Here is a 43521-nt window from a genome sequence, read left to right as displayed (position 1 = left end):
CATTTCCTCGACACCATTAAAATCATCGCTTACCGCGCCGAGTCGGCAATGGTTAACATCGTCCGTGAATTCCTACCCAAACCCGATCAGGCTCGGGCAATATTGCGTGCCTTATACGCCACAGAAGCCGACCTCTTGCCCAACTACCTCAACAAAACCTTGACCGTCCGGTTGCACCACAGCGCACGCGTACATACTGATGAGGTCATCGCTAAGCTCTGCGAGGAGCTCAATGCTACTGAAACCTTCTTTCCTCGATCAGAATTTCGTCTGATCTTTAAATTGGGGTCATCTTAAAATCGCTGGGATCAGGTGGTCTGTGGTTTAATTATCTGCTGCGTTTATGAGATACTCTCTCAATTTTTAAACGAGTCACTTTGCCCAATGTAGTTGAAGTGGGCGACGAATCTGCTGCAACCAATATTCCAGATGATGTCAAACCAACCGACACTTTCTTGCTGTAAATCATGATCGAATTCATTGCTGCTTTTTCCCGGTGGTCGCAATTGACTGCCAACTTAATTCTATTTGGAAGTTGCGTTTTCCTTGCCCTTGTTGCACGCCCCCAGGTTAGATCGGGGGGAGCGTGGGCGATACGGTTGGAAAAAGTATTTCCATGGCTTGCGGGTTTGATATTGTTGGGATTGGTCGGTATTCTGGCTACCACAACCGGAGACGCAACAGGCGTGATAGCGAATACATGGCGTCCGGCGGCCTGGTCCGAACTCGTGCAGCAGACACGGGTAGGGTTGATGTGGACGGCGTGGGCGTCACTGGCTTTTATGCTCTTTTGCGTCATGTTGTATCTTCGGCGCATCGATCGTAGGCGATGGCATTTTGTTTTGGGTGCGGTTGCCGCCTCGCTTCCCTTGATAGCGGGCTCGCTGTTGAGTCATTCTGGCGCTGAGGAAATATCATTTGAATCGATTGCACCTTATGCGTTGCATATCCTCATGGCAGGTCTTTGGTTTGGTGCATTGCCCGCGTTTCTGCTGATAGTGCATGATTTGCGCAGGGAATCCGATAAAGCATTACTGCAGTTCAATGCGTATGCCCTGAAAAAATTTTCGGTGATGGCGCTGCCGGCAATGGTGTTGCTGATAGTGACCGGTGTGATGGTCGCAGACCGTATGGTGGATAATTTGTACCATACATTGGTGTCCAGCTTATATGGCTGGCTATTGAATTTCAAGCTTGCGGTATTGGCCATCATTCTGTTGATTGCTTATCGCGTGCGCTACCATGGGTTACCTTCACTCTCCCAAATCGAGGAACCCCTACAAGTCGCAAAAGGGACTAGCTATCTGAGAAAGTGGGTGGGTATCGAATTTGTGCTTGCAATGCTTTTGGTGTTGCTCGCTACTTTGTTGGCCAATACCTTGCCTGCCAAGCACGCCATCGTTGAGAACTGGCCTTATCCGTTCCGCTTCGTGATCGACGCGATGTGGGATGAGCCCAATGTGCAGGATAGATTCTGGTCTGGATTGACACTTTTCCTGTTTGCGCCCGTTCTGATCTGGTTGGGGTTAAAGGTGCAGTGGCGTCGGCTGAAAACGCTGCTGTTGTCGGGCACACTTGCGGCCATCGCAGTGGCTATTGCGTTACCGCCGCTGACGATCGAGGCTTTTCCTGAGACATTCCGAAAAACGCCGGTGCCGTTCGATGCCATTTCGATTTCGAATGGTTCATCGTTGTTTGCCGAACATTGTGCAAGCTGCCATGGCGCGCAAGGCAAGGGCAATGGCATACTCGCCGAGAAATTAACCACGGATCCGACTGATCTGCTGACTGAGCCGCACACGGTACGGCATACGGTGGGAAATTTCTTTCATTGGATCTCCGAGGGGGTGCCTGAAACCGATATGCCAGGTTTTGCGGCGGTGTTAACTGAGGAAAGCCGCTGGGATATCGTCAATTATATGCACGCCCTGTCACGCGGGTTTGACGCTCGCTTATTGGGTACCATGATCATGCCGGAAATGCCGGCTGTCGGTGCGCCCGTCTTTTCATATTTTGCACACGATGGCTCCAGCGGGAGCTTGAAGGATTTCCGCCAGAAAAAAAATATCGTAGTGATTCTGTTTTCCTGGCCGCAGTCTCAGCAACGCTTAAATCAATTGAAAGAAAGCTATGAAGATTTAGCGCTTAACTACAATACCGAAATTCTGGCTGTCCCCATACGGGCGCTCGATACGCAAGAATTAGCGGAGATTACCCAGAACGTCCCTTTTCCGGTGGTAACGGAAGGCTGGCAGGAAATTAGAAACAGCTACCTCTTGTACCGCAGGAACAGGACAGTGCCTGATTTACTGGGAAAGGGGATGACGCCCGGGCATATTGAGTATTTAATCGATCGATTTGGCTATTTGCGTGCGCGTTGGGTCGCCCAATTTGACGGTTTTGGTTGGCTAAACGTGGCGATGCTGACCCAGCAGATCACCCAGCTCAATCAAGAAGGCGAGATTATGCCGCCGCCGGGGGATCATGTGCATTGATGCCAAAATGTGCTGGCAGCGTCTTTAGGTTCATGGTTGATGAGTGGGATTGAACGAATAACTGAAATCAGAAAAAGTGGAGAAGATCGATGATATCGATGCGCTATCGTATCCAAATCATGTGGCTATCGACGCATGGCTAAGATAATACAAACACTAGGTATAGCTTCTTGTCTGGGTGGACCGATGCGAACGTGTGGTTATGCAGCAGAAATGCTGCGCGAGGCGTATAACCTGAAGCCAGTGCTGCAAAATGGCTTGCAATTGCAGTGGCATATCCTCTATCCGAAAAAAGAAGGAAGCAAAGAGGCTAGATTAGCCCATTTATATCAGAGGGCGAGCGAATTCACACGTTTCTGGGTTGAAAACGGCCGCACTTTTTTGGTGATTGGCGGTGATCATTCCTGCGCAATGGGCACATGGGCGGGTGTAATGCAGGGATTACCGGCCAGCAGCGAGCTGGGTTTGATCTGGCTGGATGCCCATATGGATGCGCATACCTTTGCGACGACCCCTTCAGGCAATATACACGGTATGCCGGTTGCTGCGCTGCTAGGCAAAGGGGATGAACGATTGAACGCCGTGTATCCGGCTGATTGCTTCATTCATCCTGAAAAATTTCTGTTGGCTGGCGTCCGCAGCTACGAACCTGCGGAAAACGCTTTGTTAAAGACAGCCAACGTCAAGGTCATTTTTGCCGAGCAAGTGACTGATTTTGCCAAGACGTTGCAAGCTGCCGTGATGCAATTGAGTGAAACGTGCAGCGTGATTGGCATAAGCCTTGATCTCGATTTTATCGATCCTGAAGATGCGCCTGGGGTGGAAACGCCGGTAGTGGGGGGCATAAGAGCAGACGCGTTGCTGGCTGCATTGGCTGCGGTCAAGCATCATCCCAAACTCTGTGGTCTGGAAATCAGTGAGTTCAATCCCGAAAGTGATCAGCAGGGCAAAACGTTGCGGCTGATGAGAACGATAGTCGAGACATTTTATGCAGACACGTAACGCTTCTTGGTATCAATTGCTTGACAGCCTATTAGCCTGAAGAGGATAAAACACCAAATAAATCCTTGGGATCGTGCACTTCGGGTAACATGGGCACTTCGCTGCCGATACAATGTTCCAAAGCCAACTCATGGATAAGCCGTAACGTTGAATAATCTTCTAGCGCAAAACCGACTGAATCGAACACAGTCATTTCTGCGTCATTTTCTCTACCGGGTTTGCTTTGAGTGATGAGTTCCCATAATTCGGCGTAAATACCGCTTTCGCCACATTGTTGCACTTCGCCTTCTATCAGTGCTTGCGGCGTGAATTCTACTACGACTTTTGCCGCATCCAGCAACATGAGGTCCAATTCGGTTTTACCCGGACAATCGCCTCCCATGGCGTGAATATGCGTGCCGGGCGCAATAGCCTGCAGGTCGAATAAAACCTGCTGTTTTTTCGCTGCGGTGGCTGTAATGATGATGCCGGCGTTACCAATAGTATCTTGGATGCTTTGGCACGGGATCAGCTCAAACCCGTAGGGCGTCATGTTGCGTGAGAATTTGGCCATCGCTGCCGCATCAATATCGAAGTAGCGGATGGTACTTAACGGGAAAATCGTCCTAAAACCGAGCACCTGAAATTCTGCCTGGGCGCCCGTGCCGATGATTGCCAAGGTCTGGGTATTTCCCTTGGCCAAATACTTGGCGGCCAAGGCACCGGTTGCTGCCGTGCGAAAGGCAGTCAGTAGCGTCATTTCGCTGAGTAGCAATGGATAGCCAGTCACTGCATCGCTCAACTGACCAATGCCGACGATGCTTAATTTGCCCTGTGCGGTGTTTCCAGGGTGGCCGCTAACATATTTAAAGGCATGGTAACGGTCGTCGGCACAAGGCATTAATTCAATCACACCATGCGGATAATAGGTGGCATGGCGCGGAGATTTTTGGAAAGCGTCCCAGCGGGAAAAATCGGTTTCCAGTGTGGCGATCAGCTTCTTGAAAAAGGCTTCTAGGCCTACAATTTTTATCAGCTTTCGAATGTCATTGATGTCGATGATTTTCATCTTGTCGCGTTCTCTAAAATCCTTCAATTATTCTCCAATGGCGTAATTGACAATCTATTAGGCCTTCAGTAGATTGGATCTACGTGAAAAAGATCTCTTTTTCTTACACATTACACGAATTTCCCGAGAGGCAGTTAGCTGGATGAGTTTTCAGTGCATGCGCATGTTATTTTTGATGATCGGGTTGCTGATTACGACAGGTTTGAGCGCAAGTGTCGTTAGTGTACCGATGAAGCTGGATTACTCGTTCCTGCATCGTATGCTGCTGGCGCAAATTTATACCGATACGGGGGGTACGGCACGCGTATTCGATGATCAGTCTGATTGCAGCACACTCGTGCTTTCGAATCCACAAATTGGCTCGGACGGGGAGCGTATCCGCATCGTGACCGCGGTAAAAGCGAAGGTTGGGCATGGAATAGCAGGTCAATGCTGGCGCATTTCGAAGTGGCGGGGCCTTGTCGAAGTTTTCCTAGTCCCCACCATCAAACCGGAGCAGCCTGTCATCGAGTTTAGGGTGACCGATTCGAATTTGCTTGATCGTGAAGGAGCGAAACCTCTGGTGACGGGAACGCTGTGGGATTGGGTCAAGCAGCATGTCCATTCCAGGTTGGGCGCGTTAAAGATAGATCTCGCGATACCACTGCAAGAGATTCAAGCATTGATTCCGTTGATGCTGACGCCTTCTGAAGGTACCGCAACGCACCGCGTCTTATCATCGGCTATGTTCACTGGTTTTGAAATTGTGGATACGGGTATCGATTTAGCTTTACAACTCGATATTCCCGATCAAGCTACGCCAGCAGCGGCTGTCTCTCCTGTGTCTCCTCCTGAGCCAGCGCTGACTTCGGAGGAGGCGTTGCGCTGGGAGGTGGCTTGGCAAAACTGGGACGCGTTCCTGACTTTCATCATCAAGCAGGCGGCGGAAGATGCCGAGCAAGCAGAGCTACGGCAGGCATTGTTTGAAGTGTTGCTTGACGGCCGCTACGATCTAACCGATGCGTTGATCAATTGGCAGGGAGGCACAGCGGATCCGGTGCGCGAATTATTCCTGAAAAGCTGGGAAAGACTTTCGCCCATTCTGCAACGTTTGGAAATTACTTTGCCGGGTGCCATAGCGATCCGCTACTTAAGCTTTGTGGCGGCAGCAGATGCCCTGAAGGCAATGGATCAGGTAAGCGAAAAAGTAGGTTATGAAATATCGGCTGACGGTTTACGGCGGATGGCCCGCATGCTGGCACCCGAGTTAGAGAAGGATCCGCTTATTTACAGCTTGGATGTCGACCTGGAGTTGCGTCTGTTGTTTGGCTTTGGGACGCCGCTTCCCTTACCGGAGCCCCTACCTGACCCCGATACGGACAGTGGCACATGGTTCTTTTTCAGGCCCGCATGGGCAGCGGATGCGCCGAAGCGTTCTTTGGTCAAAAAACTCAACAGATGGGTGCCCCACACTAGTGAAATCGATACCTACTTGCCTCTCGTGGAGGATCTGCTCAGTCATGTGGTACGCACAACGCTCCGCACTAAGCGATTATCACATGAATATCATGATTTTTTTCGCTACTTGTCTCTCACCACTGCTTGGCAGGAGAGTTGCTGGCGGCAGTTCATCAAAAAAGGCGATCAGATTCAGCCCATCGTGTCACGTGCGGGTGCCATTGGTATCATGCAGATCAATCCCAACGTGTGGCGTGGCTTCTACGAGGTTTCGGCATTGCGCAACGATATCCGTTATAACGCATTGGCCGGCAATGAAATCCTCCATCACTACCTAATCGACTATGTGCTTGCCAAAACTCAGCACAACGATGAGAACGGCTTCGATCAGTTGGCGCGTCTGACCTATGTGACTTATAACGGTGGGCCGGGTTATTTCCAACGATACCGAAAGCAAACTGCGTCGCAGGCAATTCATCGGGTAGCGGTAACCTTCGGTAAAAAATACCAAGAGATGAAAGCCAATGGCTCTGCTGCGGTGGCCAGTTGTTACGGATAGTGATGACACGAATTTATCTAAGGGGCCACTAAAAATCTCTATTTCGTCACAATACCTCGATGATCACAAAAAATGTTTCGTTACATATCCATCATATGCTGCGCACAATATTTTTTGTGCTTGCCTCGTTTTGTTTAAAACACTCAATTTGTAGAGACCCCCTAAAGCTATGACCGTTTTCCTCTGCTCCGATCGACTTCTGCCGGGTTGACCCGGCTCGCCTTATTGCCCCATGCATTCCTGATAAAGGACACGATGAGTGCAATTTCTTCATTGCGAAGGATTTGTTGAAACGGCGGCATCCCATAGGGGCGAGGATTTTCAACTGTGGTGGCCGGATAACCGCCGTTTAGCACAATGTGTATTGCATTCAAAGGAGAAGCCATCAATACACTTCGATTATTGGCTAGCGGCGGATAGATACCGGGTACACCTTGACCGGAGGCACCATGACAATCCTGGCAGTGTTTTTCATATAGTTGCCTCCCTTGGGCTAGATCATCATCACGATTTTCTGATTTGACCGAGGGCATGCGGGTTGTGCTATCTTCTGCTATAGATTTGAGATACACGGCCATAGCGCGAATATCTTCTGTTGACAGATGCTGCAAGCTTTGCCGAATGATCGTCGCCATTGGGCCAGAAGCGGTTGCGCGTGCCGATACGCCGGTTGCGAGTAATTCGATAATTTCCTCGACGGACCAATTACCGCTACCGGCTTCTTGCGGCAAGATCAAAGAAGGGGCATACCAATTTGCACTCATCATTTGCCCTCCGGTTAGTCCGCTATCTTCGCTCGCTCCGAACGCGTTGCGATTTGTATGGCAGGCATTGCAATGACCCAATCCCTGTACCAGATAGGCGCCTCGGTTCCATTCATCATTTTGGGTGGGGTCAGGCGTGTAGACCCCTTCCTTGAAATACAATGCGCGCCAGATAGCCAGCAGTGGCCTGAAATTGAAGGGAAATCGAATTTGATTCGGTGGATTGGTTTGAGAGATGGCGGGTAAGGCTTGCAGATAGGCGAAGATTGCATTGGCATCCTGCCGGGTTACTTTGGTGTATTCCGTATAAGGAAAAGCAGGGTAGAGCAGTCGACCGTCGCGGGATTTACCTTGGTGCAGTGCGCCCCAAAAATCTTCCTCAGACCACCCGCCTATTCCAGTTTCTTTATCAGGCGTGATGTTTGGCGTAACGAAAATACCGAATGAAGTCGATAATTGCCGCCCGCCCGCAAATGGTAACCCACCTGGTGCGGTATGGCAGCCCATACAATTTCCTGCACGGGTTAAATAGGCACCCAGTAAATGTTGCTCCGAATCCAATGGAGTGGGCAGCTTTTGGGACATGCCGTCCTCGCGAGGGACATGGTTGCACCGATGTGCCAGTTCGCTTGAACGTATATCGATTGGATTCGTTTTTCCCGATACGGGCTGGGTCGCCAGCCATTTTGCGATGGCGTTCACTTCATTATCAGTCAACTTTTGAGCAATTTCTGGCATGCAATCAGAGGATTGGCCGCGCATCCACCCTCCATTTCGCCAGCTGCCAAATTGTGCGGCGATATAGGCGCGTGGCAAGCCGAGCAATCCGGGAATGGCGGGTTCGGTACCCATCAAATTTTTACCATGGCAGTCACTGCAGGCTGGGATAGCTTTTGCTGGATTGCCAGCCTGAATAAGCTGCTCCGCAGTTTTGATTTCATCGGGGGACATATCGATCGATTCAGGCGCTGGGAATGGTCTGCTAAGCGTGGCGAAATAATGTGCGATTTCTGACAGATAATCATCCGACATATTTTCCAGCAAATGAGCCATCGGTTGATAGTGGCGCCGACCATCCCTGAAATTACGTAATTGATTGAGAAGATAGCCCGAGGGTTTTCCATCTATACGCGGATAATAATCATGCTGTTCAATTCGACCTGCGTCACCATGGCAGATCGTGCAGGCCTTGACACGTTCTGCCATGGTGTCCGGAACGCTTGAGGAAGCCTTTGCTGCGGATATCATCAAAAGGAGGCTGATTAGAATTATCTGTTTCATACGCGATCTTTCCTTGCTGTTGAGGCAATACGTCATTATTTGCTGCTATAGGATATAGAATGATTACTTGAATAGATACAATAATCATGCCAAAGATTAACTGTTTGATTATTAAATTAATATTATTTAATAAGACTATTGGGAATTTAAGATTCACAAATTTTTGTGACATAATTCATAAAAATTTGTGAATTGCTGAAAGAAATGGATACCTTTAGTGCGCTGTTTTGTGGCTCGCCACTATTTGCTGGGGTGATCGACGATACATTCATTTGCAGAGAACTCAATGACGTATGGCGTGTATACCTTGGCTTAACCGCAGTCGAAGCAATCGCTGTGCCGGTGGAAGAATTATTCAATTTGGCAGGCGAGCCCTCTCTTATGGATCAGATCAGGCAGGTGATGCGGCAGGAGGGTGTGATCAATCGGAAGCCGGTTTCCTTGGCAGAAACAAAAGCGGCACCGGAGCGCCTCAGGGGGTTGTTGTCGGCCTGGCGCATTCAGTCAATCTCGAACGAAAGGCCGCATACACTACTGCTATTCACTGAAACGACCGAATATTGTCAAGCAATAGACAAGCTCAACCAACTCCAAACAACGCACGAATTGATTCTGAATTCAGTAGGGGAAGGAATCTATGGCGTAGATTGTCAAGGCAATACAACGTTTGTCAATGAAGCGGCCACGCAGATACTCGGCTGGCGTGCTGAAGATGTGATTGGTAAATCATTGCATGCGATTCACCATCACTCCTATCCAGATGGCAGACCCTATCCTAGCAGCGAATGTCCAATTTACGCCGCTTTCACCGATGGTAAAGTGCACAGAGGAGATGACGAGTTTTTTTGGCATACGGATGGGACGTCTGTTCCTGTCGAGTATACCAGCACGCCGATTCGAGAAGAGGGGGTGCTCAAAGGGGCGGTGGTTGTCTTCCGTGACATTTCGGAGCGCCGGAAGAACGAGCAGCAACGTGAAGCTGCCTTCGCTCAAATAAAAATCCTGAAAGATTTGCTCGAGCGAGAACGGGATTATCTGCGAGACGAGATCAATGTCACGCTTAACTTTGGTGAAATTATTGGCGAAAGCCAGGCCTTGAAACGTACCTTGGCGCAGATCGAAGCTGTTGCTAAGACATCCACGAGTGTTCTCATTCTAGGGGAATCCGGTGTGGGTAAGGAAATGGTGGCACGTGCGATTCATGCCAACAGTGCGCGAGCTGACATGCCGTTGGTGAAAGTCAACTGTGCTTCTATTCCTAAGGATCTTTTTGAGAGTGAATTTTTTGGGCATGTTCGTGGATCGTTCACGGGTGCCCATCGCGACCGGGTGGGGCGCTTGCATCTAGCGGCGGGCGGGACGCTTTTCCTTGATGAAGTGGGTGAAATTCCTCTGGATTTGCAAGGCAAGCTGTTGCGCGCATTGCAAGAACATGAATTTGAGCGTGTGGGTGATGATAAGACGATTAAAGTGGATGTGCGTATCATTGCCGCTACGAATCGTGATTTGAAAGCAGAAGTCGAGGCGGGGCGGTTTCGTAAAGATTTGTATTATCGCCTAAGCATTTTCCCTATCGAAGTGCCGCCGTTGCGGGAGCGTGTTCAAGATATCGGACCACTCGCCATTCAGTTTTTAAACAACATTTGTTTAGAATTGGGGCGAGAGCCCATGCAGTTGACCCGGCAGCAGCTAGACAACCTAACAAACTATGACTGGCCTGGTAATATCAGGGAGCTGAAAAATATCATTGAGCGCGCGGTCATTTTGTCAAAAGATCACCGCCTCAGATTGGATCTTGCTATGTCCAGCGATAATCAAGTCGAGAAACCCTCCCTATCGACGCCCTTGGAAACAGAGGCATTCGTGACCGATGCAATTTTCCGCGAAAAAGAAAGGATGAATATGATAGCTGTTTTGCGGCATACGAACTGGCGTATATCAGGCCGAGAGGGTGCGGCTGAGTTGCTTGGGATCAAGCCTTCAACGCTTGCCTATCGGATGAAAGTATATGGCATCACGAAATCTGGTCAGTAGCATTGAAGAGATTTTTAACCGATACTTGGCTATTTTTTTCAATCATGGATAATCATGTATGAACAAATAGCTTCATGTGTCACCGGCAATGTTAGTCATGTTAGCTGTAAAAGCAGAATTAAATCTTATACAACCTTCACAGATAAAGCGTTCATCATCTCATGCCTGAATTAAAACAAGAATACCTCGATTCATCTATACAAAATACACACAGAGTTGAGACAGGCCTGCTCAAAACGATTGAGGTGGGGAGTCACAAAATTACCCTCCTTGGGACTGCACATGTTTCCCAAGCGAGTGCAGATAAAGTAAAAGAGCTCATTGCTACGGGTGAATTTGATGCTGTTGCTATTGAATTATGCCCGAGCCGTCACAATGCTATCGTCAATCCGGATTTATTAAGTCAAATGGATCTTTTTCAGATTATTCGGAAAGGCCAAGTGAGCATGGTGGCAGCAAGTCTCGCGTTAGGCGCATTTCAGCAACGCACTGCTGAAAAGCTAGGAATCGAACCGGGCGCAGAAATGAAAACGGCTATTAAAGATGCCGCAGCTGCAAAACTTCCTGTATTGCTGATTGATCGGGAGATTGGTATTACTCTGAAACGTATCTACCACCAAATGCCCTGGTGGAGAAGGGTAGAGTTATATGGCGGTCTGCTGACTAGTATCATGTCTAGAGAAACGGTGAGCGCGGAAGAAATAGAACGATTGAAAGAAGGTGATGTTCTAGAGAGCGCTTTCTCACAGTTTGCAGAAAATCAAAAGCATTTATTTAAACCTTTGATCAACGAGCGCGATGAGTACATGTCGGCGCGGCTGCTGAAGGAGAATGCTGAAAATCACTATAAACATACCCTTGCTGTAGTGGGCGCTGGACATATGAAGGGAATTGAACGGATATTGAAGAGTGCGAGTATCCCTGATCCTGATAAGACAATTCAACAACTTGATGTTATTCCAAAGTCTATAAGCTGGTTTAAATTTTTCCCTTGGGTCATCGTGGTATTGGTGCTGACCGGCTTTACAATAGGATTTATGCGTAGTCCCGATATAGGCATGGCTATGCTGACGGACTGGATCCTGATACATGGTGGCTTATCTGCACTAGGTGCTGCCGTAGTGCTTGCCCATCCACTTACCATCTTGACCGCTTTTTTAGCGTCACCAATTACTTCACTGGATCCTATGACAGGGGTTGGAATGTTCGCAGCCTTTGTTGAGACTTACCTGAGAAAACCTAAGGTAATTGATTTTAGTCGTCTCAGAAGTGATGCGACCAGTCTGAAGGGATGGTGGCAAAATCGAGTAACGCGAATTTTGCTCATATTCATACTTACGTCGATAGGCTCAGCACTGGGTACCTATATAGCAGGTTATAAAATATTCGAGCGAATTGTTGACAGCTAATTTTTGCTGGTAGCGCGCGAAGGCAACGTAATGTCGCGACATACGCTATAAACGCCAATCAGATGATCTCATTCGATAATACTGAGTTTATTTTGGTAAGCTCTTATTGAGTTCTACTGTGCGGCGATTTGCGCGCATCCGCAAATTTAGAATTTCCACCGCTACGGAGAATGCCATAGCAAAATAGATGTAACCTTTCGGGATATGCAGATCCCAGCCTTCTCCTATTAGTGCAAAGCCAACCAGAATCAGGAATGCCAGCGCTAACATTTTGATAGTTGGATGACGGTCAACGAAATTGCCAATTGGTCCGGCTGCAAACAGCATGACACTCACAGCAATTACGATAGCAATAACCATGATCGATAATTCGTTGACCATACCGACTGCGGTAATGACCGAGTCGAGAGAGAACACGATATCGATGACAGCAATTTGCGCAATGATTGCGCCAAATGATGCGGTTGTCACGATCGCGGTATCGGTATCCCGAGCATCGTTATATTCCAAGGAGTTATGGATCTCATGCACACTTTTCCATAGCAAAAACAAACCGCCTCCGATCAGGATTAAATCGCGCCAAGAAATTGCTTTGCTAAAAATGGTAAGCAGCGGTTCGGTCAAGGTCATGAACCAAGATAAGGTGAACAGGAGTGCTATGCGTGTGAGCATCGCGAGCATGAGCCCAATGGTGCGTGCTTTTGCACGTTGGTGCTCAGGTAAGCGACCGCATAATATTGAGATAAAAATAATATTATCAACGCCCAGAACGATTTCTAATGCTGTCAGCGTCGCTAGAGCCACCCATAATTGTGGATCAGTAATCCATTCCATAAATTCTAATAAAACAACAATAAATAGACCGAGACGAACGAGCTACTGCCGCTCAAGTTGTGATTTACACTACATATATAATTTTGCACAACGACTAGCTTAGGCGCTTAACTACTGAAAAGCCTCGGGTTAAGCGGCAATTTGATAGCCTTATAGCGATCACTACTCATGCTTACTTGAGCATTGTTCAACAGATTCGAGTTTGTCTCCCATTTTTGGCTGATCAAGTATACCCTCGGGAGGATCTACAGCGGGCACATTCGGATTGTTTTCTGAACGATCGCGGTAAAGTGCTGCACGGCCAAGCAACATCAGGGTAACAGGTGTTGTAATTGTGACGAAAATCCCGACTAGAATTTCTTGAAAGACCGGTCTGGATTGTAAAACGCTAAAGCAGATAATCGACGCCAATACGACAGCCGCTGTTCCCCAGCTTGTGCCCAGTGTCGGTGCGTGGATACGATCATAGAAGCTACGCAGGCGGTATAATCCGAATGAACCGATGAGCGTCAGGCTTCCCCCGATAAAGAGGAAAGCGGCAACAAGCCATGCTGCCCAAAAAGGAAGGTCTGCAAGGTGATTCATTCGATGACCTCGCCGCGCATCAGGAATTTGGCCAGCGCCACGGTTGCTACAAAACCTAGTATAGCGATAATCAGTGATGCTTCGAAATAGAGCGTATTGCCAGTGCGTATACCGAAAACGAGTAGCAGTAACATAGAATTAACGTAGAGTGTGTCGAGTCCGAGTACACGATCTTGCGCACGCGGTCCCTTGATCATTCGCGTCAAAGCAAGCAGCATGGCGGCTACTAGCGCAGTTTGAGCAAACATGATCGCCCAATAAAGGATAGCAGTACTCATTCAAATATCTCCAGTAAAAGACGTTCGTAGCGATTCTTGATGAGATCAAGCCAGACGGTCTCGTCTACAAGATCAAAAATATGAAGTAATAATATTCCACGTGCAGAATTATAGTCTAGCCAGGCTGTGCCGGGCGTGCTCGTTATGATAATCGCAAGTGCGGTGAGGCCTGTCGGATCGCGCAAATCGAGCGGAATGGTCATGAACCCAGATTTTCTTGCCCGCTTGTTCCCTTGTAGGATGATCTTTGTTACAGCGATGTTAGAGCGCACGATATCGTGGAGGACGATACCAGTGAGTTTGAGTAATGATTTCCAGCGTTTGAGTCGCGCTTTTGCAGGTTGAAGAGCGGCCATAGCTTGTGCAGCTATTAATGCGACGATCGTTGCGATGAGTAGTTGGCCTAATGTGAAACTGGTCAGTGACAACCACATTATGATTAGAAAGATGATCAGTAGTGGATAAGGAAGTATTTTGTTCATTTATCTTGTTCTGCTTGCCATGATGTCGCTTGCGGCGCTTCTAACACCCCTTCGATATAAGCGCTTGGGTTATGCAGACTAACCGCGGTTGCTTCCATGAAGCCCATGATTGGCCCCGCCTGGATAGTAAGCACCAGCGCCATGAGCAGCAATAGGATGACTGGAACAATCTCGGTGAGAAGCACCCGCGGGACGAGAGCGGTTATTGGCGCCCAAAATGTGCGTATTCCGGCGCGAACCAAGGCAATCAGAGCAGATAGACCTGAAAGAATGAGCAATGCAATAAACCACCATGAGGTTGATGAGATCGTACCACCTTGACCCAATCCTTCGGGGTTAATAATGGCTGTGAGAATAGCGAATTTTGCTATAAAACCAGATAGCGGTGGTAAACCTGCTAGCAAGATACTGCAGGCAGCAAAGCTGATGCCGAGTATCGCAATCGCTCCTGGAATTGCAACGCCGACTATTTCCTCATCCTCTTCCTCTTCTTCGCTTTCTCCGAAGGCCTCCATAGTAACGGCCAAAACGCTCGTAAACGCGTTTTGCCCCTTCTCTACGAGTTCGATCAGCATGAAAAACGCACTGATCGTGAGCGTGGAGCTGACTAAATAAAATAGCGCGCTAGCCGTGATATCGATTTGCGTGAGGCCGGTGGCTGCCAGCAAGGTACCAGATGAAACCAACACTGAGTAACCGGCCAGCCGGCCAAGCGATTGGGAGGCCAGTACACCGATGCTGCCAAAAATGATGGTTATCAGCCCGCCGTAGAGGAGTAGCTGTGATCCGAAACCATCGAGACCATCCTGCTCTTCTCCGTAAAAAAGGAGTGACAAGCGTAATAGTATATAAATGCCAACCTTGCTCATGATGGCAAATATAGCCGCGACGGGTGCCGATGCAGAGGTATAGGTTGTAGGTAACCAGAAACCTAATGGCCACATGCCAGCCTTGATGAGGAATGCTACCCCGAGAATGGCAATACCCGTTTCCAATAGTATGCGGTTATCTTCGATAATTTGCGGGATGCGTATAGCTAGGTCAGCCATATTGAGCGTGCCTGTTACGCCATAAATCAAGGAAACACCGATTAGGAATAGTAGCGAAGCCGTGAGATTGATGGCGATATAGTGCAGACCGGCTTTCACCCGCAGCATGCCAGAGCCGTGCAGCGCTAAGCCATAGGATGCGGCAAGCATTACTTCGAAAAATACAAAGAGATTGAATAGATCTCCGGTAAGGAATGCGCCATTCAAGCCCATGAGAAGAAACATAAATAAGGCGTTGAAATGTAGACCCGCTTTTTGCCAGCGCCCGAGTGAAAAGATCAGTGAGGGAATTGCAAGTACTGATGTGAGTACGAGCATCATTGCCGACAAGCGATCGAGTACTAAATTGATGGCAAAAGGAGAAGGCCAGTCGCCAAGCAGATAAACGATGACTCGTCCCCCATCAGCGTGTGAAATTTTCAGGAGTTCAATTGATACAAAAAGCAATGTGGCTGCCGTAAAAATCGATACACCCGCCTTGAAGCGCCGCCTACTGTCTTCAACGAATAGGAGGAGTACGCCAACTATAAATGGGGCGAGAATCGGAACGATAATGAGATGTTCAGAAGTCAAGATCATCTGTCATCTTCCTTTCCATCGACGTGATCGGTCCCTGTCAGACCGCGAGTGGCCAGTAGAACGACAAGAAAGAGTGCTGTCGTGGCAAAACCGATCACTATTGCTGTGAGCACGAGAGCTTGCGGGATGGGATCTGCAAAAGCGGCAGGGTCGATTTCGGTGCCCGGTTGGATGACGGGGGGAGCATTTACCGTAAGCCGCCCCATGCTGAAGATGAACAGGTTAATCGCGTAGGAAAGCAGCGCTAAGCCTATGATGACTTGATAGGTACGCGGGCGGAAAAGTAGCCATGTTCCCGATCCAACTAATACACCAATGCCTAGAGATAGGATTAGCTCCATCAGGTGTTCTCCTCCCGTTTTGTGGTCTCGGTTGTTCGTGAGCGGTGACTGCGGATCGACTGATGAGCCAGTGCAATAAGAATTAGGGCGGTTGCGCCAACCACCAGTGCAAATACGCCAAGATCGAAGAGCAGTGCGGTAGCAATGGGAATTTTTCCAATGAATGGCACTTCCATATATTGAAAATAGGAGGTAAGAAAGGGAAATCCAATCAGCCAGGATCCCATTCCGGTCAAAACTGCGAGTAGCAGTCCAAAAGCAATCCAGCGCATAGGAAGCATATGCAAACGGTCTTCCATCCAGCGCGTACCGCCAGCGATATAGAGGAGCAGGAAACCGGTTGCCATCGTGATTCCGGCAGCGAATCCCCCGCCTGGTAAATCGTGGCCACGCAGGAAGAGATAGGCCGCTAACAGGATGATACATGGAAACATCCACTGCATGATAACGGACGCTACTTTCAAATAGTCACGCACCGTCTCGCCATCTTCGCGGTCAGCATGTGCTTTATCATAAGCATTCTGTATACGTTGTTGCTCGGGTATCTCTATACTGTCGGGTGCAGGACGGAATCGTCGCAGCAATGCGAAAATCGAAAGCGCCACGATACCTAACACCGTAATCTCACCGAATGTATCGAATCCGCGGAAATCGACCAAGATGACGTTGACGACGTTGGTTCCGCCACCTTTCGGGTAGGCGTGCTCCAGGAAGTAGCTGGAGATCGAGCTGGGCAAAGGACTTGTCATCGTGATATAGGCAATCATCGCCATGCCTCCCCCACAAGCAGCTGCAAGGAAGAAATCGCGATATCTGCGGATATGGTCTGTCAACGTGTCTTTAAAGACTATTTCACGCCGCTTCGGTAACCAACGGAGGCCGAGCAAGATAAGGATGGTCGTTACAATCTCAACCAGAAGCTGCGTGAGAGCGAGATCGGGAGCTGAAAACCAGATAAAGGTAATACAAGTGACCAGGCCCGCACCACTCATCAAGATCAGCGCAGCTAGCCGGTGGTATTTTGCTTGATAGGCAGCCCCAAGTGCGCAGGCAATACCGATGCACCAAACGAGCGCAAAGATGGGATCGATGTCAGCAAATACAGGTAGATTAAAATGATAATTTGCAGTATAAAATGGCCAGAACCCGGCAGCGAAGGCAATGAAAACTACCAGCCGAAGCTGCGGCTGTAAGCGTTGCGTACCAAAATGTGTTTCAATCCAACGCGCCCAACGCCAGGAGATCGTCACAAGAATCTGCTCGAAGATGCGCTTTCCCTTGAAGCTGCGAATGACTGGAGGGCCATCTAGTCCTTGTGCCAAATATTTCCGAAGTGCTAGATAGAAAAGTATACCGGAAGTAAGCGCAACCACGCTCATGATCAGGGGCGTATTGATGCCATGCCAGACAGCAAGACTATATTCAGGTGTGCGTTCACCCAACACGGATACTACGGCAGTATGTAAGTAGGGGCCGATAGTGAGGCCAGGGATGATGCCTACAATAAGACAAACGAGCACGAGAAACTCTATCGGTAACCGCATCCACCGTGGTGGCTCGTGTGGCTTGCGCGGTAAATTAGCTGGTTTAGCTCCAAAGAAAACCGTATGGATAAAGCGTATAGAATAAGTAACCGCAAACGCGCTTGCAATCGTAGCGGCGTAAGGTGCAACGCCGTCCAATAACGAGGCTCTATGTTGTTCTAGAGTTTCAGAAAAAAACATTTCTTTTGACAGAAAGCCATTGAGTAGGGGTACGCCAGCCATGGCCGCGCTTGCTACCATCGCCAATGTTGCGGTAATCGGTAAGAAGCTAAAAAGACCGCTGAGCTTGCGCATGTCGCGCGTGCCGGCCTCATGATCGATGATGCCGGCCGCCATAAATAGGGAAGCCTTGAACGTCGCATGATTAATCATGTGAAAAATAGCCGCTACGGCTGCGAGCGGGCTACCAAGGCTGAGTAGGGTGGTGATCAACCCTAAGTGGCTAATGGTCGAATAGGCGAGCAAGCCTTTCAAGTCTTGTTGAAAAATTGCAAAAAATGCACCAAGTAACAGCGTACTCATGCCTGCAAGACCGACGATAAAGAACCACTCGTCAGTACCAGACATGACTGGCCAAAACCGTGCTAGAAGAAACACCCCCGCTTTGACCATAGTTGCTGAATGCAGATAAGCCGATACAGGGGTTGGCGCAGACATGGCATTAGGTAGCCAAAAATGAAATGGAAATTGTGCGCTCTTGGTCAGCGCTCCCATTAGGATGAGTAGGAGAGCGAGGGTATAGAGATCGTGCTGGCGTATCTTGTCACCCGCAACCAGCACATCGTCCAGTTCGTAGCTGCCAACAATATGTCCGATGATGATCAGGCCAGCAAACAAACACAGTCCACCCGTACCGGTAATGATCAAAGCCATGCGCGCACTATCACGTGCAGTTGCATTGTGGTGCCAATAGCCGATTAGAAGGAATGAGAAAATGCTGGTGAGCTCCCAGAAGATCGCTAGGCAAATGAGGTTTCCTGAAATTACCATTCCCTGCATAGCGCCCATGAATGCGAGCAAGAAAGAAAAAAAACGTGGTACCGGATCCTTTGGCGACATGTAATAGCGCGCATACAGCACCACAAGGAAACCAATGCCAGTGATCAGTATGGAAAACATCCATGCAAAACCATCGAGCCTGAGCGTAAAGTTTAGACCGAGCTCAGGCAACCATTCGATCGCGTAGCGTGCAACACCCCCATCTGCGACCCATGGGTGAAGGTAGGCGACAATAAACAATGTAGTTATGGTCACGAACCCCGCTAGCCATGCTTCCGCATTGCGTGCATTTGTCGGCAGCAACGCAGCAAAAATACTTCCCATGAATGGAAGGAGTATTAAGTACAGAAGAAGAGGTTCGCTATGCATAAATCAGAGTGTTGGTTTGATTTTGAGTGAAACAAATAGGCCGTATTATATCCAACTACGCTAGTAGTTTTTTTAGCTCTTCTGAATAAAAAACAGTTTCTGGGTAATTTATTAAGCGCTCAGCATGGCCAGAGGCAGGGCATTGATCATGGAAAAGTTGCAGATAAGGATCCACAACTAAAGTTGCGTCAAAACCAGTATACTTTTGTCAGTAGGCAAGGTTTGCTGAAGTCAAGATTCCGCCTGATAGTCAATGTTACCAAAAAGATAAATAACTTGAAATTGGCGGTGGCTCAGGTGTGTAATCCTTTAATAATTATTTACTGACCTGTGGTCATAACTTGCCCTTTTAATTTTGTGCAACACTCATTACTTAAAGAATCTTTAATATTTATGTCATTCAGTTTAAATAGTTTTTACGAAAACAACCGACGGATTATCATTTGGCTGATTTTGATCGGTCTGCTGTGGATACTGAATGACTTTTTCGGGTTGATTTTAATTACGTTTGTACTTGCTTTCATTGCCACACCGCTGGTTCGTATCGGCCAAAATAGATTGAAGTTGCCCTACCGCTTGTCGTTGACGCTAGTTTATATTTTTTTTCTGATTGTCCTGGGAAGTTTTGTCCGCTACGTTACCCCTAGCGTGATTGGTGAAGCTAACCGATTTTTGGATAACTTCAGCGAGGTGCAGTTGAAATTGATAGAACTGGAGCGCGATATCGGTAGCAAATATCCTGGTATAGAGCGCTCTTTGCATGGCTATATGCGGAGTGTACTGGATGAAAATACCCTACGAATTATCGATGCCGATCTCAGTGTGTATAAACAGTCTATCCAACTTGCCAGCGACGTTGATCCAGAACATGCCATCGATGATGATATTTCCGAGGCAACACGTGAGAAACTAAAAAAATATTACGACAGGGAAGCAGAATTGCTGATGAATTCACTTGTAACCAAGCAAGTGGGGAAGGTCAGCGAACATTTGCCTAAACTGATCAACCATCTTTATCAGGGGACTGGGACGATCTTGTTGGCCTTATTATTCAGCTTTCTGATTCTCTTCGATAGTATCCGCTTGGGTAGTTTAATGAAAAGTCTGCACGATTCACGTTTGCGGGATTTTTATCAAGAGACAGCGCAGCCCGTAATTCGTTTTGCTTACGTGGTTGGACGCGCGATTCAAGCACAAGCTATGATCGCTTGCGTCAATACTTTTCTGACGTTGATCGGATTAATGGTACTGGGCATCCCGTCAGTTGCGCTTTTATCTCTGATCGTTTTCGTTTGTAGCTTTATTCCTGTACTGGGCGTGTTCATATCTACTACGCCTATGGTGCTGGTTGCATTGAATACGGGAGGGCTGACTTTAGCCATCGCAGTCGTAGTGATGATTACTGTTATTCATATTATTGAAGCTTACGGTCTGAATCCTTTGATTTACGGTAAACATCTCAAGCTCAATCCAGTGCTGGTCTTAATAATTTTGTTGGTGGCTTACCATACCTTTGGTTTGTGGGGAATGGTGTTGGGTGTTCCGGTAGCCTATTATTTTATTCATGATGTATTTGGCGTTCCTTTGTGGGATGAACGTCGTTTAGAGTCAGTGGAACCATTAGAACTGAACGCCAAAGCAAATAACGATTTAGGGTCAGATAATGGGTAGGCGCTGCTTTGAGATTGTGTATTATCGAAGTTGCACCTAATTAATTTGGACTGGATAAAGTTTTTATCAGAACCAGTTGCCGGTATAGGCAATCAACCAGTAATACAGGAAAAAACGTGGAATCCGGAATGTCAGGGCGGCCAAAAAGACCGTAATCCCGCGTAACCCCATTACACCAGCAGCCCAACAGGTGAGGGAGAAGGGAAACGGCGTAATCGAACCGATGGCGACTGCCCAGTATCCATAGCGACGTATAAATTCACGGTGATCCTCTTTGAATTCACCGAGATTGCGTTTCACAAATTCAAGATGGCCTAGCCGGCGACCAATACCCCAACCCAGCATGCCAGCAATACTAGAAACTATGCCGAGTACCAAGACATACGTTGACCAATACTGTGCAAGCGGGCTCTTTGCAATGACCAACAACAGGATATCGGGGGGGAATGGGGTGACCAGGGTATCCGTTACCAATAAAATCAGGCAGAGACCTAGAAAACCAATTCGACTAACCAACCAGTCAGTGGCTACGGTCAGTTCTGCTTCGAATAGATAGCCAAGTACCGACATGACAAGAACGAAAACGACAAGCGCTATCATGGCCTTGATCAAATTTTCACGAATCATTAAAGACCTCTATGAGTTATTGATGAATTATCCATGCGAGGGAAAAATTCACAGTGTGTGAAATGTGAAAATGGAATAATGCCGATTTTTGGCCATAATAAGTCGACGCTGGCTGCATGAGTCGATTGATTGTTTTTTGTGAATAGTTAATTGGCATCTTACCAAAGATCTAAGATTGGAAAGTTAATGCTAGAAAATAAGTATGAGCGATAGTTTTTTGTTTGTCTGAAATTTCAACCAATCGAATTCATATTTTTTGCACATTCGCGCAAGACAATAACATTGCTATATTTTCGTTATTTTATTGTGTCCTTAGATTTAACCCATGATTATTTATTTTGGGGTAAACCAGGCAATCCTATTTCAATCTTACAGAATATTTTTTGCAGTAAAACCGTAATTAGTGAACCATGTCTATCCGGGTCAAACTATTTTTGACTTTTTTATTGACGACTTTATTGGTCGTCATGGGTATGCATTTTTTTTCACGGTGGTCATTGGAAAAGGGGTTTGCGGAGTTTGTCGAAAAAAGACAGCAGGAACGAGTAGATAAAATTATCGATGTATTAGAAGAGTATTATGCCGATCATCTTGGCTGGGAAAACCTGGTAGAAAATAAACTTCGTTGGATTTCGCTGTTGTGGCGTGCAGATCCGCATCGGCATCACCCGCCTAAATGGATCATTAAGCAAGCGCAGCGTGAGCCCGATCACCATTGGCCACCCGCAACATTACCTGAAAAAGCAAACCAGAGGTGGCCACCTTTTGGATTGCGTGTAATGTTGTTGGATAGGGACAAAACCATATTGTTTGGACGAGAAGAGCTGATTCCTCAGTTACGTTTGTATGCCATTCAGCATGACTTTGAAACGGTAGGCTATCTCGGGCTTTTGCCGGGGAAGCCGGTCAGTCAAGCCAGTGATATTTATTTTATGGAACGACAAGCCAAACTATTCTTCTGGGTTGCCTTGTTCATGGTGGTGTTGTCCGCATTGATCGCCTGGTTTTTGGCCTACCATCTGGGGCGGCCATTGAAGCGTATTACAGCAGCAGCTCAAAGACTCGCGGTGGGGGATTACAAAGCCAGGCTGCCGGTAGAATCCAACGACGAAATGGGAAAATTGGCTCGCAATTTCAATGATATGGCTGCAGCGCTGGAGCAGGCTGAACAGAGTCGCAGACGGTGGGTGGCGGATATTTCTCATGAGCTGCGCACACCGCTTTCTGTATTGCGAGGTGAGCTTGAAGCAATCATGGATGGGATACGACCACTTACGCAAGAAGCGATCAAATCACTGTCAAGTGACGTCATGCGGCTCAACCGTTTAACAGAGGATCTTTATCAGTTGGCTTTATCTGATCAGGGCGCTTTGCGCTATCGTAAGGTACTGCTTGATCCTGTGATCATTCTGCAGGAAGATCTTGCGGCCTTTATGCCAGAATTTAATAATAAGACGATTCGTGTTAAATGGCTTAACCGAGTATCCAAAACCCTACTTATTAACGCAGACCCGGACCGAATGTCGCAATTATTCCGTAACTTACTCACAAATAGCCTGAACCATACGGATCAGGACGGTCAATTGGAGATCACTACCCATCATGCCGAAGGTGGATTGGTGATAGAGTTTGCTGATAGCAGCCCGGGTGTATCTGAGCAGGATATCGATCATCTGTTTGAGCGTTTCTATCGTGTCGATAATTCACGTAATCGGTATTTGGGCGGAGCCGGATTGGGGTTGGCTATCTGCAACAACATCGTCAAAGCACATGGAGGAGCGCTTGTGGCCTTACATTCTCCGCTCGGCGGGCTTGCCGTTCGAATTACGCTACCTATTGCGCCATGAACCGTATTCTAATCGTCGAGGACGAGCCCAAATTGGCACGCCTGGAAGCCGACTATTTGCAGCATGCTGGTTTTCAAACCAGTTGCTTGGACAAGGGGCTCGAGGTTGTGCCCTGGCTAAAAGACAATGCTGTCGATCTGATATTGCTTGATTTGATGGTGCCGGGGAGGGACGGTTTGGATATATGCAGGGATATTCGTAGTTTTAGTCAAATACCGATCATTATCGTGACTGCCCGGATTGAAGAAGTGGATCGTTTGCTGGGTTTGGAAATAGGGGCGGATGATTATATTTGCAAGCCTTTCAGTCCAAGAGAAATGGTCGCACGTGTGAAAGCGGTATTGCGTCGGTTGCAACCACCAGCGACGCAACCTGTAGCACAAACTCTCAAGCTGGATCCACAAAGTTTCAAGGTACAGTACGATGATGTGGAAGTCGAATTGACCGCGGTAGAGTTTCAATTATTCAATGCTTTGTATCAACAGCCTGGACGGATTTTTTCGCGTTCGAAACTGATGGATTTGATTTATCAGGATCAGAGAGTCGTTTCGGATAGAACGATAGATAGTCATATCGGCTCTGTTGCAAAAAATGAATGTGTTTATAGTTACATCTTTGATACTATTGACTATGTATTGTAAATACCGAATTGTCTTTCAATAAGACGGATTTCTCCTGTGAGACCTTGCCCAGATTTCCAGATTTCCATCTGTCCTTTTTTGAACATGCGCATGAGTTCGAAGCCTTTGATCGTTGCATAGGCCGTTTTCATGGACTTGAAACCAAGCGTTGGTTTTATGAGTCGTTTGAGCTTGCCGTGATCAGCTTCAATAATATTGTTCAAATATTTAACCTGTCGGTGTGCCATATCCTTTGAGCATTTTCCCTCTTCCTTTAATTCATTAATGGCGGGGCTGAAAGTCGGTGCCTTGTCTGTATTGATTGTCTGCGGATGCGCCCATGGTTTTATAGATTTGAGGGCTTTGCCTAGAAACCGTTTGGCCGCTTTCTTATTGCGGGTAGGCGAAAGATAGAAATCAATCGTATCACCGTGCTTATCAATAACCCGGTACAAATACGCCCATTTCCCTTTGACCTTCACATAGGTCTCATCCACTCGCCAACTGAATCCCATGGTCGGCTTGTAGTACCACCGCAAACGCTTCTCCATCTCCGGCGCAAAGTGCTGAACCCAACGATATAGCGTTGTATGGTCTACTTCAAATCCACGTTCCAGCATCATTTCTTCCAGTTCACGATAGCTAATCCCGTATTTGCAGTACCATCTAACACAACCCAGAATCACATCCCCTTGGTAATGACGCCATTTGAAGTCGGTCATTGCTTTTCTCCACACCCCAAAAACCCATACTAAGCTGAAATACGGATTTTTTGCAACAGAACCATAATATCTGTCATGTTATGTATCTAATTCATCATCTTTCCGTGGCGTTTCACTACCCATAATCGTTTCATAATCTCTGCCGCCATAAAAGATATTAAGGATCGTTACAATTTGTTTATCTTCGTTAATCTCGAAAGCCACAACAGCATTTTTATCAATGGCAATAATTCTGAGATTCTTGCGCAAATCATTACGCTGTTGCCCTATTAAAGGTGTTGTTCTAAGGCCATGACACTTTTGGCGTAATTTTTCTAGGTATGCCCACGCGACTTCAGGAAGTTCACTCTTCTCAGTTATATATTCATAAATATCAGTCAGGTCTTTAATAGCATCAGGCGTCAGATACACTTCATAGTTTTTCATCGCTTGTCGCACTTATGCGTTGCTGATGAAGTTGCTCAAGCTTTTCAAATACCCTATCCAGTGAAACAGGTTCACCACTATGCGCAGATTGTTCCAGACGCGCTTTAATAGAAGCAAGTATTGCACTATGTTCTTCTTCTTGCCTTTGCCATAAACGCATGGCTTCACGAATAACCTCACTCGTGGAAGCATAAGCGCCGTCTTTCACTTTTTCTCTAATAATATTTAACATATCAGGTGGAAGTGTAATACTGATTTTTTCTGCTTTATCGGTGTGCTTCATTTTTTATTTCCTCCAATATTTCAATCAGTAGGATAATATCCTACTTAATGGAATTTGATAAAGCAACCTGAAATTCTTTTGCGGTAAGCGCGCGATTGCTGGTAGTAATGAGATTTATCATATTACAATTCCTCTTTAATCCACGGATTAACCAGCATGACATGAGTCGGCTCAAAATCCTTCACATTCCGAGTCATAAGATGCAAGCCATGCTGCAAGGCGGTTGCCGCAATGAGGCCATCACTGGCAGAAATAATAAAACCATCTTGTTGCGCTTTCGCGGTTATTTTTCCCCATATCGCAGCTGTTTCTGCAGTGATCGGTAATAGGCGCTCAGCATATTCGTGCTCAATTGTTGTGAACCATTGTAATAATGACTGTTTGCGCTGATTATCTGGCAAAAGCGCAATACCTTTGCCGATTTCTCCTATTGTAATAACGCTTAGGTACAGATGTTCATCTGGAACATTATTAACAGCTTCATAAACTGTAATCAATGGTTCTGGCTTATAGAGTTCGGATAACACGCATGCATCCAATAACACCCTCATAGATCAACTGACCGCATTGGACTTTTATCACGCATATCATCTAATGGGTCGATTTCATAGGGTGGAGATAGAATATATTGCTTAAAACTTTTCTTCTGCCCAACCAACCGCTCATATTCATTGCGGGAAAGAATAACCACATCACCGTCCCGGCGATGCACAATTTGAATTTTTCCAGTTAGTGCATTATTGAACAATTCACTAAATTTATTTTTTGCATCTGCAATACGCCACTCATCCATAATATTTCCTACCTAAGCCAGATTAGCTAGATTAATTATAGCTTGAATTGAGAAAAATGAAAAACAAAATTTAATCCTACTTTACTATTGATAATGTATTTATCAATAGTAAAAACACATTCTTAATCTCATTTGATTAGAGCATAAATATCCTAATTGATAAAAGTATATAAATGTACTATTATATGAATATAGTCTACATATAAACTTAAATATTGGAGACAGATTATGTTATCAGTTACACAAGATCAAGTTCAGGCTGAGAATGCCAAAGTTTCAAAAAGTGCCTTACGGGCTTTTTTTAATATAATGGACACATGGAATCTTAATGCTAATGAATCCATGACCTTATTAGGACTAGATTCGCGGAGCACGTATTTTAAATGGAAGAAGCATCCTGAAGCGGCCAATCTTAATAGGGACAAATTAGAAAGACTCTCCTATATTTTTGGTATCTATAAGGCGCTACAGGTTTTGTTACCAAAACCAGAATCTGCCGACCAATGGATAAAGCGCCCTAACTCAGCATTACCTTTTCAAGGTAAATCTGCGCTTGAGCGCATGCTCACAGGCAAAGTTGCTGATTTGTATATTGTTCGCCAATATCTTGATGGACAGCGCGGTTGGTCATGAGCTATCTTCCGCCAATAAGTCACATAAACTGGATGCCTTGCTGGAGACTGGTTTCTAGCAGGTTTCCTCCGGTTGGCTTGTTTGATCGTGTAGCAGAGCCGGAAGATCTTGATGTTGTTGTTGAGATCGAGGCTCTTACAAATAATCGTGTGCGGGATGAAGCAGGTGAGATTTCTCTTGTGCCTCCTAATGAACGTGTTACAGGCCCTGGAACTACTCCGATTATGGCGGCTTTTACGCATCTTAATCCTGTGGGAAGCCGTTTTACTGATGGAAGCTATGGTGTTTACTATGCTGCTCAGAATACTGATACGGCTATAGCAGAGACTCGATTTCACCGAACTTTGTTTCTATCGGCGACGAAAGAACCCCCAATTGAAATTGATATGCGAAGTTACGCTTCTGATCTGGATACAAGTTTGCATGATATTCGGAAACTACAATCCGAAATACCAGAAATTTATGTCCTTGATCCGGGTTGTTATACGAATGCTCAAACTATGGCAAAGAAATTACGCAATACCGGATCGAATGGCATTGTATATGATAGCGTACGATTTCCTGGAGGAGAATGTGTTGCTATTTTCCGACCTCGTATATTGTCTCCTGTGCGGCAAGGATCACACTATTGTTACGTGTGGAATGGGCAAGAAATTACTCATGTTTATAAAAAATTATCTGTGTAGGAGAGCATAAAAAGTGGTTCTGTTGCATTGAAAAATCGTTCATAGTCCTTTATGGACAATAGGTTAGCCATAATCCCGTGAAACGTTTAGAGCCTTTTGTTTATTGGCACCCAAATTTGATCCGTCATGCTGGAGCAAGGCGTTACGAGAAGAAGGCGAGCCCCCTTAAGCTAATTTTACATTTTTGGCGGGATGGGCAATATTAGCCAACTTGGTATCTAAAGGTCTTTAAGCAGATTCTTTTTTTACAAGACTTGCGAAACGGTTTGCCTGATTCCCGACAACTTTCAATAAACGGCTTGGTGAATCTTTACCAAAGCGTTCAATATTTTTCATGCCATCTGCAATACTGTAAGCACCAGAAGGAATAAAACCGAGGCTCAAGTAATTTGTAAGCACAAATCTGGTTCTATCTTTGAATTCTGCCAAGACTGTTTCTCGGCCATACATTTTGCCCTCTTCCATGAGCTTGAAGCTATCGATGACAAAGTCCTTATAAGGCCCAAAGATGTGAGAAAGGTCAGCTGTGCGCACAGCTTTAGCTGTGTTACCAAGCTCTTCATCTATATCTTCTGGCAACTGTTCACCCATCTTTGTAAACATTATGCATGTTTGAACACCTCGGATACACGATTCTTCAAGCCCGTAATTTTGCAAGAGAACATCCATTATATGGGTTGAATACCCCTCTTTACTACCATGCTTTTTCCAGATATCTGGCGTTATGAGGTCATGTGGGAAACCGGCGTCATGGCCCATGTAAGCAACCTTGGCGATGAAGGAGTTAATTGGGTTGCCTTTTGCCTTTTCTTGCTCACAAAGATTGTCGATGATGCCAAGACCATGCTCAATATGTTCATCCCAATTGTGATAGGGTAAACGCGGTTCATAAAAGGGCTTTAAATCACTCGAGAGTCGCTCCAGAAACCCAGCTTCATCTTGAACTTCTTCGTTTGACATGACAAATTCCATAGGATTTGATTATATTCTCGCGTAGTCTCATAATAAAAAGTAATACCGAAGGTTAAAAACGTGCCATTTGCCTCATTACCGAGATAATCCTGAAAATAAAAAAGATGTTACGTTAATTTAGCATCATCTGCGGTTTCAGATTAAATGAATTAACATTTCGTAGAGAGTTCGCAGTTTTGACTTGGTATCATCCGTCACATTCTCGCAGTCAATGACTCGCTTATAAGGCGTTTAGCGTGGTACAGCTTGTGATAGCGAGTCCCCATGCACTCCTATAATGTATCGAGCAGAAATGATTTGAGTCCGAGTATCCTTGGCCTGGTAATCAATATCGGCGCGGTGATTGCGCAGCTATAGCAGGAGGGCTACCGGTACGAGGTGAAGATGTCGCGCGGTTTCCACCCTTCGTTCATGCGCGGCACATGAATTAGTTAGGACGCTACGCTTTCGCAGTTCCTGAAGCAGTTACTCGAGACGAGCTACAGGCATTGCGCAATCTCAACGATGCAGATTAACCGGGTTTTGCATTCCATTGCGCCCTAAATCCCATGAACAAGATAGGCTGGCAGAATGTTTCAACATCCGTTACAGTAACAAATCCTGTAATATCTATCCTGTTCTTACTAAAGGATTTGCTGCACGTATGCAAAATCATCTGGAGAGTAATGTCATACGGCGCGTGATGGTAGGCACCGACCGCTCCGAAACCGCCGACCAGGCCGTCCACTGGGCCGCCGGGTTCGCCGACCGCTACGATGCAGAGCTGTTCGTGGTACAGGTGGTGGTGCCGCAGTATCCGTCCGCCACAGAATTCGGCGAAGCCGAACAAACGCGCGCTGCGGCTGACAACAATGAACTGGCGCACTTCGCGCGGCAGGTCGCCGGGGACCGCGGTCATGCCCGGGTCGTCATTGATGCTGATCCGGCATTGGCGATCGTCCGCGCCGCTGAGCAGGAGGCAGTCGATGTACTGGTGGTCGGCAATTTTGGCATGGCGGGTCGAAAAGAGTTTTTGCTCGGTAACATACCGAATCGCATCAGTCACAGTGCCCACTGCACCGTGATTATTGTAAACACCGCGCACTCTACCGGTGAGCATGCATCGGACTCGGTGCGAGCTCATCTATCTAATGACACCTCTCCTTTTGAGCCTCCACTGGTAGCGCGTGCTACGCATATCGCAGCCGTGATGGCGAAACATGGCCTCACAGAGCTGTTCGGCCAATCCAACGAACCGGATATGTCCATCCGCCGTCAGCGGGCCAAAGGCTTGCGTGCCGCCTTGGAAGAGCTGGGCCCGATATTCTCGAAACTCGGGCAAATGTTGTCAACCCGCCCCGATCTCCTTCCAGTCGAATACATTGAGGAGCTTGCCCTGTTGCAGTCCCGCGTGCCGCCAATGACTGAGAGCGAGGTCGTTCGGGTTTCTGAACAGGAATTGGGAGTCCCGTGGGAGGATGTATTCAAGTCGATCGACCCGAAGCCCCTCGCCGCCGGCACAATCGCTCAGGTCCATCGTGCGACACTCGAAAGTGGTGATCTGGTCGTAGTCAAGGTCCAGCGACCCACCGCTCGTGCTGATATCGAACAGGATCTCGCCCTGCTCGAGGTGTTTGCGGAGAAAGTCGGAAAACGTCCTGCGCTCAATCAGGTGATCGATATGGAGGCCGTGTTCAAACACCTCTCCACCTCGCTCTATCGTGAACTCGACTTCCGTCAGGAGGCCGACAACATCGGGCGGATGCAGGCGGTGCTCGCAGACTATGATCGCCTTGCCGTACCCAGAGTACATCGGGATCTGTCCACGTCCCGATTATTGGTGATGGAAGAGATCCAGGGCATACCGATCAAGCAGGCGCCGGCTGGTCCAGAGCGTATCCAGGCCGCTCGCCAACTGTTGGAGAGCTACTACAAACAGATCATCGTCGATGGCTTCTTCCATGCCGATCCCCACCCAGGCAATCTGATGTGGTGGAAGGACTGCATCTATTTTCTCGATTTCGGAATGGTCGGCGAGGTAGGGGCCGATCTTCGTGAGCATCTCTTGTTAATGTTGATGGCTCTTTGGCAGGAAGATGCCGGGTTTCTCACCGATGTCACTTTGATGATGACGAGCGCCGTCAATACCAGCGATCTCGATGTGGCCAGTTTCCAGAGAGAGATTGGGGAGGTGATGGCAAAATATCGCACAGCCTCGCTTGCCGAGATGCAGATCGGGCCGCTTCTGCAAGAAATGAGCGCGGTCTCATTACGGCACGGAGTGCCGCTACCGGCTTCACTTACGCTCGCCACAAAAGCACTTGCTCAGGTACAGCTGGCGACTGCCGAGCTTGATCCAGCACTTGATCCTTACGATGTAGCAGGCAAGTACTTGATGCGCTTGATGGTCAAACGCATGGGTACCGCGCTCAATCCAAAGACATTTGTGTATCAATCGCAGAAGTTGAAAGTACGGGTCCTGCGCGTGGTCGAGGCGGTCGAAAACCTCGTCGGTGTCCGCCCTGGCGGTCCAAAGCTTGTGGTGAACTTCCGGGCCAATTCGCTGGAGGATATAGTGCGTCACACGGGACGACGGCTGACGCTCGGTCTGATCGCTGCGGCAAGTGTCCTGACCAGCGGACTCACGGCCACGTCGACGGTTGTTGCCGAGTGGGTACCGATAACATTCGGGGTCGTCGCAGGTCTGCTGACCCTTGGTTTGGTTATCGATCTGCTGCGAGGGCGTTGAAGATAAAAATGGTTTACGATGCAGGGTTGTTCGGCGCCGAAGATTTCGTGCCACTGCGCTTGATCGAACGCAACACAGCTTTCTCGATCAGGTAGGCAATGACCATCATTGCCATACCTACCAGTCGGCGTTCCATTTTTCGAGTGAAAGACCTTTTAGAGATCGTATTCGTGGAAGCGTTGTTCATCATAGGTCTATTATCGATTAAAGGATTACGATCCGCAACGAGTAAATTCTTACGCTCAACGCAGTTAATCCTACCCTTGCCGGGTCGGAATATCCACCATCGACGTTGTCTATGATGAATGATCGTATATCAGCATGGCTGGATAACCTTGGTCTCAGTATATATCGCGAGTCGTTTCAGCACAATGCGATCACCTGGGATGTCCTACCCGAGCTGAATGAGGGCGATCTGGAGGCGATGGGTGTCTTACTGGGACATCGGAAAAAGCTCTTGCGCGCGATCGCTCAATTGCCACAGAGCGCTGAAGTTATGGGCCCGGGGTCTATACCCGTTGGCGTCATTCCGGAAGAGCAGCCATTCCCTCCCGAACGAGATCAAGCAGAACGTCGCCAGTTGACGGTGATGTTTTGTGATCTTGTGGATTCGACAGCACTGTCTAGCCGGTTGGACCCTGAAGACCTCCAGGATGTGGTCCGGCGGTTTTTAGACGCCTGTAGCCAAGCAATTGGTCGGCTCAATGGCTATATCGCAAAATACATGGGGGATGGGATGTTGGTCTATTTTGGATACCCCCAGGCCCACGAACACGATGCGGAACGAGCGGTACATGCCGGACTGGCTATTCTAGATACAGTGAGGGCGTTTAATCTAGACAATCCCCATCCACAGTTTGGTATTGCTGCACGAATCGGGATCGCGACGGGTCAAGTCGTCGTTGGCGAACTAATGGGGCTGGACACCGCCAAGGAACGGTCAGTGTTCGGTGAAACCCCAAATCTCGCCGCCCGCCTCCAAGCACTGGCTAAACCCGATCAATTGATCATTGATCTGGCGACGAAACGGCTTGTCGGAAATGAATTCGAGTTCTTGGATCTTGGCGCCTCTTTGCTGAAAGGGTTCGACACACCTATCCAAGCTTGGCAGATTCTGAGTATCAGGCCGCCGGCCAGCCGGTTTGAGTCCTATCGATCCAGCCAATTAGCCAAATTCGTAGGCAGAGAACAGGAGCTCTCACTCCTGTTGGGGCGCTGGCGCGAAGCCGTCGGCGGCGAAGGACAGGTCGTGCTCCTAAGTGGTGAGGCTGGCATCGGAAAATCGAGAATCGCCCGTAGTTTGCGTGACCGCCTCGCAAATGAACGGTACCAGTCGATTCAATTTCAATGTTCACCGTACCATTCCAATACGGCGCTCTATCCGGCAACCACTTTTCTGCGGCAGGCCGCGGGGCTGGCCAGTCAGGACAGTGCCCAGGCACAACGGGAGAAGCTCGATGCCATGGCTCGCGAAAGCGGCATCGAGAACCAGGACACGGTGTCATTGCTGGCGGATCTGCTCTCGATCCAAGGCGATCACCGGGCCCCGCCGCTCACGGTGTCATCCGAAACACGCAAAGAAATGACGCTGGAAGCCCTGGTGCAGTATCTCGAACGGCTGGCCAATCGCAACCCAGTGTTGTTCATTCTGGAAGATGCCCATTGGCTGGATCCCACCACGCGGGACCTCCTGACGCGAATCATTGGACGCATCCGGCAGATGCGCGTGTTGTTGCTGATCACATTTCGCCCCGACTTCAAGCCGGTGTGGGCGGAATATAGTCACGTGACGTCCCTGACGCTCAGTCGGTTGCCACGTCGGCAGAGTGCCGAACTCGTGGTGGCAATGACAGGAGGAAAAGTGCTTCCGCCCGAGGTGCAGCAGGCGATTCTGGCCAAGGCCGATGGCATACCCCTCTATATCGAAACGTTGACGGAAAATGTACTGGAATCCGGGCTGCTGACTGAGGGAAACGATTCATTTACCTTGAAGGGCCCATTAAAGGGATTGCCCATTCCGGACAGTCTGCAAGCGTTGCTCATGGAACGGGTGGACCGATTGGGGTCGGCCAAAGAAATTGTCCAAACCGGTGCAGCAATAGGGCGTGAATTCACCTACGAGCTGCTGCGGGCCACTGTCGAAGTGCCGGACAGCGAGTTGAGGAATGCACTCGACCTGTTCGTCGCTTCCGGGCTCGTTCTTCAAGAGGGTGAGATACCTCTTGCGACCTACCACTTTAAGCATGCGCTCGTCCAGGACGCGGCCTACAGTACCCTCCCCAAGAAACCCCGGCGCATTCTCCATGCTCGCATTGCCAACACCCTGGAGAACCGGTTCGCCGAGAGGGTTGCATTGGAACCGGAACTCCTGGCCAATCACTATGAACAGGCAGGATTGACCGGTCCGGCGGTCGAGTATTGGCATCGTGCGGCTCGTCGAGATGCGGAACGATCAGCCAACGTTGAAGCGCTTCATCATTTTAACAAGGCGCTCGATGTGCTCAAGGATCTGCCGCAAGGCTCGGAGCGGAATGCCATGGAGTTGGAGCTCCTACTCGCACGCGGAGCCCCCATGCTGTCCGTCAAAGGCTATGCATCCGACGACATGGGAGAAAATTATCGAAGGGCGAAGGACTTGTTACAGGAGACCAGCGGCTCCGTGCATCAGTTTCTCGCCATTAAAGGATTATGGGTCTTTCACCTGGTCAGAGGGCAGATCGCTAAAGCTTGCAGCCTGGCCGAAAATCTCCTTTCTCTGGCTACTCAAGAGCAAATCTCAGATCTACTGATTGATGCTCACCACCTGTCGGGTTCGACCTATTTCTTCCTTGGCCGGTTTGACGAAGCAAAACATCATCTGCTCACCGCAATATCCCTGGATGATCCGAATCAACACCGCTCACTGGCCTTACGCTATGGGCAAGATCCTGGGATAACCGCGAGGATTTTGCTAGTCAGGACATTATGGATATTGGGTGAGGTGGAGCAAGCTGAAATGCTGGCGCTGGAGGCGATTGGCATGGCGAGGGAGTTGGAACACCCATACACTCTGGTTTTTACTTTAGTTTTTCTTTCCCGGATCTATTCCGCTGTCCGCAATGCGACGAGAACACTGGAGCTCACCGACGAAGCCATTGCGGTATCAACACGATACTCCTTTGCATTGGGATTGGCGTGGGCGACGTCCTCTCAAGGCTGGGCGTTGGCCGAAAATGGCCAGAAGGAAGGGCTCGGCAAGTTACTACACGGGCTTTCCGCTACTCGGGATACAGGTGGAACTCTCGATAACACGTTTACACTGGCGTTGCTGGCAGAAATCTATTTACGGAACAACCGCATTGACGAAGGGTTGGCCGCCATTGAGGAAGCGCTGAAGCTTGCTGTCACTGGGGGAGAACTGTTTTGGCACGCGGAACTGCTTCGACTGAAAGGCGAACTGCTGCTGGGACAGCCCGACGAATCAGTCCAGGAAGCAGAAGAGTGTTTGTGTGAAGCCTTAAAGATCGCGCAGGATCAGCATGCAACAATGCTTGAACTTCGAGCCGCCACGAGCCTGGCTAAACTTTGGAGAAAACTCAATAAAGTGGATAATGCCAAGCGCATCTTACATTCTATTTACTCCAGATTCAACGAACACGTCGACAACCTCGACTTGATTGAAGCGAAAACAGTCCTTGAACAGCTTAGTGTGTGAAGTCGCTGCTGTTGTAATCTGCCCCACTTAGACGAGTCCAAATCCTATTTGAGGCAGTCGATGCATTGCTGTACTGGGGGGCGCGTTTACCGGCATGTGATCCATGCACTGGCAGCAAAACCCGCTACCCGAACTGAAAGCGCTGCAAAAACGGTTTATCCGGCGTCATGCGACACAACCGGACATACCAGCAAAGCAACACACCATCGACGCGTACGACCAATTACTCAGCGGAAGCTGGATAACGCAGGAGATGGCTTATGTCTGAAGCGCTGCCACTAATGCTCAAAGAACTCAGATTGCCCACCTTCGGGCAATATTACCAGGATTATCAAGACCGGGCCTCTGAACATGCCTGGAGTTACAGCCAGTATCTTGCTGCACTTTGTGAACAAGAGATAGCTCAGCGTTTCCAAAGTAGAATCAGCAGCTGGACGCGCGAAGCCAAGCTGCCACGTGGCAAAAGTTTTGCCACACTGGCACTCAATGACTTACCCCAAGCAGTTCAGAAAAAAATTATTGCACTTCGCGACAATACCCAGTGGGCACATCAAGCGGATAATATCTTGCTGATCGGCCCTTCCGGCGTAGGCAAATCACATATTGCCGCCAGCACTGGGGCTGCATCTGATTGAACAGGGTATTAGAGTCAAATGGATGCCGGCAACGGCGCTGGTTAAGCACTTGCAACAAGCCAAAAAAGACTTGGATCTGATGACTGCTATGACCAAACTGGATAAATACCGCGTTCTGATTATTGATGATATCGGTTATGTCAAGAAAACTGACTCAGAAACACAAGCTTTGTTTGAGTTTATTGCGCACCGGTATGAGAGCGGTAGCCTGATCATTACCTCGAACCAGCCTTCAGCCAATGGGATCAAATCTTTCCTGACACCATGATGGCTGTTGCTGCGATCGACCGAATCATCCATCACGCAACTATCATTGAAATCGACAGCGAAAGCTACAGGAGGAAAAATCAGAAAAAATCATGACGTAATAAACAAACTCAACCGGCCATCATAATTGTCGCGAAATCGGCCATGGTAATTGACGCGAGACAGTGGACGCAGGGTTGTGCGGCACAACCACCTGCACAACGAAGAGTTCCGCGCCGTACCGCTCGGCGAACGAGGCGGCCCATTGAACGGCCTGCTCGGCTGTTTCGGACCGATCGGTCCCGACCATCACGCGCCGCACCGCGGCGTGCTCAAGGTGATTTTTCATAGGCTCATTTTTCTTGCTGGAGAGTGATAAGAGTCCAAGGTGAATTCGTATCATAAGTGCATAACCCGTGTTTATCAAGCTAGGATGCTTGCCAGCCGAAGCAGACAAGGGCAAGGAGTTCGCTAAGCATGAACAGGTAGCGGATACTCTTGAATGTGAAACATATTTTGCCAAGCCCTACCATTCGTGGGAGCGTGGTCAGAATGAGAACGCCAACGGGCTGTTACGCCAATACTTCCCCAAAGCGAGGGGGCTTCTGGATGTGACCACCCAGTAGGTGTTGGAGGCTGTACACAAACTTAACAACAGGCCAAAAAAGTGCCTGGGTTTTAGGGCGCCTTACGAGATATTCCACGAATTGTCGGGCACAGACGCTGAAAAATTGGTGGGTTATGCACTTATTACTTGAATTCAAGCAACACCTTATCCGGGGGTAAGATCTTTGCCCGCGCCGTTCGCAGCACCTCATAAGACGGCAGCAAAAAGATGCCACTCGCCGGGCACCCCCTTCAACACGTGGGAGCCGCGGTCTATGAATTCAATTCGCGAACCGACCACAAGATCCTTCACGGTACTGGATACCAGGATTTCGCCTGGTCCGGCCAATGCTGAAACGCGCGCCGCAATGTTTACAGCGATTCCGGCTATGTCATTTGCCATCATCTCAATCTCCCCGGTGTGCAAGCCGCTTCGGATTTCCAATCCGAGTGAACGCACGGAGTTGCGGATTGCGTCAGCGCAGCAGATGGCTCGTCCCGGACCATCGAACGTCACCAAAAAACCGTCTCCAATCGTCTTGATCTCCTTGCCGCGATAACGAGCAAGCTCCATGCGAACGTGATCATCGTGGATGGCGATCAGTTTTTTCCACTTTTCGTCTCCCAAAGCGACTGCGCGCTCGGTCGATCCGACCACATCGGTGAAAAGCACCGTCGCCAGCACCCGGTCCGTGCTGGGGCCTCGCCGCACCCCAATGAGCTCGGACAGAAAATTTTCAATTTGCTGATCTACCGCGTTCAAGTCGCCGCCAAGGGGAAAGTGATCCCCGCCTTCCAGTTCAACGTATCGCGCACCAGGGATGTGCTCGGCAATGTACCGGCCGTGTCGAACATCCACAAAGGCGTCATGGGCCCGGTGAAGAACCAGAGTGGGGACAAAAATCGTGGGTAATACATGCCGAACGTCCCCTTCAAAGCCCATGCGAAGAAGACCTACAGCTGCACCGGGACTCGCGGCCATTCGCTCGTAGCGACCCCACCAGGCGCAAAATTGCTCATCATGCGCCAAGCTCGGTGCAACGACGTTCACGGCCGCGCCATCACCCCAATGGGGTTCGAGCGAGGTCAAAGAGCTTTCGAATTCAATCGGATCAAAACCCCAATCGTAATCTGGCGCCTTGAGAGCGCGCGCCCACGAGCCATACACCACTAAGGCTGTGGTTCGTTCAGGATAGGTCGCGGCAAACAGCATGCACAGGGGCCCGCCCTCGGAAATCCCGTATAGAACGGTCCGGCTAGAGCCAACGGCGTCGAGGACTGCATGGAGGTCCTCCATGCGATCTTCAAGCGTTGGCAGGCTTTTCGACGAAACCCGGTCAGACAGGCCGGTCCCGCGCTTGTCAACCAAAATGAGGCGACTGAACGATGCCAGCCGGCGAAAGGAGTGAGCCAGCCTCGGCTGCTCCCAGGCCACTTCAAGATGGCTGATCCAGCCAGGCACCAATACGAGGTCGATCGGCCCTGCGCCGAGCACCTGGTAGGCAATATGAAATTCGCCGCTCCTGGCATAGTGAACAGATGGAATTTCCATGGCTCTGTGTTGTGGTCAAACAAAACCGGACACTTTGCTAAGTCCTTTTTCAAATTGTATTGGCGACATATCACCAATGGTTGTATGAATGCGCTGAGCGTTGTGGTAGGCGAATAGCCAGAGCAGGATGGATCAATTTTACTGAATTTTTCGGATAGATTCCCTCTGCCAGCACGACATCTTCGTGATTAAACAGGCTATCAAAAAATGATTTTTCATTTTCTTCTAAAGAGATAGTGGGAAGGCTATACAAAACTGAGAATAATTCTTTAAATGATATTTTCAGTTGTTCCTGCAATCGCAGAATATTGCCTATTGTAGTGAGAATAACCGCTGCAATATCCGAAGCAATTCCTAAGACTTTAAATTGAGAAAGCACTAAATCCAGCTCTTCAATGGCCCATTCGGTTTTTTGCCACAAACGCACAAAGCGATGCGCCCGATCAAGGACATTGTAGGTTAGGTTCCTAACCCGCTCTATGTTGTTTTGAATGCTGTCGGCATTGATTTTTTCACCCCTGATTTCAATGTTGTCAGCGCCTTCATTGGTGATGAATTTGGTCTTAAACAATCTGCCCAACTCTTTGCGATCAACTTTCATCGGCTTGAGCAGTAATTGGGCATTAAAGGGGGAGATTTTTCCCGAAGCTTCAGCAAAGTCAATTCCATATACTCGGTTGATAAACGCTGGACTGCTATCCGGCGTAATAATAAGCTCATATTCCTTGTCGGAAAGATGCAGTCTGGCTTTGGATACTTCCTCTTGCGGCTTTTTTAATAGCAGAGCTATATGTTCTCTGGTTTTTCCGAAATGGCCCAGGTAGGTGGCCACTGATTCAAGGGGATGATGATAAGGTTGGGTGAAAGCATGTACACCATTTTTCCAAGTGCCTGGCTTCTCCAGTGCAATTTCAGTTTTGTAAACAAACTCTTCAACTGCCGTTCGATCGTTAAGATCTCCGGTAAACCCTTTTTTATTGGCGATGTAGGATTCCAGAATTTCATTGATGATATCGAGATATGGTACCAGCGTAGTGGTATTGTCACAGGTAAGCGGCAAGGTCCAAAGATCAGGCCTTCTGACTTTCAGATTGAGCACATGATTGGCTTTTGATCCCACAAAATGTTTCGAAATGACATAGCGTTCTACAAACTGCATTAAATCCACGAAGTAAGCAGCAGGGGAATAAATAGATTGACAATGTTCACAATCGCAAAATGCCATATCTCCGAACAGATCCTGGTAGCCCGGAATTTTTCTGAGATAATCCTTTACATCCGGCCCCAGATTGCCCACCCATAACCAGTCAAAGCTACCTGCAAGAATATCCAGAATTGAGCCCATCATCCCTGTCGTTTTGATAATGCTCATATGAGCATTCTCGAAATACTTTGTAGCTATCGCCACATCCAACTTGGTAGCTTGTATGAACTCAGGCAGAGTGACCGAAGTGACATGAAATGAAGAATAGAAACCGGCCGCCATAATGGCTTCGGTATGCTCTATGTCATTGGTAAATGAATACACCCGCTGGTAAGACTTAACCGAATTAAGTACCATCTCTTTTTCTTCCGGCTTGAAGCCATCAAAATTTAATAGCTTTATACAGTTTCGATATCTAACAAAATTTCTTGGTCTGCTTGTTCTATGCCTGCCTTTAAATCTGCCTTTAGTGCTTTTAACTTAAACTGCTGGAAAGCAGCATACTCATGCTCAGAAATTAATACTGCAATGGGTCGACCTTTTTTCTCAATAATGACAGGGGTACGCTGTGCTGTATCAAGTAATGCCCCAAAATGCGTTTTGGCTTCTGTTGAAGCAATCGTCACCATAAATTTCTCCTAAAATGATTAATATAACTATTAGCATTGTAATGGTTATTACAATCAAATTGAATAAATCTAAAAAAAGATAAATAAATCTTACTTTTTATACCTACCCATCTAACTATTGATAAAATATGTTATCGATTTATGATTCCCGACTCCTTTATATATGTGATAATGTCCTTTATCACATATATAAATGATAGAATAAATTTTTTATTTTTTACTTTCTAGATAATAAAGAATGTCCCAGCATTTATTACCCCTGACACAAATTTCTTATCCAGAAATTGTTAGTGCGACGGGTGAACGAGCGAAAATTCGTTTTTTGGATTTTTTGCATCTTATATTCGGAATCCTCACACTCGCCGTGCATATATCCGTGCAGTCCTAGATTTTATGAGTTGGTGTAAAGCCCAAGCCAATATTGGGTCATTGGTAGAGATTGAACCTTTACATGTAGCTGCTTGGATAGAACTGCAAACCACAAGACTGTCTGCTCCAAGTGTTAAACAGCACCTGGCAGCCATTCGCCATTTATTCGATTGGCTGGTAATCGGTCAAATTGTGGCAGTTAACCCTGCTTCTTCTGTCAGAGGACCAAATCATCGAATAAAAACTGGGAAAACTCCCATTCTAGATAGTGAAGATACCAGACGATTACTGGATAGTATCGATGTCAGCAAACCTTCCGGATTAAGAGATCGAGCACTCATTGCATTGATGGTTTATTCGTTTGCACGGATTGGTGCTGCTTTGGCGATGAGAGTTGATGATGTTTATACTCAAAACAGAAGACTCTGGGTACGCTTGCACGAAAAAGGCGGAAAACGGCATGAAATGCCATGCCATCATAATTTGGAAGAATATTTAATCGCCTATATTAATGAAACAAACTTGCGTGAAGACCCAAAGGGTTTTTTATTTCGCACCATTGGCCGAGGAACTGGGCAATTAACTTCATCTCCTTTAGTACAAGCCAATGCCCATGCCATGATACAAAGGCACATTAATAAATCGGGCATAGCCACAAAAGCAGGAAATCACAGCTTTAGAGCTACAGGAATTACCGCTTATCTAAAAAATGGTGGGACTTTAGAAAAGGCAGCTATTATGGCCAATCATTCCAGCACACGCACTACACAGCTCTATGACCGGCGTCGAGATGAAATGACACTTGATGAAGTGGAAAGAATTATGATTTAGAAGATGCAAGAGTGGTTGGGCATGCCAATATCGCTACCACAAGGATTTATGATCATCGCAAAACGCGGCCACAGGATAGTCCGACGTTTAAGGTTGTGTATTGATTGCAAGATAGAATTACAGTGTAACTAGAAAGAATCAGAGTATTTGCTTCTTAATTCGCGATATCTTTCATCAGATCCACAGACAAGTACATTAATAATCTTGTGCTGCTCACGCAAATGCCCAGGCTTGTGGAATTCACGAACATAAAGCAAATAGTCTCGAAGAATGATAAAGAACTCAATGATCTTTATCATAGAAATCCTCTTTTTAGTTATAGTATAACTAGCATGAAAAATAATTTAAGCAACAATACCAGCAGAAAAATCATAAATCTCCATGGTTACAGTCTAACCGTTCTGCAAGATCATTGATGGCTTTTTCGATAACCTCACGCTTTGTGAGACCTGAGGCTCTTGATATCCGGGTTACATTATTAAATGTATACGGCTGAACAAAGGCCTGTAATCTACAAAGCGGCTCATGGCTTTCTGAAAATGATAAGTGTCTTTCACGATAAAGTTTTTGTTTTTCAGCATTAGTTAGCGGCATGATGAAATCTCCCTTAATCATTTAGTTACAGTATAACTGGCTGTAACGTAACTACAAAGGAGAATTGTTAAAAGATTTTAAAAGTTACAGTATAGCTAATACTGTCATCATGTAAGATTGTTGGTAACAACACTCTATCATTACTTCCTTCTATTTTAAGAAGGATAAGGACATTATCATTTATATTTAAGTAATTGTAATGATATTGGATATTCAGTAATTCTATTCTAGTATCAAAAAGGAGTTTATGATATATAAGCTAGACTGAGTCTAGCTTATATAGGAGAAGCTTATGAAAGAAATTGGAGCTTTTGAAGCCAAAAACAAATTTGGAACTTTACTCGACTGGGTTGAAAGTGGTGAGGAAGTATTGATAACCCGGCACGGCAAAGCTGTGGCGAGAATGATTTCCGTCGTGCCTTGTTTTAATCGTGCCAAAGCGCGACAAGCTGCTGCCAATATTGCAGCTCGAAGAATTGGTGTCACACTAGGCGGCCTGAAAATTAAGGACTTAATTAATGAAGGTCGTCCATGAGCTTGGTTCTTGACAGTTCAATGGCTCTAGCATGGCTGTTCGAGGATGAAAATTCGGACCAGGCCACGAATGTATTGGACCAAGTAACTGAGATAGGAGCGACAGTTCCGTCACTCTGGCGTTTAGAGGTCGCCAATGCGCTACTAATGGCAGTACGGCGGTCATATCAAAAAATTGAGAAAAAAATTGGCTGATTTGATTCCTGAGAAAGAAGTAATTCACTCGGTGTATGGAGCAGGTTACCGGTATGATCCACAAAATATCGATTAGGATCGATTTGGTAAAAAGAACTAACTTTCACATTTTTTTCACAATCATTGCAAATTGTTTGCGCATTTATTGGGTATAGTGATTCACTAGAGCAGCGATAATAACGCTCTACTCTATAATCACTAAATAAGGAGAATTAGCGATGAACGTTAAACTTATCTTTATGGTAGTCGCTTTAGCGCTTCCTCTTTCGGTAACAGCCTATTCAGGCGGAAAGGGAAATTACGAACACTATCGCGCCAAGAAAATCGAGCGCCTCGACAAAGAGTTGGGCCTGAGCCCTGATCAGAAGACAAAAATTGAGGCCCTTTTCAAGGAGCAAGGAGAGAAGCATAGGGCAATCTATAAAGAAACCAAATCCCAGCTTCAATCCATCTTGACACCAGAACAAAATACTAAATTGGAAGAAATGAAACAACGCCGCCATGAAAAATGGCGTGAAAAACACCAGGAAAGAAAGCAAGAAAAATCAGGTGATTCTCAGTCATAAATTTAAAAAATAGCTCAGTGTGCACGGCTGAAGAAGGCCGAAATTAACGTGGTTGATGTAGGCGGTAAAAGCTGTGCACATGGCTTGCTTTTGCGTTAATACTAAACCAACATTGCGACCATTCTGGCGCTCTCCCGTCTATATAGGGGTTTTGCCGCAGAAATATTTCTTAATTTAAACGGTAAAACGGGATGAAGCGCTATCAATTAGATTCCACCACCAGTGAGACGCTACAGCAATCATAGATTTTCATCACAAGCTGTTTACTCAATCCCATTCAAAGCAACCTGCTGACAATGCAAAATGGAGGATCGCTGATCCACATATCCTAATTTCCCGTCTCTACAAAGGACATGGTAAGGCTATCGGTATTGGTCATTTTGAGGATGCAAATAGACTTACCAGAAGAATTGATCGCTCTTGCGTGGCGTACTGATTCAGCACCGTTTTTTTCGCTAGATCTTTTGCTGGACAGTTAGCACCTATTTACCGGGAAGCCCGCATTGCAACAGATATCGGAGGTAAAACTATGATATCGGTTACTGAAATGCAAGAGACATCCGTATTGACTGTCAAAAGTCGCGTATCGCGCGCAGAGAATCAGAGAATGCTAAAAACAAAAATTGCTGGGATGCTGTCAAGCTGTAATTGCGGGGTGGTGATACCTTATCAAGGCTTTAATATTTTATTTGTAGGGTCTTTATGATAGTCCAAGCTATTGAAGAGTTGATAGATTTTATGGTGTTGATAAAATCCCCTGCTATAAATA

The 43521-nt window shown here is 47.4% G+C and carries 41 protein-coding genes and 3 pseudogenes; 21 read left to right on the top strand and 23 right to left on the bottom strand.

The features are described 5' to 3' along the window. The 3 genes from C8R30_RS15975 to C8R30_RS12585 all read left to right on the top strand — a co-directional run. Window positions 1-297: putative transposase (locus C8R30_RS15975; RefSeq protein ID WP_219908880.1), on the top strand; the 297-nt coding region annotated here is incomplete at its 5' end. 170 nt (window positions 298-467) lie between these two features. Further along, a complete protein-coding gene (locus tag C8R30_RS12590) occupies window positions 468-2495 on the top strand; it encodes a CopD family protein (protein ID WP_090671490.1) in 2028 nt (675 codons plus the stop codon). A 135-nt stretch (window positions 2496-2630) separates the two neighbouring features. Further along, entirely contained in the window at window positions 2631-3497 is an 867-nt protein-coding gene (locus tag C8R30_RS12585) for an arginase (RefSeq protein WP_090671492.1), read from the top strand. A gap of 31 nt (window positions 3498-3528) precedes the next feature. Here the strand turns inward: C8R30_RS12585 and C8R30_RS12580 are convergent, their stop codons facing one another. Beyond that, entirely contained in the window at window positions 3529-4572 is a 1044-nt protein-coding gene (locus tag C8R30_RS12580; RefSeq protein WP_204799309.1) for an ornithine cyclodeaminase, read from the bottom strand. A gap of 130 nt (window positions 4573-4702) precedes the next feature. Here C8R30_RS12580 and C8R30_RS12575 point away from each other — a divergent pair, with 130 nt between their 5' ends. After that, complete coding sequence (locus tag C8R30_RS12575; protein ID WP_090671498.1) at window positions 4703-6541, top strand: transglycosylase SLT domain-containing protein; 1839 nt, start codon at window positions 4703-4705, stop codon at window positions 6539-6541. A 167-nt stretch (window positions 6542-6708) separates the two neighbouring features. Here the strand turns inward: C8R30_RS12575 and C8R30_RS16710 are convergent. Both C8R30_RS16710 and C8R30_RS16705 read right to left on the bottom strand, forming a co-directional pair. Continuing rightward, window positions 6709-7842: pseudogene (locus C8R30_RS16710) on the bottom strand (c-type cytochrome); the annotation flags it as partial. A gap of 153 nt (window positions 7843-7995) precedes the next feature. After that, window positions 7996-8256 (bottom strand): annotated as a pseudogene (locus C8R30_RS16705) (c-type cytochrome); the annotation flags it as partial. A gap of 534 nt (window positions 8257-8790) precedes the next feature. Here C8R30_RS16705 and C8R30_RS12565 point away from each other — a divergent pair. Together C8R30_RS12565 and C8R30_RS12560 are read left to right on the top strand one after the other, a co-directional pair. Beyond that, on the top strand, window positions 8791-10620 hold the full coding sequence (locus tag C8R30_RS12565) for a sigma 54-interacting transcriptional regulator (RefSeq protein WP_090671501.1): 1830 nt from the start codon (window positions 8791-8793) through the stop codon (window positions 10618-10620). Between the two features lie 161 nt (window positions 10621-10781). Then, a complete protein-coding gene (locus C8R30_RS12560; RefSeq protein WP_090671503.1) occupies window positions 10782-12029 on the top strand; it encodes a TraB/GumN family protein in 1248 nt (415 codons plus the stop codon). A gap of 87 nt (window positions 12030-12116) precedes the next feature. Here C8R30_RS12560 and C8R30_RS12555 read toward each other — a convergent pair whose 3' ends face one another. From C8R30_RS12555 to C8R30_RS12525, 7 genes are all read right to left on the bottom strand, one after another. Beyond that, on the bottom strand, window positions 12117-12863 hold the full coding sequence (locus C8R30_RS12555; protein WP_090671506.1) for a TerC family protein: 747 nt from the start codon (window positions 12861-12863) through the stop codon (window positions 12117-12119). A gap of 162 nt (window positions 12864-13025) precedes the next feature. Beyond that, window positions 13026-13448, bottom strand: a complete 423-nt coding sequence (gene mnhG / locus C8R30_RS12550) for a monovalent cation/H(+) antiporter subunit G (protein WP_090671509.1) — start codon at window positions 13446-13448, stop codon at window positions 13026-13028. Continuing rightward, window positions 13445-13726 carry a K+/H+ antiporter subunit F gene (locus tag C8R30_RS12545; RefSeq protein WP_090671512.1) on the bottom strand — a complete coding sequence of 94 codons (282 nt, stop codon included), beginning with the start codon at window positions 13724-13726 and terminating at the stop codon, window positions 13445-13447. Before C8R30_RS12545 ends, mnhG begins: the two co-directional genes overlap by 4 nt. Beyond that, a complete protein-coding gene (locus C8R30_RS12540; RefSeq protein ID WP_090671515.1) occupies window positions 13723-14208 on the bottom strand; it encodes a Na+/H+ antiporter subunit E in 486 nt (161 codons plus the stop codon). Before C8R30_RS12540 ends, C8R30_RS12545 begins: the two co-directional genes overlap by 4 nt. Then, window positions 14205-15836, bottom strand: a complete 1632-nt coding sequence (locus C8R30_RS12535; protein WP_090671518.1) for a monovalent cation/H+ antiporter subunit D — start codon at window positions 15834-15836, stop codon at window positions 14205-14207. Before C8R30_RS12535 ends, C8R30_RS12540 begins: the two co-directional genes overlap by 4 nt. Then, complete coding sequence (locus C8R30_RS12530; RefSeq protein ID WP_090671521.1) at window positions 15833-16177, bottom strand: Na+/H+ antiporter subunit C; 345 nt, start codon at window positions 16175-16177, stop codon at window positions 15833-15835. Before C8R30_RS12530 ends, C8R30_RS12535 begins: the two co-directional genes overlap by 4 nt. Beyond that, a complete protein-coding gene (locus C8R30_RS12525) occupies window positions 16177-19089 on the bottom strand; it encodes a monovalent cation/H+ antiporter subunit A (protein WP_107790247.1) in 2913 nt (970 codons plus the stop codon). Before C8R30_RS12525 ends, C8R30_RS12530 begins: the two co-directional genes overlap by 1 nt. Window positions 19090-19482: 393 nt before the next feature. Here C8R30_RS12525 and C8R30_RS12520 point away from each other — a divergent pair, with 393 nt between their 5' ends. Next, window positions 19483-20760, top strand: coding sequence for an AI-2E family transporter (locus C8R30_RS12520; protein ID WP_107790246.1), 1278 nt, complete (start codon window positions 19483-19485; stop codon window positions 20758-20760). A 66-nt stretch (window positions 20761-20826) separates the two neighbouring features. Here C8R30_RS12520 and C8R30_RS12515 read toward each other — a convergent pair whose 3' ends face one another. Beyond that, a complete protein-coding gene (locus tag C8R30_RS12515; RefSeq protein ID WP_107790245.1) occupies window positions 20827-21387 on the bottom strand; it encodes a YqaA family protein in 561 nt (186 codons plus the stop codon). 410 nt (window positions 21388-21797) lie between these two features. Here C8R30_RS12515 and C8R30_RS12510 point away from each other — a divergent pair, with 410 nt between their 5' ends. After that, window positions 21798-23234 (top strand): ATP-binding protein, encoded by a 1437-nt coding sequence (locus tag C8R30_RS12510; RefSeq protein ID WP_107790244.1) that lies wholly within the window; start codon window positions 21798-21800, stop codon window positions 23232-23234. Next, a complete protein-coding gene (locus tag C8R30_RS12505; protein WP_107790243.1) occupies window positions 23231-23875 on the top strand; it encodes a response regulator in 645 nt (214 codons plus the stop codon). Before C8R30_RS12510 ends, C8R30_RS12505 begins: the two co-directional genes overlap by 4 nt. Here C8R30_RS12505 and C8R30_RS12500 read toward each other — a convergent pair. From C8R30_RS12500 to C8R30_RS12480, 5 genes are all read right to left on the bottom strand, one after another. Beyond that, window positions 23863-24576, bottom strand: a complete 714-nt coding sequence (locus C8R30_RS12500) for an IS6 family transposase (RefSeq protein ID WP_090671537.1) — start codon at window positions 24574-24576, stop codon at window positions 23863-23865. The two genes, C8R30_RS12505 and C8R30_RS12500, sit on opposite strands and share 13 nt — an antisense overlap. A 78-nt stretch (window positions 24577-24654) precedes the next feature. Beyond that, window positions 24655-25002 (bottom strand): type II toxin-antitoxin system RelE/ParE family toxin, encoded by a 348-nt coding sequence (locus C8R30_RS12495; protein ID WP_090671540.1) that lies wholly within the window; start codon window positions 25000-25002, stop codon window positions 24655-24657. Further along, entirely contained in the window at window positions 24989-25285 is a 297-nt protein-coding gene (locus C8R30_RS12490) for a type II toxin-antitoxin system ParD family antitoxin (RefSeq protein WP_090671543.1), read from the bottom strand. The genes C8R30_RS12495 and C8R30_RS12490 overlap by 14 nt, the downstream gene beginning before the upstream one ends. A gap of 122 nt (window positions 25286-25407) precedes the next feature. Continuing rightward, window positions 25408-25836, bottom strand: a complete 429-nt coding sequence (locus tag C8R30_RS12485) for a type II toxin-antitoxin system VapC family toxin (protein ID WP_107790242.1) — start codon at window positions 25834-25836, stop codon at window positions 25408-25410. Beyond that, the gene (locus C8R30_RS12480) at window positions 25833-26078 is read right to left on the bottom strand and encodes a type II toxin-antitoxin system prevent-host-death family antitoxin (RefSeq protein ID WP_090671549.1); all 246 of its coding nucleotides are present in this window, start codon (window positions 26076-26078) and stop codon (window positions 25833-25835) included. Before C8R30_RS12480 ends, C8R30_RS12485 begins: the two co-directional genes overlap by 4 nt. A 228-nt stretch (window positions 26079-26306) precedes the next feature. On the opposite strand from C8R30_RS12480, the gene C8R30_RS12475 reads away from it, so the two are divergent. Both C8R30_RS12475 and C8R30_RS12470 read left to right on the top strand, forming a co-directional pair. Continuing rightward, complete coding sequence (locus C8R30_RS12475) at window positions 26307-26711, top strand: MbcA/ParS/Xre antitoxin family protein (protein ID WP_090671552.1); 405 nt, start codon at window positions 26307-26309, stop codon at window positions 26709-26711. A 77-nt stretch (window positions 26712-26788) separates the two neighbouring features. Next, entirely contained in the window at window positions 26789-27397 is a 609-nt protein-coding gene (locus C8R30_RS12470) for an RES family NAD+ phosphorylase (RefSeq protein WP_239654083.1), read from the top strand. Between the two features lie 228 nt (window positions 27398-27625). On the opposite strand, the gene C8R30_RS12465 is transcribed toward C8R30_RS12470, so the two are convergent. Further along, a complete protein-coding gene (locus C8R30_RS12465) occupies window positions 27626-28357 on the bottom strand; it encodes a hypothetical protein (RefSeq protein WP_107790241.1) in 732 nt (243 codons plus the stop codon). Window positions 28358-29012: 655 nt separating this feature from the next. On the opposite strand from C8R30_RS12465, the gene C8R30_RS12460 reads away from it, so the two are divergent. Further along, window positions 29013-31097, top strand: coding sequence for an AarF/UbiB family protein (locus tag C8R30_RS12460; RefSeq protein WP_090671561.1), 2085 nt, complete (start codon window positions 29013-29015; stop codon window positions 31095-31097). 13 nt (window positions 31098-31110) lie between these two features. Here the strand turns inward: C8R30_RS12460 and C8R30_RS16460 are convergent, their stop codons facing one another. Beyond that, on the bottom strand, window positions 31111-31233 hold the full coding sequence (locus C8R30_RS16460; protein ID WP_258192038.1) for a hypothetical protein: 123 nt from the start codon (window positions 31231-31233) through the stop codon (window positions 31111-31113). A 162-nt stretch (window positions 31234-31395) separates the two neighbouring features. Between C8R30_RS16460 and C8R30_RS12455 the strand changes: the two genes are divergently transcribed. The 4 genes and pseudogenes from C8R30_RS12455 (at window position 31396) to C8R30_RS16695 (ending at window position 35789) form a co-directional block, all read left to right on the top strand. After that, window positions 31396-34791: an ATP-binding protein gene (locus C8R30_RS12455; RefSeq protein WP_107790240.1), complete on the top strand. Its 3396-nt coding sequence runs from the start codon at window positions 31396-31398 to the stop codon at window positions 34789-34791. Between the two features lie 103 nt (window positions 34792-34894). Continuing rightward, window positions 34895-35059, top strand: a complete 165-nt coding sequence (locus C8R30_RS15970) for a hypothetical protein (protein WP_177182364.1) — start codon at window positions 34895-34897, stop codon at window positions 35057-35059. Beyond that, a complete protein-coding gene (locus tag C8R30_RS16700; RefSeq protein ID WP_420812409.1) occupies window positions 35052-35426 on the top strand; it encodes an ATP-binding protein in 375 nt (124 codons plus the stop codon). The genes C8R30_RS15970 and C8R30_RS16700 overlap by 8 nt, the downstream gene beginning before the upstream one ends. A 22-nt stretch (window positions 35427-35448) precedes the next feature. Continuing rightward, a pseudogene (locus tag C8R30_RS16695) lies at window positions 35449-35789 on the top strand (ATP-binding protein). Window positions 35790-35814: 25 nt separating this feature from the next. Here the strand turns inward: C8R30_RS16695 and C8R30_RS12445 are convergent. Then, window positions 35815-36021: a universal stress protein gene (locus tag C8R30_RS12445; protein ID WP_090672615.1), complete on the bottom strand. Its 207-nt coding sequence runs from the start codon at window positions 36019-36021 to the stop codon at window positions 35815-35817. A gap of 67 nt (window positions 36022-36088) precedes the next feature. Here C8R30_RS12445 and C8R30_RS16690 point away from each other — a divergent pair, with 67 nt between their 5' ends. Next, entirely contained in the window at window positions 36089-36298 is a 210-nt protein-coding gene (locus C8R30_RS16690) for an IS30 family transposase (protein ID WP_090672612.1), read from the top strand. A gap of 188 nt (window positions 36299-36486) precedes the next feature. On the opposite strand, the gene C8R30_RS12435 is transcribed toward C8R30_RS16690, so the two are convergent. The 3 genes from C8R30_RS12435 to C8R30_RS12425 form a co-directional block, all read right to left on the bottom strand. Beyond that, a complete protein-coding gene (locus tag C8R30_RS12435) occupies window positions 36487-37830 on the bottom strand; it encodes an adenylate/guanylate cyclase domain-containing protein (protein ID WP_107790239.1) in 1344 nt (447 codons plus the stop codon). A 70-nt stretch (window positions 37831-37900) separates the two neighbouring features. Then, a complete protein-coding gene (locus C8R30_RS12430) occupies window positions 37901-39202 on the bottom strand; it encodes a Tc toxin subunit A (protein WP_181258745.1) in 1302 nt (433 codons plus the stop codon). Window positions 39203-39432: 230 nt separating this feature from the next. After that, on the bottom strand, window positions 39433-39663 hold the full coding sequence (locus C8R30_RS12425; RefSeq protein ID WP_090672603.1) for a type II toxin-antitoxin system Phd/YefM family antitoxin: 231 nt from the start codon (window positions 39661-39663) through the stop codon (window positions 39433-39435). A gap of 342 nt (window positions 39664-40005) precedes the next feature. Between C8R30_RS12425 and C8R30_RS12420 the strand changes: the two genes are divergently transcribed. Then, window positions 40006-40863 carry a site-specific integrase gene (locus C8R30_RS12420; RefSeq protein ID WP_258192039.1) on the top strand — a complete coding sequence of 286 codons (858 nt, stop codon included), beginning with the start codon at window positions 40006-40008 and terminating at the stop codon, window positions 40861-40863. Between the two features lie 369 nt (window positions 40864-41232). On the opposite strand, the gene C8R30_RS12415 is transcribed toward C8R30_RS12420, so the two are convergent. Beyond that, window positions 41233-41457, bottom strand: coding sequence for a RepB family protein (locus C8R30_RS12415; RefSeq protein ID WP_177182386.1), 225 nt, complete (start codon window positions 41455-41457; stop codon window positions 41233-41235). Window positions 41458-41749: 292 nt separating this feature from the next. Here C8R30_RS12415 and C8R30_RS12410 point away from each other — a divergent pair, with 292 nt between their 5' ends. The 3 genes from C8R30_RS12410 to C8R30_RS12395 all read left to right on the top strand — a co-directional run bounded on the left by C8R30_RS12410 (window position 41750) and on the right by C8R30_RS12395 (window position 42752). Further along, window positions 41750-41992 carry a type II toxin-antitoxin system Phd/YefM family antitoxin gene (locus C8R30_RS12410; RefSeq protein ID WP_107790237.1) on the top strand — a complete coding sequence of 81 codons (243 nt, stop codon included), beginning with the start codon at window positions 41750-41752 and terminating at the stop codon, window positions 41990-41992. 174 nt (window positions 41993-42166) lie between these two features. Further along, window positions 42167-42262, top strand: a complete 96-nt coding sequence (locus C8R30_RS16575) for a hypothetical protein (RefSeq protein WP_338061151.1) — start codon at window positions 42167-42169, stop codon at window positions 42260-42262. 142 nt (window positions 42263-42404) lie between these two features. Further along, window positions 42405-42752, top strand: coding sequence for a Spy/CpxP family protein refolding chaperone (locus C8R30_RS12395; protein WP_219908384.1), 348 nt, complete (start codon window positions 42405-42407; stop codon window positions 42750-42752). Window positions 42753-43521 lie beyond the last annotated feature (769 nt).

Source organism: Nitrosomonas nitrosa (genome assembly GCF_003051105.1).
In the GTDB taxonomy this organism is placed as follows: domain Bacteria; phylum Pseudomonadota; class Gammaproteobacteria; order Burkholderiales; family Nitrosomonadaceae; genus Nitrosomonas; species Nitrosomonas nitrosa.
Note: the sequence above shows the minus strand (reverse complement) of the source record. Positions and strands in the feature narration are given on the sequence as shown.

What these genes read in the sequence shown, in the direction of transcription:
- C8R30_RS15970 (WP_177182364.1), top strand. Translation starts at nt 34,895, where the DNA reads ATGCACTGGCAGCAAAACCCGCTACCCGAACTGAAAGCGCTGCAAAAA.
- C8R30_RS12430 (WP_181258745.1), bottom strand. Translation starts at nt 39,202, where the DNA reads ATGAGCATTATCAAAACGACAGGGATGATGGGCTCAATTCTGGATATT.
- C8R30_RS12505 (WP_107790243.1), top strand. Translation starts at nt 23,231, where the DNA reads ATGAACCGTATTCTAATCGTCGAGGACGAGCCCAAATTGGCACGCCTG.
- C8R30_RS12465 (WP_107790241.1), bottom strand. Translation starts at nt 28,357, where the DNA reads ATGTCAAACGAAGAAGTTCAAGATGAAGCTGGGTTTCTGGAGCGACTC.
- C8R30_RS16460 (WP_258192038.1), bottom strand. Translation starts at nt 31,233, where the DNA reads ATGGAACGCCGACTGGTAGGTATGGCAATGATGGTCATTGCCTACCTG.
- C8R30_RS12575 (WP_090671498.1), top strand. Translation starts at nt 4,703, where the DNA reads ATGCGCATGTTATTTTTGATGATCGGGTTGCTGATTACGACAGGTTTG.
- C8R30_RS12585 (WP_090671492.1), top strand. Translation starts at nt 2,631, where the DNA reads ATGGCTAAGATAATACAAACACTAGGTATAGCTTCTTGTCTGGGTGGA.
- C8R30_RS16700 (WP_420812409.1), top strand. Translation starts at nt 35,052, where the DNA reads ATGTCTGAAGCGCTGCCACTAATGCTCAAAGAACTCAGATTGCCCACC.
- C8R30_RS12535 (WP_090671518.1), bottom strand. Translation starts at nt 15,836, where the DNA reads ATGATCTTGACTTCTGAACATCTCATTATCGTTCCGATTCTCGCCCCA.
- C8R30_RS12485 (WP_107790242.1), bottom strand. Translation starts at nt 25,836, where the DNA reads ATGAGGGTGTTATTGGATGCATGCGTGTTATCCGAACTCTATAAGCCA.
- C8R30_RS12455 (WP_107790240.1), top strand. Translation starts at nt 31,396, where the DNA reads ATGATGAATGATCGTATATCAGCATGGCTGGATAACCTTGGTCTCAGT.
- C8R30_RS12515 (WP_107790245.1), bottom strand. Translation starts at nt 21,387, where the DNA reads ATGATTCGTGAAAATTTGATCAAGGCCATGATAGCGCTTGTCGTTTTC.
- C8R30_RS12560 (WP_090671503.1), top strand. Translation starts at nt 10,782, where the DNA reads ATGCCTGAATTAAAACAAGAATACCTCGATTCATCTATACAAAATACA.
- C8R30_RS12565 (WP_090671501.1), top strand. Translation starts at nt 8,791, where the DNA reads ATGGATACCTTTAGTGCGCTGTTTTGTGGCTCGCCACTATTTGCTGGG.
- mnhG (WP_090671509.1), bottom strand. Translation starts at nt 13,448, where the DNA reads ATGAATCACCTTGCAGACCTTCCTTTTTGGGCAGCATGGCTTGTTGCC.
- C8R30_RS12590 (WP_090671490.1), top strand. Translation starts at nt 468, where the DNA reads ATGATCGAATTCATTGCTGCTTTTTCCCGGTGGTCGCAATTGACTGCC.
- C8R30_RS12540 (WP_090671515.1), bottom strand. Translation starts at nt 14,208, where the DNA reads ATGAACAAAATACTTCCTTATCCACTACTGATCATCTTTCTAATCATA.
- C8R30_RS12445 (WP_090672615.1), bottom strand. Translation starts at nt 36,021, where the DNA reads ATGAAAAATCACCTTGAGCACGCCGCGGTGCGGCGCGTGATGGTCGGG.
- C8R30_RS12495 (WP_090671540.1), bottom strand. Translation starts at nt 25,002, where the DNA reads ATGAAAAACTATGAAGTGTATCTGACGCCTGATGCTATTAAAGACCTG.
- C8R30_RS12545 (WP_090671512.1), bottom strand. Translation starts at nt 13,726, where the DNA reads ATGAGTACTGCTATCCTTTATTGGGCGATCATGTTTGCTCAAACTGCG.
- C8R30_RS12425 (WP_090672603.1), bottom strand. Translation starts at nt 39,663, where the DNA reads ATGGTGACGATTGCTTCAACAGAAGCCAAAACGCATTTTGGGGCATTA.
- C8R30_RS12435 (WP_107790239.1), bottom strand. Translation starts at nt 37,830, where the DNA reads ATGGAAATTCCATCTGTTCACTATGCCAGGAGCGGCGAATTTCATATT.
- C8R30_RS12415 (WP_177182386.1), bottom strand. Translation starts at nt 41,457, where the DNA reads ATGCCGCTAACTAATGCTGAAAAACAAAAACTTTATCGTGAAAGACAC.
- C8R30_RS12475 (WP_090671552.1), top strand. Translation starts at nt 26,307, where the DNA reads ATGTTATCAGTTACACAAGATCAAGTTCAGGCTGAGAATGCCAAAGTT.
- C8R30_RS12520 (WP_107790246.1), top strand. Translation starts at nt 19,483, where the DNA reads ATGTCATTCAGTTTAAATAGTTTTTACGAAAACAACCGACGGATTATC.
- C8R30_RS12500 (WP_090671537.1), bottom strand. Translation starts at nt 24,576, where the DNA reads ATGACCGACTTCAAATGGCGTCATTACCAAGGGGATGTGATTCTGGGT.
- C8R30_RS12510 (WP_107790244.1), top strand. Translation starts at nt 21,798, where the DNA reads ATGTCTATCCGGGTCAAACTATTTTTGACTTTTTTATTGACGACTTTA.
- C8R30_RS12530 (WP_090671521.1), bottom strand. Translation starts at nt 16,177, where the DNA reads ATGGAGCTAATCCTATCTCTAGGCATTGGTGTATTAGTTGGATCGGGA.
- C8R30_RS12490 (WP_090671543.1), bottom strand. Translation starts at nt 25,285, where the DNA reads ATGAAGCACACCGATAAAGCAGAAAAAATCAGTATTACACTTCCACCT.
- C8R30_RS12395 (WP_219908384.1), top strand. Translation starts at nt 42,405, where the DNA reads ATGAACGTTAAACTTATCTTTATGGTAGTCGCTTTAGCGCTTCCTCTT.
- C8R30_RS12460 (WP_090671561.1), top strand. Translation starts at nt 29,013, where the DNA reads ATGCAAAATCATCTGGAGAGTAATGTCATACGGCGCGTGATGGTAGGC.
- C8R30_RS12555 (WP_090671506.1), bottom strand. Translation starts at nt 12,863, where the DNA reads ATGGAATGGATTACTGATCCACAATTATGGGTGGCTCTAGCGACGCTG.
- C8R30_RS12410 (WP_107790237.1), top strand. Translation starts at nt 41,750, where the DNA reads ATGAAAGAAATTGGAGCTTTTGAAGCCAAAAACAAATTTGGAACTTTA.
- C8R30_RS12480 (WP_090671549.1), bottom strand. Translation starts at nt 26,078, where the DNA reads ATGGATGAGTGGCGTATTGCAGATGCAAAAAATAAATTTAGTGAATTG.
- C8R30_RS12525 (WP_107790247.1), bottom strand. Translation starts at nt 19,089, where the DNA reads ATGCATAGCGAACCTCTTCTTCTGTACTTAATACTCCTTCCATTCATG.